This window comes from Brevundimonas variabilis (genome assembly GCF_014199945.1).
GTDB classification, from domain to species: Bacteria; Pseudomonadota; Alphaproteobacteria; order Caulobacterales; family Caulobacteraceae; genus Brevundimonas; species Brevundimonas variabilis.
The window spans coordinates 168,183-223,879 of the sequence record NZ_JACHOR010000004.1; the positions used below are offsets into that span (position 1 = coordinate 168,183).

Consider the following 55,697-nt stretch of genomic DNA (forward strand, 5'->3'; position numbering starts at 1 on the left):
AGTGGCGGGCGATGGCCAGGGGATCAGAGATGGCGCCGGCGATCGCGAGAACCGTGAACCCGCCCGCCGAAAACCCGAAGGCCCCGATCCGGTCGGCATCGACCGGCACGGGTCCGGCTCCTTCGACGACCATGTGATCGATCAGCAGGCCCAGTTGCCGGACCCGGTCGGGCATGTCGGTCGCCTTGCTCTGGTCCTGCCAGTTGTCGCCGGTATGGGTCAGGGCCGCCGCCACGAATCCGGCCTCGGCCAGGGCGATGGCGGTATCGCTCGCGCTCCGGAACCAGCCCCCATTTCCATGGGACATGACCACCAGCGGATAGGACCGGGCCGGGTCGGCGTCGTCTGGCACCCAGACTCCGACCTCGATCGGCGCCCCTGCCGGGTCGGCCAGGGTGAACGTCCGAAACAGGGGCTCGGCCGTCGCGCCAGACGCGGCCGTCATCAGGAATGCCGCGGCAAGCAGGGCCTTCAGGGTGTGGCATGTGGCGCGGTTCAGGAGGGGCATGATCAGGTGTCCTTTGGGTCAGCGATGTGGGTCTACTGACGGCAGGGGCCTGCCCGGATCGAGCGTCGCTTCGCCAACGGGCGAACGGGTTCGTGACCCGGCGATCAGGCACCCGCGGCTTGTCTCGCCTCGGGTCACCGTTAAGCTGGGGCCATGACCATGGCCTTCGCTACCGAGTGGAACACGCCCCGCGCCTGGGCCATCGATCTGGGGGTCTGCGCAGTGGTCGGCGGACTGCTCGGGATCCTCGGACCGTTCGGAAGCTATCTGAACGAGGGTGCCGCCATGCGCATCCTTTACTGGGTGGGCGTTTTCATGGTCAGCGGAGCGGTCCACGGAATCGTCATCCGGAAAATGCTGCGACCGGCAGCGCGCGCGCAAATCCCGGTCTGGGTCTGGCTGCCCGGCGTTGTCCTTGTCCTGAACCTGCCCCTCAGCACGCTGAGCCGCCTCACGGCCATCGCGATCTGGCCCGAGCTCGAACAGGCGGTGCGGCCGCTGGAATGGTTCGTCCAGTCGCTCGTCATCGCCCTCGCCTATGCCTCGGCCTTTTACTTTCTGAGGTTTCGACCGGGTCGAGTCATCGTGGCTCCCGCCGTGGAGGGCCATCGCAGCGGGACCCTGCGCATCCGCGACGACCTTCTGTGCCTGCAGATGGAGGACCACTATGTCCGTGTGCACACGCCCGACGGATCGCGTCTGGTCCTGATGCCGCTCAGCCAGGCGGTCACCGAGGTCGCCGGCATAGAGGGCCTCAGGATACATCGGTCATGGTGGGTGGCCCGATCGGCAGTCGCCGCTGTGCGGTCCGAGGGACGTAACTTTCGGCTCGTCCTGACGAACGGGATCGAGGCCCCCGTCGCCCGGTCCGCGGTTTCGACCCTGCGCGCCGCGGGCTGGCTGGACGATCCGAACAGGGGAAGAAACGAGCGATGATCGTGAAGCGGACCAAGCCTCTCCAGACCGCGGAGCGTTGAATGGACCCCGTCACCGTCGCCCTGATGGCGGGCCTCATGATGCTGGCGGCCATGCTCTACACCTCGGTCGGACACGCGGGGGCGTCGGCCTATCTGGCGATCATGGCCCTGTTTGCCGTCGCGCCGGAGACGATGCGGCCGACGGCCCTGGTGCTGAATGTACTGGTGGCCAGTTTCACGACCTGGCGCTTTGTGCGTGCCGGACAGTTCAACGGCCGGCTGATGGCCGCCTTCGTGCTGGGGGCGGTGCCGGCCGCCTTCGTCGCCGGGCGGTTCACCCTGCCGGACGATGTCTACAAGCCCCTGATCGCGGTGGTGCTGCTGCTGGCCGCGGTCCGGATGATCTGGCCGACGGACCTTAGCCGGGCAAAAGAGCCCCGGCCGCCCCACCTGCTGATCGCCGTGGGCGTCGGAGCCCTGATCGGGGTCCTGTCCGGCCTGACCGGCACCGGGGGCGGCATCTTCCTGTCGCCGGTCATCCTGCTGATGGGCTGGGAGGCCACGCGCAGGACCTCGGGCATCTCGGCGGGCTTCATCCTGTGCGTCTCGATGGCGGGGCTGGCGGGCAATCTGACCAGCATCGGCCGGCTGCCGGCGGAGCTGCCCTGGTTCATCGCGGCTGTGGCCGTCGGAGCCGTGATCGGCACGCGCTTCGGGGTCTCGAAACTGGATCCCGGGCGCCTCAGACAGGCGCTCGGCATCGTGCTGGTCATCGCCTCGGCCAAGATCGCCCTGACCTGAGGGCCTGAGCGGCCTCTGACCGCGACGTGGCTCACGTTTGTCGGGACGCGCTGCCCGACATGGACGATCAGACCTCGGCCCAGCGGCGCAGCAGGTTGTGATAGACGCCCGTCAGTTCGATCACGGCCTGATCGCCGGGTCCCTTGTCCAGATTGACCCTCTGGGTGGCGACATCCAGCTGGAACAGGGTCTCGCGCGCGGCGTCGTCGCGGACCAGGCTCTGCAGCCACAGGAAGCTCGACACCCTGGCCCCGCGCGTCACCGGCATGACCCGATGCAGGCTCCTGGACGGATACAGCACCAGGTCGCCGGCCGGCAGTTTCACCGACTGCGACCCATAGGTGTCCTCGATGACCAGTTCGCCTCCATCGTAGTCGGCCGGATCGGACAGGAACAGCGTCGCCGACAGGTCGCTGCGGATTCGGATCGATCCGCCGCGCTGCTGACGGATGGCATTGTCGATGTGGTTGCCGAACGCCTGCCCGCCGGCATAGCGGTTGAACAGCGGCGGATAGATGGTGTGCGGAAGGGCGGCGGCGACGAACATCGGATTGGCTTCCAGTGCCTGTCTGACGATCGCGCCGATCTCGACCGCCAGCGCGCAGTCCTCGGGCAGCTGGACATTGCGTTTGGCGCTCGCCGACTGATGACCCGAGGTGGCATTGCCGTCCGCCCACGGACCGGCATCCAGTCGCGCGCGCAGGGTGGACACCTCATCGGCGGTGAATACCTCGGGGATGTGCAGCAGCATGGGGGCCTCGTCTTCGGGAATGCCGGGTCTCAGAAACGCAGGTTCAGCGCCAGGGTCGCCGACCGGGCCGGGGCCGGATCGGCGTGATGCACGCCATTGGTCCGCAGGATGTAGTCCGCGTCGCCCGCGTTCTGGACATTCAGCTGCAGGCTGGCCCGTTCGGTCAGGTCATAGGCGGCGAACAGGTCGATCCGCGTGTATTCGGGGGCGAAGATGCGGTTGGCCCCGCCGCCTGCGCCACCCTGGTTGCCGCCGAAGCTCCTCGAGACATAGTAGATGCCGCCCCCCACGCTCAGCGGCCGCGTGACCCTGTAGGTCGTGAACAGGCTGGCCGAATGTTCGGGCGTATTGGCCAGGGGGTCGCCTTCGAATGCGCTGGGAACGGGTCGCCCGTCCACGATCGTCACGGCCCCGCGGACCAGTTCGGAATCCATCCAGGTATAGCCGCCGAAGACCTGCCAGGCCGGGGTGATGTTGCCCGAGATGCCCAGTTCGATCCCCTGGACCCTGACCTCTCCGACCTGCTGGAAATCGGTGGCCGATGGCCCGACCAGAATGGCGGCATTGCGACGGGTCAGGTGGAAGGCGGCACCGCTGAGCGCCAGCCGGTTGTCGAACAGATTGATCTTGGCCCCGACCTCATAGCTCTCGGTATCCTCCGGATCCAGAACGGTGGTCGACAGGCTGCCGGTGCCCAGGCCGCCCGCGCCGTTCTGGTCGCCGGCCGAGATCGTCGGGGGCGTCGAGGCCGTGGACCAGGAGGCATACAGGCTGGATTCCGGTGTCGGCTTGAACACCAGCCCCGCCTGATAGTTGACGAAGTCCCAGTCCTGCTCGGGCACGACCGTGATGGCTCCGGGGATCCAGACGCCTGCCGCCTGCGTGGCCGCCGCGTTGGTTCCGCGCGTCGTGTAGCGGTCCCAGCGGATGCCCAGATTGGCGATCAGCCGGTCATTCAGGCTCAGGCTGTCGAACGCATAGACGCCCGCCGTTTCCGTGAAGGTGGTGGAGGTCGGGCTGCGGTTGATCACCCCCGCCCAGGGATCGCCCGGGTTCGGATCGTAGACGCGGGTGCAGTCGCCGCCACCGACAGTGGCCAGGGTCGCCGCGGCAATGACGAAACCCGCCGGGCATGCCGAGGTCGTCGTGCCGAACACGGAATAGCTGGCGTTCCGGTTGGTCTCGCGGGTGAATTCGGCACCCAGGTTGAAGCTGTGGCGCACCGGTCCCGTCGAGACTGTGCCGGTCAGGTCGGTGACGTTGGCCAGGGTGATGGCCGGGTTCCAGCGCGACTTGGTGCCCCGCTTCATCCAGTATTCGCCGCCGATCAACTGTGCCGTGCCGCCGTCGCCGGGATTGGTGACCAGATAGTCGTTCAGGGTTTCGGAATAACGGCTGACGTTGCGGATCGACAGGCTGTCGTTGATCCGGTGCTTGATCTCGAACGTGAAGGTGTCGACCGTATTGTTCAGGAAGTCGCGGCCTTCAAGCCCGTAGAAGCTGTCGTAATCGACATCCAGGATGCCGCTGGCATTGGCACGCGGGCCCGTCGCCCCGGCCAGCTTGGTGTACAGCGGGATGCCGTAGTCGGGCAGCTGCTGGCTATCCAGATGATAGTAGCTGGCGACGGCCGTGGTGTCTGTGCCCAGGCCGGCGGCCAGGGACAGCGCCGCGCCCCAGGTGTCGTAGCTCACGGGGCCGCGCCCGGCGACGTCGGCTTCGGTGCCCAGTAGGTTGAAGCGGACCGCGGCGGTCTGGCCCAGGTTCCAGTTCTGATCGATCGTGCCGCGCCAGTAGCCGTCGGTGCCGACGCCTGCGGAGATCCCGGTGAAACGCTCCGGCCGCGGCGACTTGGACGACAGGTTGATGCTGCCGCCCCCGGATCCCCGGCCGGAATAGACGGCATCGGGGCCCTTGATGACCTCCACCTGTTCCAGGTTGAAGACCTCGCGCTGCTGGCCCCCGCTGTCGCGGATGCCATCCACGAAGATGTTGTTGCCCGACGACTGGCCCCGGATGAACGGCCGGTCCGCCAGCGGCTGGCCGCCTTCACCCGCCCCGAAGGTGATGCCCGGCGAGGTGCGCAGGATGTCCTGCAGAGAGGTCGCGCCGGTCTGCTCGATGATCTGGCGCGGGATGATCGTCACGGCCCGGGGCGTGTCGACAAGGGGCGCGACAAACTCCGGAGACACCGGCTGTCGCGCGGTCCGCCGCCCGTCGACGTCGATGGTGCCGAGCCAGGGTCCATCCTGCGCATCGTCGCTGACGATCGATGTAGCCGGGATCGAAGCGGCTTCCGGTGCCGGTTCCGGGCTTTCAGGGGCCGCCAGGGCCGGGCTCGCGCACAGCATGCCGGCGGCGGTGGAGGCGAACAGGAGCGCGCGGATCGAGGCAGGACGGGAATCGGACATTGGCAGGGCCATCAGCAGAAAAGTGAAAATGCGATGCGTTCGCAATACACCCTTGACGTCAGGTTGCAACAAAGAATGCGAACCAATCGCAACAATTGACGGGTCAGTTTCGCTGTAATCAGTCCCGCTGCTGCGGCCCGTCAGAAATGATCGCGCCGCCCCCCTTGCCGTGACGCCACAAGGCTTATCTGTTGGGTCCACCCTCACGACCGGAGCCATCGCCATGTCCGACGCCACCCCTGTTCCGGCCTACGACGCCTCACGTCATCTCAAGACCGGGCGCGGCAAGGTCTACGACAGCATCATCGACACCATCGGCGACACGCCCATCGTCGGCCTGCCGCGGCTGTCGGCAGAGCACGGGGCCAAGGCCCGGGTGCTGGCCAAGCTGGAGTTCTTCAACCCGACATCCTCGGTCAAGGACCGGATCGGCGTGGCGATGATCGAGGCGCTGGAACAGGCGGGCCGGATCGGTCCCGGAACCGTGCTGATCGAACCGACCAGCGGCAACACCGGCATCGGCCTGGCCTTCGTCGCGGCGGCCAAGGGCTATCGCCTGATCCTGGTGATGCCGGAATCGATGTCGATCGAGCGTCGCAAGATGCTGGCCCTGCTGGGCGCGGAACTGGTGCTGACGCCCGCCGAAAAGGGCATGAAGGGCGCGATCGCCCAGGCCCAGGACCTGCTGGCAACGACGCCGAATTCGATCAGCCCGGCGCAGTTCGACAACAAGGCCAACCCCGAGATTCACCGGGTCACGACGGCCGAGGAGATCTGGAACGACACCGCAGGCGCGGTCGACATCGTCATCGCCGGCGTCGGCACCGGAGGCACCATCACCGGCGTGGGCCAGGCCCTGAAGGCCCGCAAGCCGTCCGTGCGGATGATCGCGGTCGAGCCCACAGCCTCGCCGGTCCTGTCCGGCGGAGCACCGGGCCCGCACAAGATCCAGGGGATCGGGGCGGGCTTCGTGCCCTCCATCGTCGACCTGTCCGTGATCGACGGCGTCGAACAGGTCTCCAACGAGGACAGTTTCGAGATGGCCCGCAAGGTGGCCCGGACCGAGGGTATCCCGGTCGGGATCAGTTCCGGCGCGGCCCTGACCGCCGCCTTCCGGCTGGCCGCGCTGGACGAGAATGCGGGCAAGACCATCGTCGTGATCATCCCCAGCTTCGCCGAGCGGTATCTGTCGACGGCCCTGTTCGAGGGCCTTTGAACCGGCCGTTGCTGCGGTCCCACGGCTGAATCCTTGGCGGTCGACCGGTCTGTTGCTCCATGATCCCGCCAGGGCCTCGGGCCGGGATGTCACGACCGGTTAACCTCATCGGGTTTACTCTATTCGCGACATGAACGACGTCGCACCGATCCCGGCTGACGAAGCCCCTCAACCGACCCTGCGCGCGCGCCACGCGTTGCTGAAGCGGCTGGCGGATGTCGTTTCCCTGCCTGCCAGTCGCATCAATGCCTTCGAACGGTCGGTCACGGGCGACCTGCTGGTCGAGATGCTGAGACTGGCCGACGCCCGCGACCGCAAGCGGGTCGCCGCCCGGCTGGCGCCCCTGGCCGAACTTCCAAACAGCCTGGCGCGGATGCTGCTGCGCGATGACCCGGACATCGCCCAGCTGCTGATCGAACAGTGCGCCTCGCTGAGCGATGCCGACCTGGTGTCCTGTGCCCGTGACGCCAGTACCGAGCACCGCTTCATGATGGCCAGCCGTCGCAGCCTCTCCGAGGTCGTGACCGAGGCGCTGATGAGTTTCGGCGAGGTCGCCGTCATTGAGGCAGTGCTGCGCAACCCGACCGCCCGCCTGTCCCAGGTGGCTGTCGAAGGCGTGGTCAGCATGACCCGCAAAAACCCGCAACTGTGCAGCCATCTGCTGAAACGGCCCGAGCTCCGCCCGTCCGGTGCCTATGTGATGTTCTGGTGGTGCGCACCGGACGACCGACGCACCATCCTTCAGCGTTTCGCCGTCTCGCGCGAAGTCATGCAGGAAGTCGTCGAGGACGTGTTCGCCATGGCGGCCGAGGAGGGCTGGTCGGATCCGGTCTCGCGCAAGGCCCTGCAGTTCATCGAGCGCCGCCAGCGCAACCGCGCCGCCATCGCCAAGTCGCCCTACGGCAGCCTGGAACACGCCGTTGCCGTGGCAGCCGAAGGTGGACTGAACCGCGAAGTGGCCTCGGAGATCGCCTATCTGGCCGGCATCAAGCCGCTGACCGGAGCCAAGATCCTGGGCGATGTCGGCGGAGAGCCGCTTGCGATCCTGTGCAAGGCGACGGGTCTCACGCGCACTGATCTTGCCGGTCTCTGGCGTTCGATGAAACGCCCCGAGACCACGGCAGATGGCCAGCCCCATCCGGCCTGGGAGCGCGTCAGCGTGACCTTTGAAATGCTGGCTGTGGATCGTGCCCAGACGGTATTGCGTTACTGGAACTGGTCCCTGTCTTCGGCCCTGACACCTGCCTTGCTCAGAGCGATTCGTGACGGCGAGAGCGACTTGCTGGACGATTATTCGGCTCCGGAGCGTGCAGCCATGCTTGCGCTGGCGGAAAACTTCGGGCGCTGAGGCGAACGCGGCTCGAAATCCCCCGATGTCTGATCAGTTTTGATTATGACGAGTGGTTGCCGGTGACATTGCTATCTATCTAGAATGTCCGTATTGACGCAAAGCATCATCGCGGTCATGCGATAAGTCATACCAAGGACGCAGCAAGTGGAACACCCCGGCATGGACGACAAGAGCGAACTTCTGGAAATGACGGCGGACATCGTGTCGGCCTATGTTGGCAACAACAGTGTCTCGGCGAATGATCTGCCCTCGTTGATCGCCAACATCCATGCTGCCCTGTCGGGCGTTTCGACCGGTGTGGTCGAGGTTGCACCAGAACCCAAGGAACCGGCCGTGCCGATCCGCAAGTCGATCAGCCCCGACTTCCTGATCTGTCTGGAAGATGGTCGCAAGTTCAAGTCGCTGAAGCGTCACCTGCGCACCAAATACGACATGAGCCCCGAGGATTACCGGGCCAAATGGGGTCTGGCCAAGGACTATCCGATGGTTGCTCCCAACTATGCCAAGGCCCGTTCGGACCTGGCCAAGCAGATGGGCCTGGGTCAGGGCGGACGCAAACCCGCCCGTGCACCGCGCGCCGCGGCCAAGAAATAGGCCGACCCTCAGCGTCAGATCAGCCCGCCTTCGCAAGGAGGCGGGCTTTTTGCTGTCCGCGGGTCAGGCGGCCAGGTTGGTCCGGCGCATCCGCCAGAACCGAAGGGTCCGCAGCGCCGCCTCGCGCGTGAGCTCGGCATAGTGACGGGCATAGGCGCTGGCCTTGCCCATGGCGTCGCCATCGGTGTTCAGCATCACGACCGCATAGGTCAGGAACAGCGAACGGTCGAGGTCGGCGGCCTTGCAGACGACCGACAGGGCGTCCAGCTCCCGACGCTCGACGATGGTCTGGGCCGTCCGGAAATCGATGTCCGCCAGCTGGGCGAGGGCAATGAGGAAGGGCGTCTTCGACCCGGATCGCAGAAGGCGGGCGAGCATCTGGGGCGACAACTGGTTGGCGGCCCGCAGCTCCTCGACATAGGCCAGGCTCTCGGCATAGTCGGCGGGCAGGACGCCGTCGACCGTGGCCACACGGGTGCGACCGGCGGCCAGGGCGCTTTCCAGCAGGGCTGGATCCAGGGCCGCATTCTTCTCGAGGATCTGCTGGCGCAGGCGCGCCTCGACCACGAAATACATCTCGTTCAGCAGGTCGGGCGGAAGCGAGCTGCGCTCGACCGTGGCTTCGTGAAGGGCCGGGTTGGCCTTGGCGCGCTCGACGACCGTCTCGGACGACTCTCGCGACAGCCGGGCTCCGTCGTTGCGCAACAGGGTGTGCAGGGTCGTGTCGTCGCCGCGTTCCACGATCAGGGCGGAAACCGCCTCGGAGACCGTCTGCCGCTCGGAGACGGCCCGCATGTGTTCCTGGCCCTTGGCCTTCACGACCCCTAGCAGGTCTTCGTCGGTCAGGACGGTGGAGTTGCGCAGCACCGGGCCGGCGACGGCCGCCTCGTCATGGGCGAGGCGACGGATCAGTCCCCGGGGCGCGCTCGGGCTGGTGGAGAAGCGGGTCGACAATTCCGCCCGGACCGCGACTTCCATGTCGGCGGACAGTTCCGACAGGACCGTGTCGTAAAGCGCATCCTCGGCCGCCGTGCGGACGGGCGACCCGAAGAAGTGGTCGGTCAGCTCGCGCAGCAGGGCCCGGCGTTTCTCGCTCGAAGGCTCCTGCGCGAGCGCAATGAGGTCCGGCAGGCGGGAGGCGACGCGTGTGTCGATCGTCGGTGTGCTCATGGTTGGGCCGGATCCTCGGATGCGGGCGTGATGGCGGTCAGACGGCCATTGATGTTTCGGACCACGGTCGGGGTCTCTGGCGGTTCGGCCAGATCGACCGGGGCCGAGTCCAGCAGGACGGGGTCAGGCAGGGGCACGCGGTCCGGCGACTGGCCATTGGCGCGGTGTACGGAGTAGCGGCGGGGCGTGCGGTCGGTGTCTGCGGCCGTAGCCGGGTAGGCCTGGGGTGCAGGCTGAGCCGGCGGTGCCGGGCGATCTGCGGCTGCGGGCGATGGCTCTGGTGCGGTCTCGCTGGCCGAGTCTGGGGTCGCGGCCGCCGCAGGCTGGGTGCCCCGGTTCAGCAGGCGAAAGATCGGGGCGTCGGGACGGGGTGCATAGGGGTCGACGGCCGACACAGCAGGTGAGGCGGGCCCGGTATCTGCAGCAACGGGGACCGGAGCCTCTTCCCGGACCGGCGCAGGCGGCGGCGCCTCGTACCGCGGGGCTTCGAACCGGGGTGGCTCAAGTCCGGGTGCCTCTGCGGGAGGCGGAACGGAGGTCGGCGCCTCGTATCGGGGCGCGCTGTAGGTCGGGGTCGGGCGGACCGGCGCCTCGGCGGTCCGGGCCATGCGAACCGGCGCGGCTTCCAGCGGCAGTGCCGGCGGATAGCCGCGCGGCGGCTCCGGCATCACGACGCTGCGTGTCGCATAGACGGGGGCTGGCGCGGGAGCATAGTTCGAGACGGGGGCGGGCACCGCCGTGACCCAGGCACTGGCCGGGGTCGGGCCGGGGCTGGTGCGGGCGCTGTAGCGGGTCGCGACCGGGGCAACCAGCGGCTGGCTGGGCATCGAAAGGATCGGGCCGCGAGAGTCCGTCTCGTCCCTGGGCTCAGCGGACGGGGCAATAGCCGGGGCCGACAGGCGGGGGTTTTCGTTCTTTCCCGGCCACGTCAGGTATCGCATGCCGGGCGAACGACCGTCTGCGGGGCTGGAGACGCGCTGCTGGGCCATCACGGGCGAAGCCAGAACCAGGCAGCCCGCCAGAACCGAAATCGAGGCCATCACGGGACGGCTGGAAGAGGGAAGGCTCACGGTCAGGCGCATTTCGGGCTCCCGTTCCGACAGGAACGCGCGACGACCCTACAGTGAAGCCACTTAACCCCTGACTAACGACGGTGTCCGTGGCGCAGAACGGCCCGCTCGAAGGCCTCGACCCCGGCGTTGAGCGCCAGACCCAGTCCGGCAAGGCAGACGAGGGCGGCGAGCAGTTCTGCGGTCCGCAGTCGGTTGCCGGCCTCCAGCAGGCGCCAGGCCAGCCCCTGGGTCGCACCCGAGCCGGACACGAACTCGGCCACGACGGCCCCGATCACGGCCAGGCCCGTGGCGACGCGAAGTCCCTCCAGCGAGGCGGGCAGGGCGGCGGGCAGGCGCAGGCGCAGCAGTCGCTGGATCCGGTTGGCCCCGTACAGGTCGAACAGCCGCTCGAGGTCCGGATCGGCGGATTTCAGGCCGCTGAGCACGCCGCTGAACAGGGGGTAGAAGGCCACGGCGGCGGCGAGGGCGACCACGGCCCTGTCGGCATTGTCCAGACCGGCCCAGATCAGCACCAGGGGGGCGATGGCCACGATCGGGGTGACCTGGAGCGTGACGGCCAGAGGACGCACGGCCTGCTCGGCAATGGGGCTGAGGGAGATCGCGACGGCCAGTCCGCCGCCCAGCACCACGGCGACGGCGAGGGCCTGCAGTGCCATCCAGAAGGTCTGCAGCGCCGACCCGGCGAGGACCGGCGCGCGGTCGATCAGGGCCAGACCGATCGCGCTGGGCGGGGGCAGGACATAGGTCGGAACGCCCAGGGTCCGGACCAGCAATTCCCACCCTGCCAGCAGCAGGGCGATCAGGATCAGGGGGGCCAGAAACCGGCTCATCGGGCCGGGTCCATGGCCGAGGCGAGGGCCGCGGCGACGGCTTCGACCGCCTCGCGATAGGCGGGATCGGCACGCCAGCGGTCCGGGCGGGGCAGGGGGCCCGGAGACGGGATGTCGGCGACCGGACGGCCCGTCCGGCTGTCCAGTACGACGATCCGTCCGGCCAGATAGACGGCCTCCTCCACATCATGGGTGACGAAGACCATGGCGGGATGGCGGGCGGTCCAGAGCCGGTGCAGGTCCTCGATCAGGGTGCGACGGGTGATGGAATCCAGGGCGGCAAAGGGCTCGTCCAGCAGCAGCAGGTCGGGGTCGGTGACGAGGGCCCGGGCCAGCGAGACCCGCATGGCCATGCCGCCCGACAGCTGGCCCGGACGGGCGGTCAGCCGGTCTCCGAGACCGACGGCCTGAAGCGCCGTCGAGGCCCGCCGGCGCGCCTCCGTGCGGGGGACACCGGCGATGTCGAGCGGCAGGGTGACATTGGTCAGGGCGTCGGCCCAGGGCATCAGGGTCGGGCTCTGGAAGACGAAGCCGGTGGTTCCGCCGGACGCGCGGACGACGGACCCGCCGGAGGGGGTCTCCAGCCCGGCCAGAAGGCGCAGCAGGGTGGACTTGCCGGCCCCGGACGCGCCGACGACGGCCACGATCTCGCCCCGGGCGACGGTCAGGTCATAGGGGCCGAGGGGCGGGCGCCCGCGGAAACTGACCGTGACTCCGGTAAGGGATACCGCAAGATCGGAGCCGTGGGACGCCGGAAGCGGACTAGCCACGGCCAGGCAGATAGGCGTTCGTGAAGGCCTGACGCCAGTTCAGGTTCTGGGGATAGACGCCGGCCTCGGCCATGACCTCGAAGAAGGCCTGCCAGCGTTCGGCGGTCATGGCCCCGAGACCGTACAGGGCCGCATCGCCGCCATCGACGACACCGTTGGCATTCATCTGTTCGCGGGCCTGATCGAGGATGTCCTGGGTCATGTCCGGATTGTCCCGGCGGATCAGGGCATCGGCGGCACTGGCGTCGCCCTTGATGTAGTCGCGCCAGCCCTCGGCCGAGGCGGCGATGAAGGCGCGAAGGGCCTCGGCATTGTCGCGGGCGAAGCCATCGGGCGACAGGACCATGGTGGCATAGGAGGGGTAGCCCTCATCGGCCAGCAGGAAGACCCGGGGCGCGAAGCCACCGACCTGTTCGATCGTATAGGGCTCGGACGTCAGATAGCCCTGCTGGACCGCCCGCTCGTCCGCCAGGAAGGGGGCCGGGTTGAAGGTGTATTTGCGGACCTGATCGTCGGTGAAGCCGAATTTGGCCTTGAGCCAGACCCAGAAGGCCGTGATCGAGGCATCCGCCAGCAGGAAGGGTCGACCGGCAAGGTCGGCGATCCCGGTCAGGGCGGGATCGGGGTGAGCGATCAGGACCTGGGGGTCCTTCTGGAAGAAGGCGGCCACGGCCTTTACCGGCGCACCCTCGGCGACGAGGTTCAGGGGAATGAAGCTGTTGGAGCCCATGCCCAGTTCAACGGCTCCGGCCGCCAGAAGCTGGGGCACGTTCACGCCCGGTCCGCCCTGGATGATCTCCACGTTCAGGTTGCGCCGGGCATAGGCCCCGGAGGCGAGGGCCTGGTAGAAGCCGCCATGCTCGGCCTGGGCTCGCCAGTCGGTGGCGAAGCGGATGCGGACCCGGCCCTGCTCGTCCAGCGGGGCATTGGCGTCGGAGCAGGCGGCGAGGGCCGTGACCGTCGTGGCGACACCGCCCGCAAGCACGAGGCGACGACTGATGAGGGAAGAGGGAATCGCGCCACGCTGCATGGTTACAGACTAGGGCCGTCCGGGGGTCATGGGAAGGCGACGCCCCGGGGGCATCTGGCCGCGCCCGGATCGCCCGGGCAGGGCCCGAATTGAGCGGGGGGACGAGGCGCCCCGGCAAGCCGGCTTGCTTCGTCCCCCCGCCAAGTCCGGGTTGGGACTTGGCCATTGAGGTTCCGGACCCTGGCGTCTTCGTCGGCAGGCGAACCCGGCGACGGTCGGCTGTATCCTGGCGGCTCAGGTTCGCTGGCGTTTCGTCGGGGATTGCGCCCCGTCGGCGTCCATCGATCCCGGTCTGGTTCTCCGTGACGTCCGGCACCGAGATGCGGTCGTCGGGAGCCTGGACCCTGCTTCGATCTTGTCCCGCATCACCCGGAGGCGCTGTGAGAAAATCTCTCGATCAGAGAGCCGGACCGACCCGCTTGAAACCCCGGTCTCCCTAGGTTTCCGCGCCGCCGTGTCCCTCGGCAAAGTCAGGTTCGCTCCGATTTTCTAAACCCGCAATGGGCTGTTTCGTTTGCCGGGGTCCAGCCGGTGCACCATCCGGTGGACAAGTGAATGTCGCTCTGTGGACGGAGCAGATTTATGCAGGCTGATCAGCGGTTTGTGCTGTCCACAGTTTCCGTGGCGCTGGACGGTATGGCGTTGATAGCGACCAGAACGACGGCAGCGCCAATGCCATGCTCAGCGCAGTCAGATGTCAGCACGCCTTGCCGGAACAGACGTGCGAACGGTCTTCGGCCTGGATTTGATGACTATGGTGCCATCGGGCCGAACGTCACCGTGGGCCAGCATCTGCGACCAGCTGCCGTACATGCGCAGCAGGTCGGGTCCCGTGATGAGGGCGGCGTCGGATGTCATCTTCATCGCTGTCATCTTCGCATGCACTCAGTCCAGATGGTGTCCAGATCGGGCTAGATCACAAAGGTTTCAAGAGTTGCAGGTGACGATTCATTCCCGACAAAGGCGTGCGGATCGCATGTTGCGGTGCCCGTCACACGGTTCTAACCCGCCAGGGCCTCGCGCTTGCTCTCCAGCTCCAGCCATTCCTCCTCGGCGGCTTCCAGCCTGGCGCGGGCGGCGTCGAGGGCCTTCATGGTGGAGGCGAAACCGGCGGGGTCGCGGCTGTAGAAATTGACGTCGGCCAGGCGGGCCTCGTGGGCGGCGATGTCGGCGGGCAGGGCGTGGATCAGGGCGTCCAGTTCCTTGAGGCGGTGGGTGTCCTTGAAGGACAGTTTGGCCGCCTTGGTCGGCGCCGTGGCGACCGGAGCCGGGGCCGGTGCGGCCTCAGCCTTGGGCTTGGCGGTGCCGGCGTCGCTGGAGACGGAGTCCCTCAGGAATCCGGGGTTCTGGCGGATGAAGTCGTTCCAGCCGCCGGGGGTCTCGACGATGTCGCCACGGCCGTTCATGCCGATGGTCGAGGTGGCGAGGCGGTTCACGAAGTCCCGGTCGTGGCTGACCAGGATCAGGGTGCCGTCATAGGCCTCCAGCAGCTCTTCCAGCTTGTCGAGCGTGTCCATGTCGAGGTCGTTGGTCGGCTCGTCGAGGACCAGCATGTTGGCGGGCTTGGCCAGGGCCAGGGCCAGCAGCAGGCGGTTGCGCTCGCCGCCCGACAGGGTCGAGATCGGCTGGCGCAGCTGGGCCTCGGTGAACAGGAAGTCCTTGGCATAGGCCGCGACGTGCTTGGAGATGCCGCGCACGATGATGGAGTCACCGCCGCCGGGCGTCAGGGCGTCCCACAGGGTCATGTCCGAGCGCAGGCCCTCGCGGGACTGGTCGAGGTAGACGGTCTCGAGGCTGGCCCCCAGCTTGACGGTGCCGTCGGTCGGCTCGAGCTCGCCCAGCATGATCTTGACCAGGGTGGTCTTGCCCGCCCCGTTGGGGCCGACGATGGCGAGCCGGTCGCCACGCAGGATGCGGCTGGTGAAGGGCTTGATGACCACGCGGTCGCCGAAGGCTTTCGTGACGCCCTTGAGGTCGGCGACCAGCTTGCCCGAGGTCGAGCCGGAATCGACGCCGAGGTTCAGCTCGCGCGGACGGTCCTTGGCCTGTTCGGCGCGTTCGGCGCGCAGGGCGTCCAGCGAGCGGGCGCGGCCCTCGTTGCGGCTGCGGCGGGCGGTGATCGAGCTGTAGAAGGTCGCGGTCTCGCGCTCGATGGTCTTGGTCAGCTTCTGGAAGGAGATGGCCTCTTCTTCCATGGTCTTGGCCGCCCATTCGTCGAAGGCGTCGAAACCCTTGTTCAGGGTGCGGACCTTGCGGCCTTCCAGCCAGTGGCAGGACTGGGTGACGCGGTTCAGGAAGGCGCGATCGTGGGACACGATCAGGGCGGCGCAGCGGGCGCTGATGATCTCGGTCTCGAGCAGCTCGATCGCGAGGATGTCCATGTGGTTGGTCGGCTCGTCCAGCAGCAGCAGGTCGGGCTCTTCGGCAAAGGCCTTGGCGAGGGCGGCGCGGCGGATCTCGCCGCCCGACAGGCCCCTGGTCGACTTCGCCGGGTCCATGCCGAAGGTGGTCAGCCAGGCCTCGGCGGTCCAGGGCTCGGCCTCGTTGGAGGTGGCATAGTCCAGCAGGGTGTCGCCGGCGATGACCGGCTCCTGGGGCACATAGGCGAAGCGGACAGACGACTGCATCGACCGGGTGCCGCTGTCGGGCTCGATCAGGCCCATGACGACCTTCATCAGGGTGGACTTGCCGGCGCCGTTGCGGCCGACCAGACAGGACCGGGTGCGTGGCTCGATGGCCAGGTCGACACCGTCGAACAGGGGGCGTTGACCGTCCTGGAGACGGACATCCTTGAGGGCGACGAGAGGAGGACGGGGAGCCATGGATGCTTTCGCGAGCCGGGGAGGCTATGGGAAGGCGTGCATGTAGAACCTGAAGCCCCCGCAACCAACCCCTTCTGGCAGACCAAGCGTCTGGAGGAGATGTCCCGCACCGAATGGGAGAGCCTGTGTGACGGGTGCGGGCTGTGCTGCCTGATCCGTTTCGAGGACGAGGACACGGGCGATGTCTTCCCGACGCGGGTGCACTGCAAGCTGTTCGACAGCCAGGCCTGCACCTGCAGCGACTATGCCAACCGCAAGGTCCATGTGCCGGATTGCGTGAAGCTGACGCCGGGCAATGTGGAGACGCTGCACTGGATGCCGCTGTCGTGCGCCTATCGCCGGATCAGCGAGGGCCGGGGGCTGGCGGACTGGCATCATCTGGTGTCGGGCGATCCGGAGACGGTGCACACGGCCGGGGTTTCGGTCCGGGGGCAGACGATCTCGGAGCTGGACCTGGCCGTGCCCGAAGATGCCGTCGATTTTGAAGCACCTGAATTTGCTGTCGAACGCGGGCGCTAACCGATAATTTCTGATTCGATGCGAACCCTGGGTCGTGGGGGAGTAAAGCGTGAGTCACAGTGCACAGTCTTCGTTCGACAAGGTGACGGCCCTGGCGGCCGCCATCTTCGACGCGCCGCTTTCGTTCGTCACGCTCCTGAACGAGGACCGGGCGGTCCTGCGCGGACAGTCCGGCCTGGAGGTCATTACCCTGCCGCGCGAGCAGAGCATGGGGGCCCAGCTGGCGAAGCAGGGACCGGGCGGCCTGATCTTCATTCCGGACGCCACCCTGGACGCACACGGATGCGATCATGTGTTTGTCAGGGGCGCGCCTTTCGTGCGGTGGTTTGTCGGGGCCACAGTCTGTACCCCCGACGGGATTCCGGTCGGTGCCCTGAGCGTGATGGACACGGTGGTCGATCGCGCACCCCCGAGCGACTCCCAAGTCGCCCAGCTCCGGCTGCTGGCAGAGATGGCCGGTGATGCGGTGGCACAGGAGCAGCGGCTGCGCGCCAAGGCGGCCCAGCTGAAGATGTTGCGCATGGCCGAGACCGTGTCCGGCGTCGGTCAGTGGCATGTGGACCTGGAAACCTCGACCATTACCTGGTCCGACGAGATCTACCGGATCCACGGGCTGGACCGGGAAACCTTCCAGCCGGATCGCAAGTCCATCCTGGCGCTGTATCCCGAAGAGGACCGCGCGCGGCTGAACGGCCTGATCCAGGCGGCCGTGGAGGCCGGCCAGGGCTATGAGTTCGTCACGCCGATCGACCGGACCGACGGGGCGCGGCGTCTGGTGGCGACCGAGGCGGTGGTGCAAACCGATGTGACCGGCCGGCCGGCCGCACTGTTCGGGATCATGCGGGACGTCACGGAAGAGCGCGAGGCCCTGGACCGGCTGAGCCGGTCCGAAGCGCGCTATCGCCTGCTGGCGGACCATATGGGGGACGTCATCACCCGGATCCTGCCGAACGGGCAGGGAATCTACATCAGCCCGGCCTGTCACGCGCTGGTCGGCTGGACGCCCGAGGAAATGGCGGCGCAACCGAGTGAGGCCTTTGTCCACCCCGATGATCACGAGGCCCTGTGGGCCGCGACCCAGCGCGGCGTGGCCGGGCAGGGCACCCAGCGGATGGAGTATCGGCTCCGGCACAAGGCCGGGCATTTCGTCTGGGTGGAAGGCAATCTCCAGCCGGTTCCCGACGGGAACGGCGGCGTACAGGAACTGGTCGTCGTCATTCGCGACGTTTCCGAGCGAAAGGCGCTGGAAACCGAACTGATCGAGGCGCGGGACCGGGCCGAGGCGGGGTGCCGGTCGAAGACGGAGTTCCTGGCGAACATGAGCCACGAGCTCAGGACGCCCCTGACCAGTGTGATCGGCTTTTCGGAGCTCCTGCAGGCCAGTCAGGCGCTGCCGGACCTGGAGCGCCGCCACGCCGACCGGATCGCGATGTCGTCGAAGGCGCTTCTGGGCGTGATCAACGACATCCTCGACTATTCCAAGCTGGAAGCGGCCAGTGTGGTGCTGGACCAGACCGCCTTCGATCCCTCGGCCCTGGCGCGCGGTGCGGCAGACATCGTCGAGGCTCAGTGCGGGCTCAAGGGACTGGATCTTCGGGTCGAGATTGCCCCGGACATGCCTGCCGGCCTGGTGGGCGACGAGGGCCGCCTGAGGCAGGTGCTGCTGAACCTGCTGTCCAATGCGGTGAAGTTCACCACGGAGGGCTCTGTCACCCTGTCGGCCGGCTGGCGGGCGGGCGAGGGCGGGCGCGGCATGCTGGGCCTCTCCGTGCTGGACACCGGCATCGGCGTTGCGCCGGAAAAGATGGCCCTGCTGTTCGAGCGGTTCAGCCAGGCGGATGCATCCACCACGCGGGTCTATGGCGGGACGGGGCTGGGCCTGTCGATCTCGCGCCGGCTGGTGCGCCTGATGGGCGGCGAGATCGATGTGGAATCGACGCCGGGATCCGGATCACGGTTCTCGATCGAGATTCCCGTGGGGGTGGCCGAGCATCAGCCGGCGGGACGGGCTGCAGAGCCCGAGCCTGTCGCCCTGCCGGCGCGGGCGCGCATCCTGATGGCCGATGACGCCCCAGCCAACCGCGAACTGGTGTCCGCCATCCTGGCGACCCAGGACGTCAGGCTGGACACCGTCTGCGATGGTCGGCAGGCGCTGGAGGCGGCCTGCGGCGGGGGCTATGACCTGATCCTGATGGACGTCCAGATGCCCGTCATGGACGGGATCCAGGCCACGCGGGCCATCCGTGCCCTGCCTGGACCGGCCGGGGCGGTCCCGATCCTGGCCCTGACGGCCAATGTGCAGACCGAACAGATCACCCAGTGCCTGGACGCCGGGATGGACGGCCATCTGGGCAAGCCGATCCATGTCGCCGAACTGCTGATCAAGGTCGCAGAAACGCTGGGCGGTCTCGCAGAAGCGTCCCGGGCCGCCTGATCCGCGCGTACGTCGGCGCGAACGCTCCGCGCCGAGGCCAGAAACACGTGCCAATTCAGGGCGCCGACAGATTGTCGACCCGACTTTCCAGCCCAGGGTCGCTGGTCGGGTAGTTTTCGGCATGACCGGAAATACCGACAGAGACAACGAGATCTGGCTGGAGGCGTACATGACGACGCTCAAGGGCGTCGCCGACGAGTCGCTCGGACACCTGGCCGTCAGATCGAAGACACCCGCCGATACGGCCGAGATCGATCGCCGGGCGCGGGCCATCTACAACCTCGCGCGTGCCGCCCGGATGGTCGCGGCCGCGCGTCGGAAACCCGGAACCCGTGTCGAGGATCGAGAGGACGAGATGCGTGACGACGACGACCCCGATGAATCCCGCGCCGAGGCCCGCGAGCGGATCGACGGATCCCTGCGATCCCGTCTCGAGCATGTGCGAGCCTGGGTGGAGCGCGGATGCCTGGATGCAGGCCTTGAGCGACCGCACCCGGACGGAGGGTACGGACTGGATCCGGGGCCTTCATAGCCATCAGATCCCGCCGATGCAGGCCTGGCGAACCTGGCTGCTGCTGGGCGGGCGGGGATCGGGCAAGACGCTGGCCGGGGCGACCTGGCTGACCAAGGTCGCCGCAAGGTATCCAGGTGTCAGGCTGGCGCTGGTCGGACCTACATTGCACGATGTGCGCGAGGTGATGGTGGAGGGGCCGTCCGGGGTGCTGGCGGTGTCAGCTCCCTGGTGCCGGCCACGCTGGGAAGCCGGACGCAAGCGGCTGGTCTGGGACAATGGCAGCCTGGCCTACGGCTTTTCCGCCGAGGACCCGGACAGCCTGAGGGGCCCCCAGTTCCACGGGGGATGGGCCGACGAATTCTGTGCCTGGCGCAATCCCGAGGCGGTGCTGGCCAATCTGAGGCTGGCGATGCGGCTGGGGCGGATGCCCAAGCTGATCGTGACCACGACGCCGCGGCCCATTCCGGCGCTGCGGCGGCTGATGGCCGAGGCCGGGACCCATGTCCGGCGCGCGGCGACCCGGGCCAATGCCGAACATCTGTCGCCGGGGTTTCTGGAGAATCTGCAGGACCTCTATGGCGGGACGCGCCTGGAGAAGCAGGAGCTGGAGGGGCTGGTCGTCGAGAACGACGGGGCCCTGTTCAGCGCGGCCGATCTGGCGCGGGCCCGGGGCAACCGGCCGGCGACGCTGGACCGGATAGTCGTGGCGGTCGATCCGCCCGCGAGCGCGCACGGCGATGCCTGCGGGATCGTGGTGGCCGGGCGGCGGGAGCGGGTGGGCTATGTGCTGGCCGATCACAGCTGCCGGGGTCTGTCGCCGCAGGGCTGGGCCCGGCGGGTGGCGGAGACGGCCACCACCTTTGAGGCGCACCAGATCGTGGCCGAGGCCAACCAGGGCGGGGAGATGGTCCGCGCCGTGCTGGTCCAGGCCGGGTGTCCGGTGTCGATCCGGCTGGTCCATGCCAGCCGGGGCAAGCGGATGCGGGCCGAGCCGATCGCCGCCCTGTATGAACAGGGGCGGGTCGTCCACTGCGACGCCTTTCCGGCGCTGGAAGAAGAGATGATGGCCCTGGGGGCCGAGACGGGCGGGCACAGTCCGGACCGTGCGGACGCCCTGGTGTGGGCGCTGAGCCATCTGATGCTGGGACACCCTGACGGGCCGCGCATCCGGATGCTGTGAGCGCCGCCTTTAGCGACAACAAGGGGACAGGCCGATGCCGAGACTGCCGTGGCCTTCGGGCCTGGGAGGGCGAACCCGCGCGCCCGAGATCAAGGACAGCCGGGTCGGGCCGCTGATCGCCCTGACGGGGGCGGGGCGGCCGCGCTGGACGCCGCGGGACTATGCCAGCCTGGCCAGCGAGGGGTTTGCCAAGAACCCGGTGGTCTATCGCTGTGTGCGGATGATCGCCGAGGCGGCGGCCTCCACGCCGCTGACGGTGTTCGAGAACGGGGTCAGGGCGGACGGGCATCCGCTGGCGGCCCTGCTGGCCCGGCCCAATCCGGAACAGGCCGGGGCCGAGTGGCTGGAAGGGCTGTATGGGGCGCTGCAGACGGCGGGCAATGCCTATGTCGAGGCGGTCGGAGACGAAGGACCGCAGGAGCTGTGGTCGCTGAGGCCCGACCGGATGAAGGTCATTCCCGGCCGGGGCGGCTGGGCCCAGGGCTATGAGTATTCCGTCGACGGACGGTTCGTCCGGATCGGACGTGCGGGCGATGGCTGGATGCCGGTGATGCATCTGAAGCTGTTTCATCCGGCGGACGATCACTACGGGTTTTCACCGCTGGAGGCGGCGGCCTTTGCGGTCGATGTGCACAATGCGTCGGGGGCCTGGAACAAGGCCCTGCTGGACAATGCCGCGCGGCCGTCGGGGGCGCTGGTCTATGGGTCGAAAAATGGCGAGCGTCTGACCGGCGAACAGTTCGAGGCGCTGAAGGCCGAGCTGGCGGCCACCCATTCTGGGAGCGCCAATGCCGGGCGGCCGGTGCTGCTGGAAGGCGGGCTGGACTGGAAGCCGATGTCGATGACCCCGACCGAGATGGACTTCATCGCCGGCAAACATGCCGCCGCGCGCGAGATCGCCCTGGCCTTCGGGGTGCCGCCGCAGCTGCTGGGGATTCCGGGCGACGCCACCTATGCCAACTATCGCGAGGCCAATGCCGCCTTCTGGCGCGGGACCGTGGTGCCGCTGGTCAGGAAGACCGCCGGGGCGCTGGGCGGGTGGCTGGGGGCGCGGTTTGCGGGCGTGCGGATCGAGGCGGACCTGGACGGGGTGCCGGCGCTGCAGCCCGAGCGGGACGCGCTGTGGGCCCGGCTGAATGCGGCGACCTTCCTCGACGACGCCGAGCGGCGGCGGATGGCGGGGATCGGATCCTGAGACCATGAAACGGGAGAACGGAATGAGCGATATCAAGCGGATACCGATGGCACTGGCGGTCGCCCTGGTGATCCAGACGATCGGCGGGCTGGTCTGGGCCGGCGGGGCCGCGGCACGGATCGCGACGCTGGAGACCCGGGTGTCGGAGCAGCAGCTGGTCGCCGAGCGGCTGGCGCGTCTGGAGGAACAGGGGATCGCCACGCGGGCGGCGGTGGAGCGGATCGAACGGCGGCTGGAGGCGGGATGAGGGGGGGGGTACCGGAGCCTTCTCCCCTTGCGGGAGAAGGTGGCCGAGCGCAGCGAGGTCGGATGAGGGGTCATGCGATGCTGACCGCCAGGACCTGTGTGACCCCTCACCCGACCGCACCAGAACGACGGCTGCGCCGCCGTGTGCGGTCTCCCTCTCCCGCAAGGGGAGAGGGAGCGGCCTTCCGATCCAGGGCTATGCGTCGGTGTGGGGGGTGGCGGACCTGAACGGCGATGTGGTGGCGCGCGGGGCGTTCGCCGACAGCCTGGCCCGGACCGGGGCAGGCGGCGTGCGGATGCTGCACCAGCACGAGGGCCGGGCGGTGGTGGGGGTGTGGGAAGCGATCGTCGAGGACGCGCGCGGGCTGTTCGTCCGGGGGCGGATCGCGGACTGGTCCGCCGAGGCGCGGTTTGCGGCGGCGCTCAGCCGGGCGGGGGCGCTGGACGGGCTGTCGATCGGGTTCCGGGCGGCGAAGGCCAGGCGGGACGGACGGCTGAGGGTGCTGTCGGCGGTGGAGTTGTGGGAGGTGTCGCTGGTGACCTTCCCGATGCTGCCGGAGGCGCGGTTCGGGGTGGTGGGGTGAGGACGGCTTTGGACCCGTTGCAGGTATCGCGCTCTCCCTGCCTGGACGCGGCAAGTGACACCCAGATCAAACTGCCAAGCTTCCAGGTTATTGCCCAAAGTTTATAAGACTGGACATTATGCTTGCGCGCGTGCCTTTGGATCCGGGGCAACTCGCCTCGAAAGTATGCTTCACTGTGGCAAGTCCTCTCGTACGCACGGTCTATAGAAGCCGATCGACACTCCATCCGGGCAATATCGAAGAGCTCGATAGAATCTTCAGGACGGCTGTCTTCAACAACCGAAGACGCAGGTTGACCGGCTGCCTCGCCCATCCGGACGGTCATTTCGTTCAGGTCATCGAGGGCGAGGTCGAACATGTCGACGCGCTTATGGACAGTCTGAATGCCGACAAGCGGCATACCGACATCACTGTCCTTGGAAGATGGCCGACCTCGTCCCGCATCTTCTCGAACTGGGCGATGGCCAGACCGAATATCCGGCCCTTGGCGGAGCAGTCCCTCAGGCTGATCAACGACGTCGGAAGCGGGGCTCAGATTACCGGCATCTTACTGGGCCTGGTCGAAGAGGGTACATCCCTTTATCCCCTGATCTAGCTCTGGCGGGGTCTTTCAGGCTGCCGCGGCGGCTATGGCCACTGTCCGATTGTCACCCCTGGCGTGATCGAGCCCCCCGGAGCCGGCCGCGCATCGGGACGCCGCCGTGGCGGATCAGCGCGACGTTCCCAAACCGGCGTTTGCCGGTTGTCAGCCGATTGGAACCTGATAGATCAGCCGGCGCAGATTCTGGGGAGAGAGTGAATTGCTTCGTAAATTTCAGTCGCGCGGCCGTGCATACAGGGTCGCGGGCTTTGCAGCGTTGCTCGCCGCGGGACTATCGAGCGCCGCTCTCGCCCAGGTCAACACAGCGACCCTGGACAATGCGACCACCCAGTCGGGACGTTTGAACCGGCTTCTTCCGGGGGGCACCTGCGCAGCGCCCGAAGCCAACCCGGGGACTTTCACCAACTCTGGCGCGCGCGCCTACGACAGCTATTCATTCGTCAACAGCACCGGGTCGACACAGTGCTATACAATAAGGCTGGATCAGACCGCAGCGTTGCTGTTCGTCGTGGCCTATCTGGGAAGCTTCGACCCGTCCAACATTCAGGCGAACTATCTCGGTGATCCTGGCCAGTCTACGCCGTCCGAGACCTTCAGCGTCAACGTTCCGGCCGGCCAGACGCTGGTGGTCGTTGTCCACGAGGTCAACTCGGGCAACGGCGTCGGTCAGAGCTATACGCTCACGGTGGCCGCGCCGCCGGCTTCGGTGCCCACCCTGTCGGAATGGGCGATGATCCTGATGGGCCTGACGCTGGCCGGCGGGGCCGCGCTCTACATCCAGCGCCGGCACATGGCGGCATAAGCGACATTCGCTCGAGGCCATGAACGGCCCCGCAGGCAACTGCGGGGCCATTCTTATGTCCGCGAACCACCCATAGCGGCGGTTCAGAAGGCCCGCTTGCGGTCATCGGATCGAATGTTGGCTTTCCGCCTACCAGGTCCTGTCTGCTCCCGACCTGTAGCGAAACTTCAAGAGGTCTGCATTCCTGAGAAAGTGGGCGCGCTTCCCAAATCCATGAAGAACAAGCCTCCCACCCAGAAGCAATTCGCGAAACAGTTTGACGACGGCCAAGCTTCCTTTAACAACGGGAACGGCGTTCTTTTAACGAGAAGATAAACATGATCAACGGTTCCACGCTTCGTGCCTTTAGCCTCCTGTTGATTGCCTGTTTCGGAATGATTCTCGCCGCCCCGGCATCGGCTCAGACGATTTCAGCCAACCTGACTGAGAGCGGGAATCTTGGTAGCCAGACGTTCGTCGGCCAGTCCTTCACAGCGACGGTCACTGGAACCGTGACGCAGATCCGGGTCGCAGCGAGCGCCTCGAGCGCCACGACCATCCGGCTCTACAACGGAACGGGTACAGGCCAGGCAGGCGGACCCGGCACGCCGCTTTATAGCCAGGCAGGCGTGAATCTGGCGAATACTACCCCGGCCCGCAACACCGTCACGCTTTCAACACCCCTGCCGATCGTGGCAGGCAATGTTTACAGTTTCGCGTTTGACCAGGCGTCCTTGACCGGTGGCGGACCCGTCTATCCGGGTGGGATGGCCTTCATTGCGGGCACGACCGATCCTGGGACGATCGACCTGAATTTCGAAGTCGTGCAAGTCGCTGCTCCGGCCCCAGTTCCAACTCTGTCGGAATGGGCGCTGATCCTGTTCGGGCTGATTCTGGCGGGTTCGGCTGCCTTCTACATCCAGCGGCGACAGTTGACTGTCTAGGCCACGCTTCTGGATCTGATATCGGCCCCGCTGTTACCAGCGGGGCCGTTTTCATGTCCGCTGTCCACCCGTTGCTGACCTCTGGAACGTCGGCTCCCGGGACCGGCAAACAGTGTAACCGTGGGGAAACCGCGTGTCGTTCGGGGCGTGTCCGGGGCGAAGTCTCGACCGGTCTGTCCTTGACCGTTTCCGACCCGTGGGACCCTCTGGCCGGATCCGGCCGCGATCATCCGGGCGGAGGGGAAACAGCCGTCTCGGTATCGAAGAAATCAACGGCACCATCCTCGAGGGAATAATAGGCGCCCACGATCTTCAGCCGCCCGTCAGCCAGCGGGTCCAGGAGCAGTGGCTCCGAAGCGGTTCTCAACCGGTGAACCGTGCGCTGAATGTTGCGGCGGACGGCGTTCTCTGTGAGGTCACCCTGGTCGAGGGCCTTGGCCGTCAGAACGGCGGGGACGATGGGTTCGATCATCGCGCCAATCGCGCCGGGGAAGAAGGCGTTCTGCTCGACCACACTGACGGCGGCACTGACCGCCCCGCACCTCTGATGCCCCATCACGACGATCAGCGGCACGCCGAGTTGTGCGACGGCATATTCGATGGAGCCCAATGCCGTCGTGTCGACCGTGTTGCCGGCGTTCCGGACGATGAACATTTCGCCCAGTCCCCGACCAAACAGGAGCTCGGGTGGCACTCGCGAGTCCGAACAGGACACGAGGATCACGAACGGCGCCTGGCTCAGGGCCAGCTCCAGCCGTCGCGCACGGCCCGTGACACTGCGGATCGGGCTGTCGGTGTTGAAGGAGCGATTGCCCTCGCGGAGGAGTTCGAGCGCCTGATCCGGATTGAGGGTCGTGCGCGGGGCCGTCGGGTCCGCCGCAATCGCCCTGAACGGCATGCCTGCGAAGGCCCCGCCCGCGGCGCCGGCGACCGGCAGGCAGCATGCACATTGGAACAGACGACGGCGAGAAAGGTCCAGCGACACGACAATGCTCCGAAATCAACACAGTTGACCGCTGTCTGAATGAGCACTGACACTGAGACCAATCAACTCTACGTCAGTCTTGCGTGACCGCGGCCGGTCGGTCCCGGGGATTGCCCGCGATCGCGCCTCAACGCGGATCTCGCCGTGGCGATGTCACTGATCCGGGCTGTCCCAGCCGATGACGGCGAGGCGCTGTGGTGGCATCCGGGGTGTGTCCCGGGGAGAGGTCCCGGATTTCTGGCCGATGACCGCTTTCCACCCCCAAGCGGGAGTTCAGAAAGTCCGCTTTCGGACGATCAGGCGAATGTCCGGTTTCCGGCTGCCCGGTGATGTTCGATCTCGACCCATAGAAGACGCTTGTTGCTCCACCAGCCAGGGTGTTGCATCCAACGGGCTCTCTCCTGCGAGATCTCGTGACAGACCAACTCCGAGTTTCCTCCGTCGCGCATGAGATCGCGGCGAGCGCGGTCGCTTTGGCGGCATACGTCGTGGCCGCTTTGTGCGTCGGCTGGGTTGTTTCGACCCTGCTCGAGCCCATTGGCTACGTCTGGCCCCGCTTTGCAGCCGAAGCCGCGGTTTCCACTTGTCTGGGCATGATCGCCAGTTGGCGATTGACCAACGTCCTTTTTCCCAACCGCTCGGGCAGGAAGATCTTCGCGGCGTTTGCTGTCCTGGTCCTGCTCGTACTACTGGCGGGCCGGAGTAGTTCAGTGAACTGGCTGCATGCAGGTCAGGCGCTGTTTCTCGTCGCCCTCGCCTACGGCTTGTTCTGGCCCCATCGCAGGCGTGCTCGCTGACGGCATGTCTGTCTTGCAGGCGTTCAATGGCTCAGCATGCGTTCAATGATTTCGTTGAGGGCGAGACGCGCACGAGCTCGGAACTTCTGTTCGGGCGTCGAACGCCGAAACGATGCGGACAAAACATTCGGGGGCCACGAAAGGCAGCATATGGGCCCCGTCGACCACGGTCGCGAACGTCACGTCGCCGGCCTTGGCCAATTCGGACGCATGATCGACGGCTCCTTCGTAAGGCGTGTTGGGGTCAAGCGTGCCGTGGACAACCAGGGTGCGGGGCAACGCGACAGCGGGTCGGCCGAAATAGGCGTCCCGGTCGTAGAGGGGCGCGGAGGGGCTGACGAGCAATCCCGGCAGCGGACTGGTGAACAGGGCGTCGCGGGCTTCCGCCTCTACCACATTGGCCGTCAGATCACGACGCCCGTTGTTCTCGGAAGCATTCATCAGGAAGACGAGCGGCAAGGCGGGCGACGACTGCGGATATCGGCCAAAGGGCTCAAAGGCGGCATTGAGCTCGGCCCGGACCTGCACGAGCCGGGAAGCGTCGCCCTCGCCCAATCCCGACAAGACAGCCGGGATCTGGTCGCGCAGATCCGGGAAATTCAGGAGAGTTCCGAGGAACTGACGCAAATTGCCGCCCGGTGCGCTGGGAGCCACGAGCGCGTCCAGGTCCGGTGTCTTTAGAAGCGCTGCGTAGGCGTGGGCCTGGGCGGGGCTGAGCAGGTTGCGACCGACTTTGTCCACGACCTTCGTCCGATGGCTGAGATCCCATTCCGGCGATGACTCGAGGGGAACGAGACCGTCGAGAACGATGCCATCCAACGGCACGGGAGCGGCCTGCAACATACGCAGAACGAGCTGCGTGCCGTAGGAGACGGCGTAGACCTGAACCGATCCGTCGCCTCGATACCGGGTGATGATCTGCGACAGATCATGTGATGCGTTGGTGATTGTGAACGCGTGGGTGCGTTCGACATCACGGTACATGCTGCCGATGCACGATCCCCATTCGTCGTCGGTCAGGGACGGCCCGGCCGGACTGTCGGCGGCCTCTTCGGCCGGACAGAGCCGGGTGGAATAACCCGTGCCGCGATGGTCAGGGACGATAAGGTCGCGGTCCGGGAACGCCCTGCGAAACGTATCGAGGAACGGGTAGAAGGACGCCCCGCTTTCACCCGGACCGCCGGCAATGAGCCAGATCTCGCCGGTTGTCGTCCCGCTGGCCGACGGGAATTTTCTGATGAACAGATTCACGGCGCCCGCCTCCGGATCATTCGGCCGGAGCGGCATGTGACTGACCGCGCAGAGACTGCCTGCCAAGCCCGCCAGGGCGCTGTCGCCGCAGGGGGTAAACACATCCTCGGCAAGGGCGGTGCCGCACGATATCGCAACGATCAAGGCCCCAAGGGCTAGGCGAGCGCTTGCGCGGTAGGTGGTCTTCGTCATGTGGATCCCCGAGGCACGACTGTCATGTCGTGACAGAAGAGCCTTCAGGCGCCGCCGACAGATGCACCTCTCGGCATTAAGTTTTCGCAATAGGGCAGGTTCGAAGGCCAACGTCCGCTAACCACCCCTAGCGGCGGCTTAGAAGGTCCGCTTTCGGGCGTCGGATCGAATGTCCGTTTTCTGCCTGCTAGGTCATGTCCGATCCCGACCCGAAGCAGACGCTCGTACAGTTCCTCAGTCCCCCAAAATGTACGGTAGCAAACATTCGCCGATCCCATTAAGCGTGGCTATATCGCTCGTCTATGAGAGACGCGCGACCCTTGGAGCGCAACGTGAAACGTATCTTAGCTATCCTCGTCCTGTTCGCCGTCTGGCTTCCGGGACTAGCCTTCGCCCAGACCATTTCCCAACTTGCGGGCACTAGCCAAGTTACGAGTGGCGGTATTGGTCAGAGCTTCACCGCGACCAGGACGGGGACGCTCACCCAAATCCAGGTTCGCCCCCGCACCAGCGGGACAACGACCGTCCGCTTCTACAATGGCGGGCTAGGGTCAGGGACCGCCAGCGCCATTGGGACACCGGTTTCATCCCAAGCCGTGACGCTGATCGACACAGGTAACAACCTCGCAGGTCTTCAGACAATAACGCTTGAGACTCCGTTGCCCATCGTGGCTGGCAATTCGTATTCATTCATATTCGACAATGCGAATATGGCGCACGCCACCTCGGACGTCTACGGCGGAGGAACCTTGTTGTTTGATTTTGCCACCACGTTTCCCGGGTTTGATCTCATATTCACTGCGACCGAGGTCACACCTGCCCCCGTCCCGACCCTGTCGGAGTGGGCGATGATCCTGTTCGGTTTGGCATTGGCGGGTGGAGCTGCACTCTACATCCAGCGGCGGCAGTTGATCACGTAAGCAACGTTTCACTCGGGTTTGGAACGGCCCCGCTGGCGACGGCGGGGCCGTTTTCATTTCCGCTAACCACCCTAGGCGGCAGTTCGGAAGGTCTGCTTTCGGAGGATCAAGCGAAGGTCCGGTTTCCGCCGGCCAAGTGAGGTCCGATCTCGACCCAAAGCGAACCTAAGCGCCAACGGTCGCCTGGAGCGCCTTAGGGTTCCGCGTCTAGCGCAGGCTCGAGTGTCACGAGCACGAAAGGACCGTTGCCATTGTAGGCCGGAACAGCGGTTCCCTCTGGCATTGTCCCGTCCCACGGCCAGCAGTCAGTTTCCTGACCTTCGAACTCGAAACAGAGTTGGCGATCTGCGATTTTCCATCGACCGGACGCATCTCCTGCTGCCGTTGTAACGCGCACAATACCCTCTGACTCGAACCGGATGACGGTCCGCTCACCTTGCTGATCGACGACAGTCATCTGACGTCCCGAGAGGTCGTTCAGCGGTTCCGTAGCCGTTGCAATCGAACCCAACGACAGAGTCGCCAACGTCGCAAAAATCAGGGATCTCATGCCTGCCTCCATGCCTGGACCAAGTTAATCCTAGAAGCCCGCTCGCGTCTATTGAGCACGACCGTCAAGATAGTGCGTCTCTCCTGGACGCTTACATGGCAGCGTCCGTTAGCCACCCCTAGCGGCAGTTCCCAAGGTCACCTTTCCGGCGGCGAGGTCATGTCCGATCTCGGTCCCGGGCAGGCATTTTCCGGGCGGTGCCAAGCGTTCCGGTAACGCGGCCATTTGCTGAGCCGTCGTCCTGGCGCGTCGTCATTTCGCCGCGATCTGCGTGCGCAATCACGGAATCGTGATCGGGGCCTTCAGGAGACGACGATGCGCAGGATCGGAATGCTGGCGATGGTGGCGGGGCTGGCCTTGTCCGGGTGTGGGCAGGCCGACGCGGATCGGGCGGAATCGTCGGTCGACTCGACTGTGGACGTCGCGCTGGTCGAGCCCGCGCGGATGACGGAGGCCGCGGCACCGGCTGAACCCGGCGCGCCCGCGGCGACGCCCGCCGCAGGAACCGCGCCACGGATCGCCTATGTCTATCACTATGGCCTGGAGGTTCCCGTCGATCGGGCACCGGGCCTGATGGCGCGGCACGAGCAGGCCTGCACGTCGGCCGGGGCAGCGGTCTGCCAGGTCATCGGGTCGGACACGACCCGGACCGGCCGGGATGCGCTGGTGGCACGCCTCGAGATCCGGGCGATCCCGTCGTTCATCACTCAGTTTCGCGACGGGCTGGGCAAGGATGCGCGTGAAGCGGGGGGCCGTGTTTCCGGGTCGAGTACCGAGAGCGAGGACCTGACCCGGTCCCTGATCGACACCGAGGCGCGGTTGCGGGCGCAGACGACGCTGCGGGACCGGCTGCAGGGCCTGCTGGCGAGCCGCAGCGGCTCGCTTGAGGATCTGCTGAAGGTGGAGACCGAACTGGCACGCGTTCAGGGCGAGATCGACGCCCAGCAATCGACCCTGGCGGAGATGCGGACGCGGGTCGCGACATCGCGCCTGTCGATCGAATACCGCTCGGCGGGTCAACTGGCGCCCGACAGCGCCTTCCGACCGGTCGTGGACGCGGTCCAGGGGGCATTCAGCGCCATGATGGCGACCGTCGGCGTGCTGATCACCATCGTGGCCGTGCTGATCCCGATCGGTCTGATTGCGGGCCCGGTCGTCTGGTTCATCCTGAGGCAACGCCGCCGGCACAGGCGTCAGGCATGATGGCCGGGACGGGGTTCGACCTTCAGCAGACGTTCAAACGGAAGGCGGCGATCCCAGAGAGGGGCAAGCCGCCGTCCCGGCGCGGCTGAAATCCGGGCCGTTCCACGGGCGGGCGGTGACCCGGACGCAGCCCCTCCACCGCTTCGCGGTCCCCCTCCCCACGGTGTGGGGAGGAAAGCGGGTGGGTGCGCAGGGTGATTAGCGGGGCTTAGGCTTAATCGGCGAGGCGGCAGGCATCGGGACGGGGCCATCGGTCGGGGGGCCGGTCCGGGCCTTGCCGGGGTCAGGGATGCGGTTGAGGCAAGGGCCTGAAGGACAGGCCAATTCTGTCGCGGCTCGCGCGTGGTGCCGGCGTCAGGCGGTGGAGTCCGGGGCCTTTTGCACGGGGTGGTCGCCGGGGATTCCCGGCGTCCTGGACCCCGGAATCGGCCTGACGCCTACACCACGCCTTTTAGCCGCCAGTTCACCGATCGTCGGTATCCCAGTGATCGATGATCGAACCTGGCGATCCGCAGAACGGACAGCCGGCCGGTGTCGGTCATCACCCGGTCCTGCCGCAGAAGGGGTGAACCATGAGTACCACCAGGATGACGAGAGACACTGCACGATCCCTGGACGACGCGATGCCGGGGCTGACCTATCGCGACCTGAGCGTGGCTCTGGGACTGATCGCCAGCGGCCCGGATCATCGCGCCATGATCCCCTTTCTGGTGTCCGCCTTGCGCGAGCAGGCACCGTATCTGACCGGGCAGATGACGATGTTCGAGATCCTGCGGTCGGCAAACTGTCTGGCGGACATCGCCGTGACGGGCCCGCCGGACGGCTGAAGTCCCGGCCAGCACCCGTCCGCTGCAACGGCGGATCCGGACCCTTCCGACCAACGTCCCAAAGAGTCAGACATGAAGAGCCTTCTTCCGGCCCTGGCCCTCGCCAGCGCCTTCATCGCGGGCGATGCGGCCGCACAGGCCACGACCTATACCTTCCTGGGCCAGCCGTATGACACGGTGAAGAATTCGAACCGATGCACGGTCGGGGAATGCGCGATCTATTCCAAGGCCATGCGGCCGAAAATTTCGCTGACCTTCAGCGCGCCGCTGCCCGCCAACCTCATGCCCGGCGACCATCGGTGGCGCGTGATCGGCTTCAGCGTCGATGATGGCATCCGATCGGCATCCAGCTACACCCGGACCGCTGCCCTTCAGACCGTGAATGTCGCGACCAACGGCGCGGGCGTGCCCGTGGAGTATGATATCCAGGTCCAGAGACTGCCGGGTCCACCCTATCTGGACGGCAAGCCAGGGGGGCCGGACTCCCGCTTTTCCTATGTCTATGCGACCGATTTCGCGATGCAGGCCCTCACGAATGGCGCGTGCATGCGCTGGGCCGGGAATGCGTCACAGCCCCAGTACTGCGCGGAGGGGATCGGTGATGAAGGCGTCAGTTCGGCGTCCGTCGCGGGGTCGCCCACGGTGACCCGGGCGGCGGCCATTGCCTCGATCCCGACCCTTTCGGAGTGGGCGTTGATTGTCTTCGGGATGATCCTGACGGGCAGTGCCGCCGTGTATGTGCAGCGGCAGCGCACGGAATAGGCGGCCCCTCCACCGCTTCGCGGTGTGGGGAGGAAAGCGTAGTCCTCCCCATTCGCAGAATGGGGAGGGGGACCGCGCGCAGCGGGGTGGAGGGGCCGGGGATACAGACACGGGCGGGCGGTGGGGTGGACGCAGCCCCTCCACCGCTTCGCGGTCCCCCTCCCCACGGTGTGGGGAGGAAAGGCCCCACCACCGCTTCGCGGTCCCCCTCCCCACGGTGTGGGGAGGAAAGGCTCGGCCAGCGGTTTGTGGTCCCTCTCTCCGCGGTGCGGGGAGGAGATCAGGCGGGTTCGGTCACGGACTCGAGGGGAAGGAGGGCGCCGACAACGAGGCGCGACAGCATGCGGCCCTCGATCGGGATGATGGCGTCGACGAACTGATGGGTGGCGTCCGAATCCATGGCGGGCGGCGCCTGGAGCAGGGAGGCGGCCAGCTGGAAGGTTTCCTGCACGCCGTCGACCAGGACGCCGGCCATGCGGGTCTCGTGCTGGATCACGACGATCACGTGGCGCGATGACGGTTCCGTCTTGCCGAGGCCAAGCCGGCAGCGCAGGTCGAGGACAGGCATCACGGCCCCGCGCAGGTTGATCACCCCCAGGATGTAGTCAGGAGTCTGGGGCATGGGCGTGGTCGGGGTCCAGCCCCGGATCTCGCGCACCGAGCGGACGTCGATACAGTATTCCTGACCCCCGATCTCGAAGGAGATCAGTTCCAGCATGCTGCCGGGTCCGCTGGCGTTGTTCTCATAGGCGGTCATCGTCAGAACTCTTCCCATGCGTCGGCCTTGAGGGCCGTGTTGCCAGCCGAACGCGCCGGCGCCTGCGATGGCCTGGCCTGGGGCCGGGCGAAGGCCTCGATCCGGGCCTGGGCGGCGTGGACCGGGTTGGCCCGGCGGGCTGTGGTGGCGGTCTCGCCGGTCCGGAAACTGGAGACCAGTCCGTCCAGTTCGCTGGCCTCGGTCTTGAGCGAGAAGGAGGCGGCGGTGGTCTGCTCGACCATGGCGGCGTTCTGCTGGACCATCTGGTCCATCTGGTTCACCGCGGTGTTGACCTGGCTGAGGCTGGAGGCCTGTTCCTGGGCGGAGGAACTGATCTCGGACACCAGGCCATCGATGGCGGCGACCTGTTCCACGATCCGGCCGAGGCTGTCGCCGGTTTCGCCGACCAGCGACACGCCGTGACTGACCTGTTTGCTCGAGGTCGAGATCAGGCCCTTGATCTCCTTGGCCGCCTCCGCCGATCGCTGGGCCAGCGCCCGGACTTCCTGGGCGACAACGGCAAAGCCTCGGCCCGCATCCCCGGCACGGGCGGCCTCGACCCCGGCATTCAGGGCCAGCAGGTTGGTCTGGAAGGCGATCTCGTCGATGACGCCGATGATCTGGTTGATTTCGGACGAGGATTTCTCGATCTCGCCCATGGCCGCGATCGCGCGCTGGACAACGTCTCCGGAGGTCTGGGCATCGCTCCGGGCCGCCGCCACTGCCTCGGATGCCTGGCGGGAGCCGGTCGCCGTGCGGTTCACGGTGACGGTGATCTCCTCGAGGGCTGCGGCTGTTTCCTCAAGGGACGCAGCCTGCTGCTCGGAGCGTTTCGACAGGTCATCGGAGGCCGAGGCAATCTCGAGGGAGCCGTTGAGGACGGCGTTCGCCGACCCGGAAATGGACTGGATCGTCCGGGCGAGGGTCTCGACCGTGGTGTTGAAGTCGTCCTTCACGCCCTGGAAGCGGGGATCGACGTCGATCTCCAGCCGGGCTGTCAGGTCGCCCGAGGCCATACGCTTGAGGCCGTCAGCCAGGGCGCTGAACAGGACGTTCTGCTCGTCTTCGGCCTTCTGGCGCGCGGCCTCGGCCTGCTGGCGCTGTTCCTCGAGGGCATCGAGGTAGACCGAGACGGCCAGGTCCATGTCCAGCAGGGTCGCCTTGACCAGGGCCCCCACTTCCTCGGCTGTGGACTGGGCGGTCACACCCCGGGTGTTGAGCGCATGTTTCGGCCAGCGGCTCTCGACGATCTTGCCGACCATGGTGTCGAGCACGATGGCATAGCCGCCGATGTACCAGCGCGGCTCCAGACCGATGCGGGCGTGGACATGGCCGACCTTGTTGACGCCGGTGGCGTAGTGTTCATCGAACTGGCCGCTGGAAATGACGTCCCAGTGCGCCATCTGCTTCTTGTGGGCCCCGTCAATATGGACGTCGTCCTTGAAGAAGGCGCGGGTCTCGGGCGTCGCCCGGACCTGGTCGTAGAACCCGTCCAGCGCGGCGGGCATTTCCTTCAGGATCAGGGGTTTGATGGACCGGATGCGCGCTATGGCGGCATCATCGAGCCTCATGAATTTGATACGGCTGTCGATCGCTTCGTTGGACATAAATGCAGTTCCCGCAGTGTCGGGCGGCCCTCGGTCGTCCTGGGAAAAACCCTACGGCTCGTGCGGATAATACAGCCTTACCAGAACGTTACGTAATCTTCCCTAGGACACGGGGGTGACGTTCGCGCTGGCGGACGCAGCCCCTCCACCGCTTCGCGGTCCCCCTCCCCACGCTGTGGGGAGGAGATGCCTTGTCCTCCCCATTCGCAGAATGGGGAGGGGGACCCCGCGCAGCGGGGTGGAGGGGCCGGGAGATGTAGACACGGGCGGGCGGTGGGGTGGACGCAGCCCCTCCACCGCTTCGCGGTCCCCCTCCCCACGGTGTGGGGAGGATATGCCCCACCACCGCTTCGCGGTCCTCCTCTCCAGGCTGTGGAGAGGAAAGCGACCGTAACCCAGTCCTCTCCCGCGGGGAGGGGCAAACCGGAGACCATGATGAAAGAGACAAAGACCGTATCGGGCACGCCCGAGACGCGCGCTGCCCTGCACGAGATGATGGCGGCGTTCGAGGCGTTCAAAGGGGCCAATGACGCCCGGCTGGACGAGATCGAGAAGAAGGCGTCCGCCGATGTCCTGCTGGAGCAGAAGGTGGCGCGGATCGACCAGGCGGTGTCGGCGGCGCAGGCGCGGCTGGACCGGGTGGTGAGCGAGGCGTTGAGGCCGGAACTTGGGAGCGTGTCCGGGTCGGGCAGCCCCTCCGTCTCGACCGCGGGTCGCGCCACCTCCCCGTTTCACGGGGAGGAGAAGGCGGCGTTCGAGGGATACGTCCGGACCGGGGCGTCGTTCGGGCTGGAGATGAAGGCGGGGCTGTCGTCGGCCCCGACCTCGGGCGGATACATCGTGCCGGCCGAGACCGAGCGGGCGATCGAGCGGCGGCTGATGGCGGGGTCGCCGATGCGCGAGATCGCCACGGTCCGGACGGTGGCCTCGGGCGTCTTCCGCAAGCCGGTCTCGACCGCCGGGATCGCCTCGGGCTGGGTCGCCGAGACCGCGGCGCGGCCCGAGACCGATCCGGCGACACTGGCCCTGCTGGAGTTCCCGGCGGCCGATCTCTACGCCAGCCCGGCCGCGACCCAGTCCCTGCTGGATGATGCCCTGATCAATCTGGACGACTGGCTGGCGGCCGAGGTCGAGGATGCGTTCGCGGCGCAGGAGACCCAGGCCTTTGTCACCGGCGACGGGGTCAACAAGCCCAAGGGGTTCCTGTCCTATCCGGTTGTGGCGGATGCCGGCCACGCGTGGGGCCAGATCGGATCGGTCGCGTCGGGGGCGGCAGGCGCGTTTGGCGGGCCCAATCCGACCGACCGGCTGATCGACCTGGTCTATGCGCCCGGGGCCCGTTACCGGCCAAACGGGCGGTTCGTGATGAACCGGCGGACGGTCTCGGCCATCCGGAAATTCAAGGACGCGGACGGCAACTACATCTGGGCCCCGGCGACGCGGCCGGGCGAGACGGCGTCTCTGCTGGGCTATGCCGTGACCGAGATCGAGACGATGCCGGACCTGGCGGCCAACAGCCTGTCGATCGCGTTCGGCGACTTTGGGCGGGGATATCTGATCGTGGACCGGGCGGGGGTGCGAGTGTTGCGGGATCCGTATTCCGCCAAGCCCTATGTGCTGTTCTACACCACCAAGCGCGTCGGCGGCGGGGTGCAGAATTTCGACGCGATCAAGGTGATGCGGTTCAGCGCGGGCTGAGGTGATGTGCCTTCTCCCCTTGCGGGAGAAGGTGGCACGCGCAGCGTGACGGATGAGGGGTTGCAGCCGCGCTGATACGAGCCGGCGGCGGGACCCCTCACCCTTTCGCGCAAGTCCGCTCGCGAGGCTCGCGGGCGCTCAAGCCCTCTCCCGCAGGGGGAGAGGGTCTTTCGACATCGGAGAATTCCCATGACCGCACCCGTCAGTCTGGCGGAGGCGAAGCTGTTCCTGCGCGTCGGGCATGATGCGGAGGACCGGCTGATCGCCACATTGATCGAGGCCGCGCGGGCGCGGGTCGAGGATGACGTCGGGGTGCGCCTGACGTCGACGTCGCCGGCGCCGTTGAAGCTGGCGATCCTGATGCTGGTGCTGCGCGCCTATGAGCGGGGGGACCCGGAGATGGTGTCGGGGCCAGTCGAGGCCTGGCTGGCCCCGTACCGAGAGGTGCGGCTGTGAGCGGCGATCACGGGGCGGCGCTGCACGCGGCGCTGGTCCGGCATCTGCGGGCCGATGCGGGGGTCAAGGCCTGTCTGGGCGAACCGGTACGGGTCTGGGACCAGGGGCCGAGGCAGGCGTCCTATCCGCACCTGCTGATCGAACGCAGCGAGAGCCGGCCGGTGCCCGCGGACGGATGCGGGATCGAGCATCGGCTGAGCCTGCGCGTGCTGTCGACCGTGGGCGGGGTTCCGGAGGTCCGGGCGGTCGTGGCGGCCGTGCGGCAGGCGCTGGAGGAAGTCCGGCTGAGTGAGGCCGGGGTTCGCACCGTGTCGCTGGGCGTGACGTTCGCCGATGTGTTTCCCGGACCCGGACTGAAGCCGGCGGTCGGGATCATCCAGGTGCGGGCGGTGACCGAAGACATCGGTGCGTGAGGCAAACCCTTTTCATGGAGAGACGCGAATGGCGGCACAACGCGGCAAGGACCTGTTGCTGAAGATCGAGCGCGCGCCGGGCGTGTTCACGACCGTCGCGGGGCTGAGGGCACGGACCCTCGCCCTGAATGCCCGCAGCGTGGATGCCACGGACGGCGACAGCGCCGGGCGGTGGCGCGAGTTGCTGGACGGGGCCGGGGTGAAGTCGGCGGCGGTGGTCGGGCAGGGGATCTTTCGCGACGCGGCCTCCGATGCCCTGATCCGCGAGGCCTTCTTCGATCAGACGGCGCGGCGCTGGCGCCTGATCGTGCCGGACTTTGGCGTGCTGGAGGGGCCGTTCCTGGTGGCGGCGCTGGAATATGCCGGGACCCATGAGGGCGAGGCGACCTTTGCCATGAGCCTGGCCAGTGCCGGCGAGATCACCTTCGAGGTCCTGTGATGATCCCGGTGAACGGGGTGCGGGGCGAGGTCGCCGTGGTGCTGGCGGGGGCAGATCGCCGGCTGTGTCTGACGCTGGGGGCGCTGGCAGAGATCGAGACGGCGCTGGGCCTGCAGGGGCTGGAGGGCCTGGGCGGGCGGATGCGGGTGCTGTCGGCAAGCGATCTGGGGCGGGTGCTGGCGGCGTTGCTGCGGGGAGGCGGCGAGGATGCAGACCTCGCTCTGCGGGCCGGACCGGCGGAAGCGGCGCGCGCGATCGTCTCGGCCTTCGAGGCGGCGGCGCGATGATGGACTGGGCCGGGATGCTGCAGGCCGGGGTGCGGACGGGGGTCGCCCCGGAGGCGGTCTGGCGACTGTCGCTGAAGGAATGGCGGATGCTGACGGCCGAGGTCGGGGGGGCGGGTCCACCGGGCCGGGCCGTCCTTGAACAGATGGCGCGGCAGTGGCCGGACACGGACGCGGCGCGGGCGACGGGAGGGATCGAATGACGGACCGGCTCGGAGATCAGGGTCTGGACAGTGTTCCGTTCAGGGCGGCCGAGGCTGCGGCGGCGCTGGAAGACCTGCGGGAGCCGGCAGAGCGGGCGGCGGGCGCGATCGAGGATGCGTTCGGACGGGCGGGCGAAAGCCTGACGCGGTCGCTGAGCCGCGCGGCGGCAGACGGGGAGGTGTCCCTGGCCGAGCTGGCGCGGGCCGTGGTGGCTGCTGTCAGCGCGGCTGCGGGCGGGACGCGGGGTTCGGGTGGACTGGCCGAGGCCGTCGTCCAGGCGGTCGGCGGGGCCTTTCGTGGCAGCCGTGCGGATGGCGGGCCGGTGCTGGCAGGCGGGGCCTATCTGGTCGGGGAGCGGGGGCCGGAGGTGTTCCGGCCCTCGGGGACAGGGACGATTGAGCCTGCTGGCGCGGGGGCGGGCGTGGTCGTCAATGTCCGGGTCGACGGCGGCGCGCCGGGACTGATCCGGTCCGAGGCCCAGATCGCCCAGATGCTGGCGCGCGCCGTGGCCCTGGGCGCGCGCCGGATGTGACGGGCGTCAGTTGAAGACGCTGGAGTCGATCGGATGTTTCGGGTTGGGGCCGAAGCGGTTCTCTCCGGGCTGGCTTTCCGTCACGCCGATCCACAGAAGGAAACCGAGGGAGATGAGGGTGACGAGCCCGATCACGCCAAAAATCGGACCCACCAGGGCGAAGATGGCGGCCGGATCCTCGCGCTCGAGGGCATCGTAGTTCGTGAAGATGGACAGGCCCATCATGCTGACGGCGACGATCATGCCCACGATGCTGACGGCATAGGGGATGGCCGCCAGCCAGCCCGATCGTCCCATGTCGTGCAGTCGCGTCACGGTGATGGCGAGGTTGGGCCAGATCAGGCCGATCGAGATCAGGACCCCGAGGATCGGAATGAAATTCGCCACGGCACCGACGCCGAGCAGGATCAGCCAGGAGATCCAGAAATGCTGCCGACGCAGCCGGCCGTTGAAGGCAAACAGGGCTGTCCGGAAATCGTAGGCGGGCTCTGCGCCGGAGCGATTGCCGAAGACCTCGGCCCGGGACGGTGACGGCGTGTCCACGAGGGTGACGATCTGGGTGGCGCTGTCGCCGTCCGCCACGAAGTCGACCTTCTGGCCCGACCGGACCGTTGCCCCGGCCTGCAGCGAGGCGCTGACGAAGCCGTAGCGATTGCCGTCGTCACCGCTGATCCGACCGGTCGAGGCGACCGGATCAAAGTCCAGAATAATTCCACGCATCGACTGTCCCCTGTGCCGCAGGCGCAGCATGGCCGAACAGCGATGCGGGGACAAGCCGAAGGAGACCGGCCCATGGCCTTTCACGAGGTGAGACTGCCCACGCGGCTGGCGTTCGGATCGACGGGCGGCGTCGAGCGGCGGACCGAGGTGACGACGCTGGCGTCCGGACATGAGCGGCGGTCGACGCCCTGGGCCCACGGGCGTCGGCGGTATCTGGTCGGGGCCAACCTGCGATCGCTGGCCGACATGGCGGCGCTCACCGCCTTCTTCGAGGCGCGTCGGGGGCGGCTGTACGGGTTCCGGTTCCGGGACTTTGCCGACTTCCAGTCGTGCGGTCCGGGCGGCACGCCGGAGGCCACGGACCAGGCGATCGGGACCGGGGACGGGGTGCAGCGGACCTTTGCCCTGACCAAGGCCTATGGCGATCTGCTGCGGCCGATCACCAAGCCGGTCGAGGGATCGGTCCGGGTCGCGGTCGGGGACGCGGTCCTGGCGGCCCCGGACCTTGCCGTCGACGTGACGACGGGAGTGGTGACGCTGGCCGTCGCGCCACGGGCCGGAGCGCCGGTCAGCTCAGGGTTCGTGTTCGATGTGCCGGTGCGGTTCGACAGCGACCGGATCGAGGTGACGCTGGAGACCTTTGGCGCGGGACGGATGGCGGCGGTGCCGCTGATCGAGCTCAGGGTCTGAGGGCGGGATATGAGACATGTTCCGGATGAACTGGCCGCCCGTATCGAGAGCGGGGCGGCGAGCCTGTGCCATGTCTGGCGAGTGCGCCGGGTGGACGGGACGGTGACGGGCTTCACGGACCACGACCGGGACCTGACGGTGGACGGTGTCGTCTGCCGGGCGGCGAGCGGGTGGAGTGCGGGTGCCGCCGACGGGAGCGTCGGGCTGGCGGCCGGGTCGTTTTCGGCAGTCGGGGCGCTGGACGATGCGGCCCTGACCGAGGCGGATATCGCGGGCGGTCTTTACGACGGGGCCTCGGTCGAGGTGTTCCGGGTGGACTGGCAGAGGCCGGACCTGAGGGTACGACTGTGGGTGGGGACCCTGGCGCGGATCCGGCACGAGACCGGGCGGTTCCTGGCCGATGTGGAAGGGCCGCTGGCGGCGCTGGAACGGGTCGTGGGGCGGACCTATGGCCGGGGCTGCAATGCGGTTCTGGGGGATCGGCGGTGCGGGGTCGATGCGGCGGCTGCGGCGGAGGCGGGCGGCTGTGACAAGCGATGGGCGACCTGCGTCGGGGTGTTCGGCAACGGGATCAATTTCCGGGGCTTTCCGGGGATTCCGGGGGACGACTTCCTGACGGCCTCGCCGGTCGTCGGTGGACGGCATGACGGGGGGAGGCGGTGATGGACAGGTTCAGGTCCGGGGGGCGGAACCAGCCCCTCCACCCCTTCGGGGTCCCCCTCCCCACGGAGTGGGGAGGAATGCCCCACCACCGCTGCGCGGTCCCCCTCCCCATCGCGGGCGATGGGGAGGAGAAGCCCCACCACCGCTGTGTTGCGTCGGCGGCGCGGGGGTGGCTGGGGACGCCGTATCGGCATCAGGCGAGCGTGAAGGGGCAGGGGGCGGATTGTCTGGGGCTGGTGCGCGGGGTGTGGCGCGAGCTGGTGGGCGAGGAGCCGGAGGCGGTGCCGCCCTATTCGCCGGACTGGGCCGAGGTCGGCGGGCGCGAGACGCTGCTGGAGGCGGCGGGGCGTTGGCTGGCGGCTGTGCCGGTGGAGGCGATGGCGGTCGGCGATGTGGTTCTGTTCCGGATGAGCGAGGGGTGCGCGGTGAAGCATTGCGCGATCCTGAGCGACCTGTCCGGGCCGGAGCCGAGGATGATCCACGCCTACTGGGGACGGGCGGTGGTCGAGAGCTGGATGGGGCCCTGGTGGATGCGGCGGCGGGCGGCCGTGTTCCGCTTTCCGAAGGAGCGGTGACATGGCGCAGGTGATCCTGAGCGCGATTGGCGGGCAGGTCGGGGGACCGGTCGGTCGGGCGATCGGCGGGCTTGTCGGGCAGAGCGTCGACAACGCGGTGATCGGGGCGCTGGGCCCGGCGCGGCAGCGGGGTCCGAGGCTGGAGACGCTGCGGGTGCAGTCTTCGGCGGACGGGGCACCGATGGCCTTTGCCCTCGGCCGGGCGCGGGTGACGGGGCAGCTGATCTGGGCGGCGCGGTTCCTGGAGCGGCGCAGGGAACAGGGCGGCGGCAAGGGCGGGCCGAGGACGGTCGACCACGCCTATTCGCTGAGCTTTGCCGTGGCGATCTGCGAGGGGCCGATCGACGGGATCGGGCGGGTCTGGGCCGACGGGCAGCCGCTGGACCTGCGCGGGGTGACGATGCGCGTCCATCGTGGAACCGAGGACCAGATGCCGGACCCGCTGATCGAGGCCGTGGAGGGCCAGGCCCCGGCCTTTCGCGGAACGGCCTGTGCGGTGTTCGAGGACATGGCGCTGGCCCCGTTCGGAAACCGGGTGCCGCAGCTGAGCTTCGAGGTGTTCCGGCGGCCGGGCGGGGACGGCTTGGAGGAGCGGCTGGAGGGGGTGTGTCTGATCCCCGGAGCGGGCGAGTTCGTGCTGGCGACGGAGACGGTGCTGCGCCGCGACGGCCTGACCCGGACAACGGCGGAGAATGTGCATCACCCCGAAGGACGACCGGACCTGATCGTGTCGCTGGACCAGCTTGAGGCGCAGGCCCCGAACCTGAAGCGGGTCAGTCTGGTCATCGGCTGGTTCGGGGATGACCTGCGGGCGGGTCACTGCCGGGTGCGGCCGGGGGTGGAGCGGCGGGACAAGGTGACCGAGCCGCAGACCTGGTCCGTGGCGGGGCTGGATCGCAGGGATGCGCACCGGATTTCGACGGTCGACGGACGCCCGGCCTATGGCGGGACACCGTCCGACGCGAGCGTGCGGCAGGCGGTAGCGGCGCTGAAGGCGCGGGGGTGGGCGGTGACCCTGTATCCGTTCGTCTTCATGGATGTGGCGGCGGGGAATGGTCTTCCTGATCCGTATGGCGGGGCGGAGCAGGCAGCCTATCCCTGGCGCGGACGGGTCAGGGGGGCCGACGGGGCGGGTGCAGCGTCAGAGATGGCGGCGCTGTTCGGGACGGCGGACGGATGGGGGCTGAGGCGGCTGGCGCTGCACTATGCGCGGCTGGCGGCCGAGACGGGCTGTGACGGCCTGCTGATCGGGTCGGAGATGCGGGGGGTGACCTGGACCCGCGATGCGCAGGGCGGGCATCCGGCGGTGGCGCAGTACCGGCAACTGGCGGCAGAGTGCCGGGCGATCGTGGGGCCGGATGTGGCCCTGTCCTATGCGGCGGACTGGTCGGAGTATTTCGGCTTCCAGCCGGGAGACGGGACGGTGACCTTCCACCTCGATCCGCTGTGGGCCGATCCGCAGATCGATCATGTCGGGATCGACTGGTACCCGCCTATGGGGGACTGGCGGGACGGGGAGGGCGGCGTGGATGCCGTGTTCCACGCCGGGCCGGACGCGCCGGCCTATCTGGCGAGCCAGATCGCGGGGGGCGAGGGGTTCGACTGGTACTATGCCAGCGACACCGACCGGGCAGCGCAGGTACGGACGCCGATCGTCGATACGGCGCATGGCGAACACTGGGTGTTCCGCCCCAAGGATCTGGTCGGCTGGTGGTCGCATGCGCATCACGACCGGCCCGGCGGGGTGCGGTCGTCGGTGCCGACGGCCTGGGTGCCGGGGATGAAGCCGATCCGGCTGACCGAGTTCGGCTGTGCGGCGGTGGACCGGGGCGGCAATGCCCCCAATCTGTTCGTCGACCCCAAGAGTTCGGAGAGTTTCCTGCCCCCGTTCTCCAGCGGGGCGCGCGACGATCGCATGCAGCGCAAGGCGTTGGAGGCCGTGCTGGGGCATTTCGCGGAGCCGGACCATAACCCCGTGTCAGCGGTCTATGGCGGGCGGATGCTGGCGGGTGCGGATGCCTGGTGCTGGGATGCGCGGCCGTTTCCGGCGTTTCCGGCTTTGGCCGATGTCTGGGCGGATGCCGGGGCCTGGGCGGCCGGGCACTGGCTGAACGGGCGGCTGGGGGGAGACGGGGACGGACTGCTGTCGGCCATTCTGCGGCGCGGGGGTCTGGGCGAGGACCAGTTCACGATCGGGGCGCAGGCGGGGGCGGTCCAGGGCTATGTGATCGACCGGCCGATGCGGACGCGGGATGCGCTGGAGCCCCTGCTGGCGGCCTTTGGCATGGTCGGGGCCGAGCGGGACGGCAAGGTGGCGCTGGTCGGGGTCGAGCCGGTGTCGATGGTGCTGGAAATGGAGGCGCTGGCCCTGCCGGACGAGGGGGCGGCGGTGACGGCGGAGCGGACGCTGGAAGCCCGGCCCGGGGCGGCGCGGGTGCGGTTCATCGACGAGGGGGCGGGCTATCAGACCGGGTCGGTGGTCCTGCGCTCCGGTGGTGAAGGCGGGGGTTTGGACGTCGATCTGCCCGCGGTCTGTGGGCCGGGTCTGGCGACGGCACTGGCGGAGCGGATGCTGGCAGGCGCGGATGCGGAGCGGCTGACGGTCGCGCTCGGCCCGCTGGAGGCGCTGCGGCTGGAGGCCGGGGACCGGGTCGCGGTCGAGGACCGCGACGGTGTCTGGCGGGTCGAGCGGGTGGATCTGGACGAGACCCCAAGAGCGGTGCTGGCGCCGGTGATCGATGTGGCGGTCGGGGATCTGGCGGTCGACTGGGCGTTGGGTGAGCCACCCCGGACGGTCGGGCGGCCGGTGTTCCATGTGCTGGACCTGCCGCCGCTGCCGGGGTTCGAGGACGACGACCGTCCGCTGGTGGCGGTGGCGGCCGAACCCTGGGTGCCGATGGCCGTATGGGCCGGTCCGGATGCGGAGACGCTGACGGAACGTGCCGTGGTGGAGCGACCGGCGACGCTGGGGGCGCTGGTCGAGTCGCTGGGGCCCGGGGTGGTCGATCGGTGGGACACGGTGAATTCGGTCGCGGTGCGGGTCGAGGGGCAGGCTTCGGCGAGCCTGACCGAACGCGCGGTCCTGGGGGGTGCCAATGCGCTGGCGGTCGAGACGGTCGCGGGCTGGGAGGTGGTGCAGTTCCAGAGCGCGACCCTGATCGGGGAGGGGATCTGGCGGCTGGACCGGTTGCTGCGGGGGCAGCAGGGCACGGATGCGCAGATGCGGGCGGGCAGTGGGGTCGGAGCCGCCGTGGTGTTCCTGGACGCAGCGGTCGAACGCGTCAGGCTGGCGCGGGGAGAGCGGGGGCTCGAGCGGGTATGGCGGGCCGGGCCCGCCGGCATGGCCCCCGGCGGGGCAGGCTTTTCAGAGCGGGTGGAGACGGTGCACGGGGTGCACGATCGCGGCTGGTCTCCTGTGCATCTGAGGGTGGCCGAAGAGGCAGAAGGCGTGCGCGTGTCGTGGATTCCCCGGGTCCGGATTCATGGCGATGGCTGGGACCGGGAGGCGGTACCGCTGGACGGGATGCGGTTCCGGGTGCGGGTTCTGGTCGGGGATGAGGTGCGAAGGGTCGCCGAGGTCGATGGGACGGCGTGGGTCTATCCGGCCGCGATGATGGCCGAGGATGGCCTGGAAGCGTCGGATGGACGCGTCCGGGTTGCCGTCGCGCCCTGGAGCAGCGGGTTCGGCTGGGGCAGCGAAGGCGAGGTGAGCCTTCAGGCCGATCGGGATCGCGGCGAAGAGACGCCCGCGTAGAGGACGGCGGATTATAGCGCCGCTCTGTCCGTCCCGGGACCAAGGCCGCTCAATGACCCTTTGCGTCGGGCGTGCGATGCCCTAACTGGAAGGCAGTACTGGCGGGGCCGGAGCGCGAGGCGCTGGCGAGCCCGAAACGAGCGGAGCGATCAAGGCGTGGCGAGCGATCCCTACAAGGAACTGGGCGTTTCCAGGGGTGCGAGCGCGGACGAGATCAAGAAGGCCTTCCGCAAACTGGCCAAGGAACTGCATCCCGACACCCATCCGGACCAGCCGGCGACGCTGGAGCGGTTCAAGCGGGTGACGGCGGCGTTCGACATCCTGGGCGATGCCGAGAAGCGCAAGAAATTCGATGCGGGCACGATCGACAGCCAGGGTCACGAGCAGCAGTACCGCCCCGGCGGCGGGGCGCGGCCGGGTGGCTTCGGGACCGGTGGTTTCTCCGGTGCGAGGTACGAGGGCGGGCCGGGCGGGCGCGCCGCGTTCGACGACATCGACCTGGAAGAGCTGTTCGGACGTTTCGGGGGCGGCGGCGCGCGCCCGAACGCCGGGGCCAAGTCGACCTTCTCGGCGCGGGGCCAGGATGTGCGGGCGACGCTGGACATCAGCCTGGAGGACGCGATCGGCGGGACAACCCGGCGGATCCAGTTCTCGGACGGGCGGACGCTGGATGTGACCATTCCCAAGGGCGCGGCGGACGGACAGGTGATACGGCTGCGCGGACAGGGTGCGCCGGGTCGCGGTGGCGAGGCCGGCGATGCGCTGATCGAGCTCAAGATCGCGGTCCACCCGGTGTTCAAGATCGAAGGCGCGGACCTGACGATGGACCTGCCGGTGTCGGTGCCGGATGCGGTGCTGGGCGGCAAGGTGCCGGTGCCGACGCCCGATGGCACCGTCTCCATGACCATCCCCAAGGGCTCGAACTCGGGGGCCGTGCTGCGGCTGAAGGGTCGGGGCGCCTTTGTCGGTGGCAAGCGCGGGGACCTGAGGGCAAAGCTGGTGGTGACCCTGCCCGAGACGCCCGACGAGGCCCTGACCAAGTTCGCCCAGGAATGGCGGGATCGACAGCCCTATCGTCCGTGGCGCTCGTGATGGTGAGCAAGCCGACCGTGAAGCCCGCGCGGCCGTGGTTCTCGGCAGGGCCGACGGCCAAGCGGCCGGGATGGTCGTCGCAGGGTCTGCCGCACGGACTGCTGGGGCGCGGCATCCGCGCGCCGGAGGTGGTTGAGCGGTTCGCCCATGGCCTGCGGCTGACCCGCGAGGTGCTGGAGGTGCCGGACGACTGGGTGCTGGTCTATGTGCCGGGGTCGGACACCGGCGCCGTCGAGGCCGTCATGTGGTCGATGCTGGGCGAGCGGCCGGTGCAGATCCTGGCATGGGAGAATTTCGGGCAGGAGTGGGCCCGTGATGCGCGCGACCATCTGAAGCTGGACCCCGAAATCATCAGTGCGCCCTGGGGCGAGCTGCCGGACCTGAGCCGGGTTGATCCGGCCAAGGATGTGGTCTTCCCGTGGAACGGAACGACGGCGGGCGTGCGGGTACCGGATGCGGACTTCATCGCCACCGACCGCAAGGGGCTGGCGATCTGTGATGCGACCTCGGCGGCCTTTGCCATGGCGATCGACTATGCGCGGCTGGATGTGGTGACGTTCAGCTTCCAGAAGGCGCTGGGCGGCGAGGCCGGGATCGGGGTGGCCGCCATGAGCCCGCGGGCCGTGGCGCGGCTGGATACCTATGAGCCGCCGCGGGCGGTGCCCAAGCTGCTGCGGCTGCGCAATGCCAACGGGTTCGATCGCGCCCTGGCCAAGGGGACGGCGATCAACACCTATTCGATCTGGACGATCGAGGACTGGATCGACGCCCTGGACTGGGCCAAGGCCATCGGAGGTCTGGACGAACTGATCGCGCGGACCGAGCGCAATGCCCAAGCCCTGTTCGACTGGGTGGAGCGGACGGACTGGATCGAGCCGCTGGCGGTCGATCCGGCGACCCGGTCGACGACGTCCGTCTGCCTCAAGATCGTCGATCCGCGCGTGACGGGTCTGGACGAGGCGGGGCGACAGGCCTTCGTCAAGCGGATGAAGTCGCTGCTGGAAGCCGAGGGCGCGGCCTTTGACGTGGAATCGCACCGGAATGCCCCGGCCGGGCTGAGGCTGTGGTGCGGGTGCACGGTCGAGACCGAGGACGTGGTGGCGGCGACACCGTGGCTGGACTGGGCGTTCCAGACGGCGGTCGCGCAGATCGCGCCTTAAATCGTCCGCATGGCGCGACACCGGTCGATTCCCCCGCTATAGCCTGCCCCCGCTTGTTTCGGCCTGTATGGCCCTGCGGAGAACTCGATTTTGGCAAACGTGGCGGTGGTCGGAGCCCAGTGGGGCGACGAGGGCAAGGGCAAGATCGTCGACTGGCTGTCGAACCGCGCCGACATGGTCGTGCGCTTCCAGGGCGGGCACAATGCGGGCCACACGCTGGTTGTCGACGGCAAGGTCTACAAGCTGGCGCTGCTGCCCAGCGGCGTGGTGCAGGGCAAGCCCTCGATCATCGGCAATGGCGTGGTGGTCGATCCCTGGCATCTGGTCGGGGAGATCGAGAAGATCGAGGCCCAGGGCATCGCCATCAGCCCGGACGTGCTGATGGTATCGGACAATGCCTGTCTGATCCTGCCGATCCATCCGGCGCTGGACGTGGCGCGCGAGGCGGCGGCGAGTGCGCCGGGGTCGCGGATCGGCACGACCGGCCGCGGCATCGGCCCCGCCTATGAGGACAAGGTCGGTCGCCGCGCGATCCGGGTCTGTGACCTGGCGAGCGAAGAGGACCTGAAGGTCAAGATTGATCGCCTGCGGGCGCATCACGATCCGCTGCGAGCGGGTCTCGGGCTTGAGCCCATCGACCCGGAGGCGCTGCTGGCGCAGCTGATGGATATCGCGCCGAAGATCCTGCCCTATGTCCAGCCGACCTGGCGGGTGCTGGATCAGGCGATCCGGGCCGGCAAGCGGGTGCTGTTCGAAGGGGCCCAGGGTGCCTTCCTGGATGTCGATCACGGCACCTATCCCTATGTGACCTCGTCGAACACGGTGGCGGGACAGGCGGCGGCGGGCTCGGGCATCGGCCCGCGCGGCGTCGGCTACGTCCTGGGGATCGTGAAGGCCTATACGACCCGGGTCGGCGAGGGGCCGTTTGCCTGCGAGCTGTTCGACGAGGTCGGCACCCACCTGTCGACGGTCGGCCGTGAGGTCGGGGTCAACACGGGCCGGTCGCGCCGCTGTGGCTGGTTCGATGCGGTGCTGGTGCGGCAGTCCGTGGCCATCAACGGGATCGACGGCATCGCCCTGACCAAGCTGGACGTGCTGGACGGACTGAAGGAGCTGAAGATCTGCGTCGGCTACCGGATCGACGGCGAGACGTTCGACTATCTGCCGTCGAGCCTTCGGGCGCAGGCGGCGGCCGAGCCGATCTACGAGACCATCGAGGGATGGTCGGAGAGCACGCAAGGGGCGCGTTCGTTCAAGGACCTGCCGGCCAATGCCGTCAAATATGTGCGGCGGGTCGAGGAACTGATCGGCGCACCGGTCGCCCTGCTCTCGACGAGCCCCGAGCGGGATGACACCATCCTGATGCGAGACCCGTTCCAGGGCTAGAGCGAGGGTTGTGGCGCTCAACGCGGTCTTAACGGATGTTCGTTAGGGTTAAGGTTCCAGCCGGAGCTTTTCGTGTTTGCAGCCGACGCCAAAGTCCTAGCCCGTATCGCACCGGTCATCCGGCGCGTGGTCATCGCTGATCCGAACATCGCGTCTGCGCGGCTGTTGCAGGACATCATGAAGAGCCTTGGCGCGCGTGAAGTCGTCACGGAGGCCGAGGAAGCGCGCGTGCTGGAGCTGGTTCGCGAAGTCGAGCCGGGCATCGTCTTCACCGAACGGACCGGTGCGCAGCTGGATGGCGAATCGCTGACCCGCAAGCTGCGCCGTTCGAACCTTGCAAGCCGCAAGGTGCCGGTGATCATGGTGACGGGCGAAGCGACCGCATCAACCATCAAGGGGGCTCGCGACTGCGGTGTGCACGAGTTCCTGCGCAAGCCGTTCACGTCGACAGACCTCCTGCGCCGGATCGAGAACGTCGCCTGCAAGCCGCGCGACTGGGTCGAGGCCATCGGCTACGTCGGTCCGGACCGGCGCCGGTTCAACTCGGGTGAATACAACGGTCCGCACAAGCGCAAGGCCGACAAGCCGGTCTCAGCGAGCGAGACGGCCCTGGCCGTCAAGGATCAGGCCCTGAGGATCCTGGCCTCCTGCCTGGTCCAGTTCGACAGGGATCCCAATCAGGCGGTCAGGGCTGTCAGGCAACAGGCTGAAACGCTGAAGGCGCTGGCCATCAAGACGGCCGATGCGCGACTGGCGATCGCGGCCTCGACGCTGGAAGCCAGTGTCGAGGGTGGCGCGGTCACCCGCGGGGCACTGCTTGACCCGATCAATGCCATCCTGGCCCTGGCAGAGCCTGCAAAAGAGGCCCGGCAAGCCTGACGGCGCACGCGCAGTGTTCGCAGGGCCGCCAGGTCAGCGCAGACGCCGGTGAACCTAGGCGTCGACGAGGTTCCGTTCCTCGGCCGCCGCCCGCATCGCCTTCTGCAGCTTCTCGAACGCGCGGACCTCGATCTGGCGAACCCGTTCGCGGCTGACGCCATACTGGCTGGCAAGCTCTTCCAGCGTGACGGGATCATCCTTGAGCCGGCGTTCGGTCAGGATGTGCTTCTCGCGGTCGGTGAGCTCGTGCATCGCCTCCTGGAGCAGGCTCATGCGGATGGTCTTTTCCTCGCTCTCGGCGAGGGCTGTCTCCTGAGACACGGCATTGTCGTCGGCCAGCCAGTCCTGCCACTCGCTCTCGCCATCCGACCGGATCGGCGCGTTCAGCGACGAGTCGCCCGACAGGCGCCGGTTCATGTTGGTGACTTCTTCTTCCGACACGCCCAGCTTGGTGGCGATCGCCGCGAGGTGTTCGGGATGCAGGTCACCTTCCTCGAAGGCCGAGATCTGGCTCTTGGCCTTGCGGAGGTTGAAGAACAGCTTCTTCTGCGCGGCGGTGGTGCCCATCTTCACGAGCGACCAGCTGCGCAGGATGTATTCCTGGATCGAGGCGCGAATCCACCACATGGCATAGGTGGCCAGGCGGAAGCCCTTGTCCGGGTCGAATTTCTTGACGGCCTGCATCAGGCCGACATTGCCTTCGCTGATGACCTCGCCGATCGGCAGGCCGTAGCCGCGATAGCCCATGGCGATCTTTGCGACGAGGCGCAGGTGGGATGTGACCAAACGGTGGGCGCTCTCGGCGTCCTGATGCTCGGACCAGCGCTTGGCGAGCATGAACTCCTCGTCCTTGGTCAGCATCGGAAATTTGCGGATTTCCGTAAGATAGCGCGACAGGCCCTGCTCAGGCGACATCACGGCAAGTGATTTCATGGCAGCCATATTTGGTCCCTCCGAACCCAGAAAAGAGCGGGCTCAGCGGAGACAGCCACCGAATGTGCACCGCCTCCTCACCCCTCAACCGAACAGGTAGCGACAGGTTGCCCGGATTTTTAGGGGCGGATCGTCACAGCCATCGAAAACTGTGACGCTTGAGCCACGTGTTCGGTTACCGCGTCAGTAGCAGATAGTCCGTTCTCTTTCAAGACTGACCCCTGTTCACAAGGTCGCGAGCAGGGTTTCCAGCAAGGTCATGTCGGCGGGCGGTGGCGTCTCGAACCGCAGGCGTTCGCCCGTTGTCGGGTGAACAAACCCGAGCACGGCCGCGTGCAGGGCCTGACGCGCGAGGCCGGCTTCCGTAATGGCGGCACGAACCGCGGCCGTCGGGCTGCCTGAGCCATAGACCGGGTCTCCAAGGATCGGTGAGCCCATCGAGGCCATGTGAACGCGGATCTGATGCGTGCGACCCGTATGCAGGGTGCAGGCGACCCGGCTGGCCATGGGCGATGCGGTCGCCCTGGCCGGGATGCCGTAGATCTGTTGCACCACATAGTCGGTGATGGCGTCGCGCCCGCCCGATTTCAGCACGGCCATCTTCTTGCGGTCGGACGACGAGCGACCGATGCGGGTCTCGATCCGTCCCTGTTTCGGCGACGGTGCACCGCGGGTCAGGGCCAGATAGGTGCGCTCGATGTCATGGGTGGCGAACAGGGCGGACAGGCCCGCATGGGCGCGGTCGGTCTTGGCCGCCACCATGACGCCTGACGTGTCCTTGTCCAGGCGATGGACGATGCCCGGGCGGGCGACACCGCCGATGCCCGACAGGGATCCTGCGCAATGGTGGAGGAGGGCGTTCACCAGCGTGCCGCTCTCATTGCCTGGAGCCGGGTGGGCGGCCATGCCGGCCGCCTTGTCGATGACGATCAGCTCGGCATCCTCATAAAGGACGGTCAGTGCGATGGCCTCCGGTCGCGGCTCGGCGGTCATGACTGGCGGAACTGTGATCTCGTAGACACCCTCGACGGCTTTTGCGGATCCGTCAGACAGGACGATGCCATCCCGGGCGACCGCCCCCTGATCGAAAAGAGCCTGGAGCCGGGCACGCGAGAAGGCCGTGGTGGCGCGCGCCAGAGCCTTGTCCAGTCGGTCTCCGACGGTATCGGAGCCGAGGGCGATAACGACGATTTCGTCGTCCGTTTCCGGATCAAGGATCGTAGAATCTGCCGTCAATCGTTCGCTCTGCGTTCATCGCGACGTCGCGGGGGCGACATAGCTTGGCCGTAACGGCGGTTCTGAAGGCCCTCATGGGGTCAGTGGAGCATAGCCATGATCATCGCGAATTCGAAATCCGGCCTGCTGGCGGCGACCAGCCTTTTCGTCCTGTCACTGGCCGCACCTGCGCTGGCCCAGCAGGCCGAGCCGGTCAATGCCGCCAATCTGGGCGAAATCATCGTGACGGCGCAGAAGCGCGAACAGGCCTCCACCGAGGTTCCGATCGCCCTGACGGCCTATTCCGGCGAGTTCCTCGACGAGATCGGCGTGCAGGAGTTCGAGGAGCTGTCGCTGTTCGTGCCGGGCTTCGAGGTGCAGAACCAGTCGCCCAACAACCCCGGCTTCGTCATCCGTGGGATCACGTCCGACTCGGGTGAAGCCACGACCGAGCCGCGCGTTTCGGTGTTCCAGGACGGGGTGTCGATCTCGCGTTCGCGGGGATCGTACATCGAGCTGTTCGACAACGAGCGGATCGAGATCGCCAAGGGTCCGCAGTCGACCCTGTACGGCCGCGGCGCCCTGATCGGGGCCGTCAACGTGGTCCAGAACAAGGCCCGGCTGGGCGAGTATGGCGGCGATGCCCGGTTCGAGTTCGGCAATGACGGCTACTATCTGCTCGGCGGGGCCGTGAACCTGCCGCTGGCCGAGGGTCTGGCGGTCCGCCTCGCGGGCCGGATCAAGCAGCGCGACGGCTATGTCGAGAACCTGCTGGGCGGCGAGGACTTCAACTCCACCGACACCCAGGCCTTCCGCGTGGCGCTGAGAGGCCAGCTCGGCCCGCGCCTGCTGGCCGATGTGATCGTCAACGTCCAGTTCGACAACCCGAGCGGCACCTCGTTCAAGTCGCTGACGTTCAACCCGACCAACCCTGACACCGGCGTCGTCATCGGTAACCTGGGCCGCAACTCCGGTGCCGCCCTGACGACCGCACGCGGGTTCGAGAACGACCAGCCCCTGGGTCTGGACCGCGAGGTCTACGGCGTGACGGGCCTGCTGGAATACGAGATCAACGACGCGCTCAGCCTGTCGTCGATCACGGCCTTCCGCCAGTTCGACGGCACCGAGGTGTTCGATCCCGACGGCTTCTCGCTGGACGCCCTGGTCTTCGCCGAAGATGCCCAGGGCGACATGGCCAGCCAGGAGCTGCGCCTGAATTTCGACAATGGTGGCCCGATCACGGCCTTCGCCGGCGTGAGCTATTTCTGGGAGAAGGGGTCGCAGCGCGTGCCCCTGCGGATCAACGAGCGGGTGTTCGCCCTGCTGAACACGCCCGGCGGCCTGCCACGCCCGAACGGTCTGTCGCAGACCATCATCAACGGTATCCCGACGCTGCGTCCGCTGAAGGTCGATCATCTCGAGACCTTCACCAACTTCGGTGAAACCGAAGCGATCGACGTCTTTGCCGACGCGACCTGGGCCGTCACCGACCGTCTGGAGCTGACCGCCGGCGTGCGCTTCACCAGCGAGGACAAGGAGTCCGGCTATGGGGCACAGCTGAACAACGGTGGATCGGTGCTGGGCGGCAGCACGCCGACCGTGGCTCGCGGGATCATCATCCAGCCGACGGCGCTTAACCGTCCGCAGTTCCAGTCGGTCAAGGACGATGGCGTCACCTACCGGGTCGTCGGTCGCTATGCGCTGGCGGACAATCTGAACGTCTATGCCTCCTATGCCACCGGCCGTCGCCCGGTCGTGCTTTCGGTGGCCGCGCCGACAGCGCCGGGCGGCAATGTCCGCTTCACGGAACTGCCGTCCGAAGAGGTCGAGAGCATCGAGGTCGGGGCCAAGGGCGAGTTCTTCAATCGCACCCTGACCCTGGAGGTCTCGGGCTATGACTATGGCTACGAGAATTTCCAGACCACGATCCGGAACGCCGCTGGCCAGTTCGTCAGCATCAACGCCGGTGAAGCCTCGTCCTATGGCTATGAGGCACAGGGATCCTGGCGGCCGAGCGACAATTTCAGCGCCTTCGCCACCTATGCCTACAACCACTCGCGCTTTGACATCGGGGCCTTCGAGGGCAACCGCTTCCGCCTGTCGCCCGACCACTCCTTCTCGGTCGGCACGCGGATCTCGGCCAATGTGCTGGGCGGCGAGATCGCAGCCATTCCGACCTACACCTGGCAGTCCAAGGTGTTCTTCGACAACAACAATGACCGCTCCGACCTGCAGGCCGCAGACCGGATCGTGGACGAGTTCCAGGACAGCTATGGGCTGCTGAACCTGCGCATCAGCTATGCGCCGGACAATGCCAACTGGAAGGTCGAGGCCTTCGGGTCGAACCTGCTGGAAGAGGAATACATCAAGGACGCGGGCAATACCGGCGACGCGTTCGGGATCGCGACCTTCATCGCCGGCGAGCCGCGCTACTACGGGCTGGGCTTCTCGGTTCAGTACTGAGGTCCAGGCCGCCGCCAACAGAAAGGCCGCCGGGGTTGCCCCCGGCGGCCTTTTGCCTGTCCGATCTTCGGTCTCAGGCGGCCTTGGCGGTCGCCGATCCGAAATGCGGGTTTAGTTCGCCCGAAGCATAGCGGACGGCCATCTGGGCCGTCGACAGCGGGCGGATCTTGGAGGCCTGGCCCTCGCAGCCGAACTGGACGAAGCGCTCCTGGCAGAGTTTGCGCATCGCCTCCTTGGCGGGCTTCAGATAGGCGCGCGGGTCGAACTCGCCGGGCTTCTCCATCAGGATCTTCCGGATCGCACCGGTCATGGCCATGCGGTTGTCGGTATCGATGTTGATCTTGCGCACGCCATGCTTGATGCCGCGCTGGATCTCCTCGACCGGCACGCCCCAGGTCTGGGGCATCTGGCCGCCGTACTGGTTGATGATGTCCTGCAGATCCTGCGGCACGCTGGAGGAGCCATGCATGACCAGGTGGGTGTCCGGCAGGCGGTGGTGGATGTCCTCGATCACGTTCATGGCCAGGACTTCACCGTCGGGCTGGCGGCTGAATTTGTAGGCTCCGTGCGAGGTGCCCATGGCGATGGCGAGGGCATCGACGCCGGTCTGTTTGACGAAGTCGACGGCCTGATCCGGATCGGTCAGCAGGGCCGAATGATCCAGCTTGCCCTCGAAGCCGTGGCCGTCCTCGGCCTCGCCCATGCCGGTCTCCAGCGAGCCCAGCACGCCCAGTTCACCCTCGACCGAGACGCCGCAGGAGTGGGCCATCTGAACGACGCGACGGGTGACCTCGACGTTGTATTCGTAGGAGGCTGGCGTCTTGGCGTCCTCCTCCAGAGAGCCGTCCATCATCACCGAGGTGAAGCCGTACTGGATGGCGGTGGCGCAGGTCGCAGGGCCGTTGCCATGATCCTGGTGCATGCAGACCGGGATGTGCGGATAGAGTTCGGCAAGGGCGTCGATCAGCTTGGCCAGGACGATGTCATTGGCATAGTTCCGGGCACCGCGGCTGGCCTGGATGATGACCGGGCTGTTGACCGCCTCGGC

55 protein-coding genes (2 of these 55 cut by a window edge) are annotated in these 55,697 nt (G+C 67.5%); 36 read left to right on the plus strand and 19 right to left on the minus strand.

Annotation, left to right across the window (positions count from 1 at the left end):
* On the minus strand, nucleotides 1-508 hold the 5' portion of the coding sequence (locus GGR13_RS12155; protein ID WP_183213816.1) for an alpha/beta hydrolase family protein. The gene continues 464 nt to the left of window position 1, outside the view; only the first 508 of its 972 coding nucleotides appear in the window; its start codon is at nucleotides 506-508; its stop codon lies off the left edge, out of view.
* 159 nt (nucleotides 509-667) lie between these two features.
* Here GGR13_RS12155 and GGR13_RS12160 point away from each other — a divergent pair, with 159 nt between their 5' ends.
* Nucleotides 668-1,444, plus strand: a complete 777-nt coding sequence (locus GGR13_RS12160; protein WP_183213817.1) for a LytTR family DNA-binding domain-containing protein — start codon at nucleotides 668-670, stop codon at nucleotides 1,442-1,444.
* A 41-nt stretch (nucleotides 1,445-1,485) separates the two neighbouring features.
* Nucleotides 1,486-2,226: a sulfite exporter TauE/SafE family protein gene (locus tag GGR13_RS12165; protein WP_183213818.1), complete on the plus strand. Its 741-nt coding sequence runs from the start codon at nucleotides 1,486-1,488 to the stop codon at nucleotides 2,224-2,226.
* Between the two features lie 67 nt (nucleotides 2,227-2,293).
* Here the strand turns inward: GGR13_RS12165 and GGR13_RS12170 are convergent, their stop codons facing one another.
* Entirely contained in the window at nucleotides 2,294-2,977 is a 684-nt protein-coding gene (locus GGR13_RS12170; RefSeq protein WP_183213819.1) for a Fe2+-dependent dioxygenase, read from the minus strand.
* Nucleotides 2,978-3,006: 29 nt separating this feature from the next.
* On the minus strand, nucleotides 3,007-5,388 hold the full coding sequence (locus GGR13_RS12175) for a TonB-dependent receptor (protein WP_183213820.1): 2,382 nt from the start codon (nucleotides 5,386-5,388) through the stop codon (nucleotides 3,007-3,009).
* A gap of 223 nt (nucleotides 5,389-5,611) precedes the next feature.
* Here GGR13_RS12175 and cysK point away from each other — a divergent pair, with 223 nt between their 5' ends.
* The 3 genes from cysK (at nucleotide 5,612) to GGR13_RS12190 (ending at nucleotide 8,549) form a co-directional block, all read left to right on the plus strand.
* On the plus strand, nucleotides 5,612-6,604 hold the full coding sequence (gene cysK / locus GGR13_RS12180) for a cysteine synthase A (RefSeq protein ID WP_183213821.1): 993 nt from the start codon (nucleotides 5,612-5,614) through the stop codon (nucleotides 6,602-6,604).
* 130 nt (nucleotides 6,605-6,734) lie between these two features.
* Complete coding sequence (locus tag GGR13_RS12185; protein ID WP_183213822.1) at nucleotides 6,735-7,952, plus strand: DUF2336 domain-containing protein; 1,218 nt, start codon at nucleotides 6,735-6,737, stop codon at nucleotides 7,950-7,952.
* Nucleotides 7,953-8,114: 162 nt separating this feature from the next.
* Entirely contained in the window at nucleotides 8,115-8,549 is a 435-nt protein-coding gene (locus tag GGR13_RS12190; RefSeq protein WP_183213823.1) for a Ros/MucR family transcriptional regulator, read from the plus strand.
* A 63-nt stretch (nucleotides 8,550-8,612) separates the two neighbouring features.
* On the opposite strand, the gene GGR13_RS12195 is transcribed toward GGR13_RS12190, so the two are convergent.
* The 7 genes from GGR13_RS12195 to GGR13_RS12225 all read right to left on the minus strand — a co-directional run bounded on the left by GGR13_RS12195 (nucleotide 8,613) and on the right by GGR13_RS12225 (nucleotide 16,244).
* Entirely contained in the window at nucleotides 8,613-9,719 is a 1,107-nt protein-coding gene (locus GGR13_RS12195; protein ID WP_183213824.1) for a DUF2336 domain-containing protein, read from the minus strand.
* A complete protein-coding gene (locus GGR13_RS12200) occupies nucleotides 9,716-10,801 on the minus strand; it encodes a hypothetical protein (protein WP_183213825.1) in 1,086 nt (361 codons plus the stop codon). Before GGR13_RS12200 ends, GGR13_RS12195 begins: the two co-directional genes overlap by 4 nt.
* 62 nt (nucleotides 10,802-10,863) lie before the next feature.
* The gene (locus GGR13_RS12205; RefSeq protein ID WP_183213826.1) at nucleotides 10,864-11,622 is read right to left on the minus strand and encodes an ABC transporter permease; all 759 of its coding nucleotides are present in this window, start codon (nucleotides 11,620-11,622) and stop codon (nucleotides 10,864-10,866) included.
* The gene (locus GGR13_RS12210) at nucleotides 11,619-12,392 is read right to left on the minus strand and encodes an ATP-binding cassette domain-containing protein (protein ID WP_183213827.1); all 774 of its coding nucleotides are present in this window, start codon (nucleotides 12,390-12,392) and stop codon (nucleotides 11,619-11,621) included. The genes GGR13_RS12205 and GGR13_RS12210 overlap by 4 nt, the downstream gene beginning before the upstream one ends.
* The gene (locus GGR13_RS12215) at nucleotides 12,385-13,422 is read right to left on the minus strand and encodes an ABC transporter substrate-binding protein (RefSeq protein WP_183213828.1); all 1,038 of its coding nucleotides are present in this window, start codon (nucleotides 13,420-13,422) and stop codon (nucleotides 12,385-12,387) included. Before GGR13_RS12215 ends, GGR13_RS12210 begins: the two co-directional genes overlap by 8 nt.
* 690 nt (nucleotides 13,423-14,112) lie before the next feature.
* Nucleotides 14,113-14,286 carry a hypothetical protein gene (locus GGR13_RS12220; protein WP_183213829.1) on the minus strand — a complete coding sequence of 58 codons (174 nt, stop codon included), beginning with the start codon at nucleotides 14,284-14,286 and terminating at the stop codon, nucleotides 14,113-14,115.
* A gap of 137 nt (nucleotides 14,287-14,423) precedes the next feature.
* Nucleotides 14,424-16,244 (minus strand): ABC-F family ATP-binding cassette domain-containing protein, encoded by a 1,821-nt coding sequence (locus GGR13_RS12225; RefSeq protein WP_183213830.1) that lies wholly within the window; start codon nucleotides 16,242-16,244, stop codon nucleotides 14,424-14,426.
* 36 nt (nucleotides 16,245-16,280) lie between these two features.
* On the opposite strand from GGR13_RS12225, the gene GGR13_RS12230 reads away from it, so the two are divergent.
* The 10 genes from GGR13_RS12230 to GGR13_RS12275 all read left to right on the plus strand — a co-directional run bounded on the left by GGR13_RS12230 (nucleotide 16,281) and on the right by GGR13_RS12275 (nucleotide 25,242).
* Nucleotides 16,281-16,763 (plus strand): YcgN family cysteine cluster protein, encoded by a 483-nt coding sequence (locus tag GGR13_RS12230; RefSeq protein ID WP_343060385.1) that lies wholly within the window; start codon nucleotides 16,281-16,283, stop codon nucleotides 16,761-16,763.
* A gap of 49 nt (nucleotides 16,764-16,812) precedes the next feature.
* Nucleotides 16,813-19,197: a PAS domain S-box protein gene (locus GGR13_RS12235; protein ID WP_183213831.1), complete on the plus strand. Its 2,385-nt coding sequence runs from the start codon at nucleotides 16,813-16,815 to the stop codon at nucleotides 19,195-19,197.
* A gap of 121 nt (nucleotides 19,198-19,318) precedes the next feature.
* Nucleotides 19,319-19,729, plus strand: coding sequence for a hypothetical protein (locus GGR13_RS12240; protein ID WP_183213832.1), 411 nt, complete (start codon nucleotides 19,319-19,321; stop codon nucleotides 19,727-19,729).
* Entirely contained in the window at nucleotides 19,677-20,891 is a 1,215-nt protein-coding gene (locus tag GGR13_RS12245) for a DNA-packaging protein (RefSeq protein ID WP_246347832.1), read from the plus strand. The genes GGR13_RS12240 and GGR13_RS12245 overlap by 53 nt, the downstream gene beginning before the upstream one ends.
* Nucleotides 20,892-20,925: 34 nt before the next feature.
* Complete coding sequence (locus tag GGR13_RS12250) at nucleotides 20,926-22,086, plus strand: phage portal protein (RefSeq protein WP_183213834.1); 1,161 nt, start codon at nucleotides 20,926-20,928, stop codon at nucleotides 22,084-22,086.
* Nucleotides 22,087-22,108: 22 nt separating this feature from the next.
* Nucleotides 22,109-22,333 (plus strand): hypothetical protein, encoded by a 225-nt coding sequence (locus GGR13_RS12255; RefSeq protein ID WP_183213835.1) that lies wholly within the window; start codon nucleotides 22,109-22,111, stop codon nucleotides 22,331-22,333.
* Nucleotides 22,334-22,520: 187 nt separating this feature from the next.
* A complete protein-coding gene (locus tag GGR13_RS12260; protein WP_343060410.1) occupies nucleotides 22,521-22,916 on the plus strand; it encodes an HK97 family phage prohead protease in 396 nt (131 codons plus the stop codon).
* A gap of 118 nt (nucleotides 22,917-23,034) precedes the next feature.
* Nucleotides 23,035-23,511, plus strand: coding sequence for a BLUF domain-containing protein (locus GGR13_RS12265; RefSeq protein WP_246347833.1), 477 nt, complete (start codon nucleotides 23,035-23,037; stop codon nucleotides 23,509-23,511).
* 205 nt (nucleotides 23,512-23,716) lie between these two features.
* Nucleotides 23,717-24,319: an IPTL-CTERM sorting domain-containing protein gene (locus GGR13_RS12270; RefSeq protein WP_183213837.1), complete on the plus strand. Its 603-nt coding sequence runs from the start codon at nucleotides 23,717-23,719 to the stop codon at nucleotides 24,317-24,319.
* A 317-nt stretch (nucleotides 24,320-24,636) separates the two neighbouring features.
* Nucleotides 24,637-25,242: an IPTL-CTERM sorting domain-containing protein gene (locus tag GGR13_RS12275; protein WP_183213838.1), complete on the plus strand. Its 606-nt coding sequence runs from the start codon at nucleotides 24,637-24,639 to the stop codon at nucleotides 25,240-25,242.
* Nucleotides 25,243-25,468: 226 nt separating this feature from the next.
* Here the strand turns inward: GGR13_RS12275 and GGR13_RS12280 are convergent, their stop codons facing one another.
* A complete protein-coding gene (locus tag GGR13_RS12280; RefSeq protein ID WP_183213839.1) occupies nucleotides 25,469-26,227 on the minus strand; it encodes a carbonic anhydrase in 759 nt (252 codons plus the stop codon).
* Nucleotides 26,228-26,640: 413 nt separating this feature from the next.
* On the opposite strand from GGR13_RS12280, the gene GGR13_RS12285 reads away from it, so the two are divergent.
* On the plus strand, nucleotides 26,641-27,024 hold the full coding sequence (locus GGR13_RS12285; protein WP_183213840.1) for a hypothetical protein: 384 nt from the start codon (nucleotides 26,641-26,643) through the stop codon (nucleotides 27,022-27,024).
* 42 nt (nucleotides 27,025-27,066) lie between these two features.
* Here the strand turns inward: GGR13_RS12285 and GGR13_RS12290 are convergent, their stop codons facing one another.
* The gene (locus GGR13_RS12290; RefSeq protein ID WP_183213841.1) at nucleotides 27,067-28,467 is read right to left on the minus strand and encodes an alpha/beta hydrolase; all 1,401 of its coding nucleotides are present in this window, start codon (nucleotides 28,465-28,467) and stop codon (nucleotides 27,067-27,069) included.
* A 332-nt stretch (nucleotides 28,468-28,799) separates the two neighbouring features.
* On the opposite strand from GGR13_RS12290, the gene GGR13_RS16865 reads away from it, so the two are divergent.
* Complete coding sequence (locus GGR13_RS16865; protein ID WP_183213842.1) at nucleotides 28,800-29,387, plus strand: IPTL-CTERM sorting domain-containing protein; 588 nt, start codon at nucleotides 28,800-28,802, stop codon at nucleotides 29,385-29,387.
* Between the two features lie 193 nt (nucleotides 29,388-29,580).
* On the opposite strand, the gene GGR13_RS12300 is transcribed toward GGR13_RS16865, so the two are convergent.
* Nucleotides 29,581-29,937, minus strand: a complete 357-nt coding sequence (locus tag GGR13_RS12300; protein ID WP_183213843.1) for a hypothetical protein — start codon at nucleotides 29,935-29,937, stop codon at nucleotides 29,581-29,583.
* A gap of 315 nt (nucleotides 29,938-30,252) precedes the next feature.
* Between GGR13_RS12300 and GGR13_RS12305 the strand changes: the two genes are divergently transcribed.
* The 3 genes from GGR13_RS12305 (at nucleotide 30,253) to GGR13_RS12315 (ending at nucleotide 32,729) form a co-directional block, all read left to right on the plus strand.
* Nucleotides 30,253-31,140 carry a DUF4349 domain-containing protein gene (locus tag GGR13_RS12305; RefSeq protein ID WP_183213844.1) on the plus strand — a complete coding sequence of 296 codons (888 nt, stop codon included), beginning with the start codon at nucleotides 30,253-30,255 and terminating at the stop codon, nucleotides 31,138-31,140.
* 572 nt (nucleotides 31,141-31,712) lie between these two features.
* Nucleotides 31,713-31,967, plus strand: coding sequence for a hypothetical protein (locus GGR13_RS12310; RefSeq protein WP_183213845.1), 255 nt, complete (start codon nucleotides 31,713-31,715; stop codon nucleotides 31,965-31,967).
* Nucleotides 31,968-32,039: 72 nt separating this feature from the next.
* The gene (locus GGR13_RS12315) at nucleotides 32,040-32,729 is read left to right on the plus strand and encodes a hypothetical protein (protein WP_183213846.1); all 690 of its coding nucleotides are present in this window, start codon (nucleotides 32,040-32,042) and stop codon (nucleotides 32,727-32,729) included.
* 280 nt (nucleotides 32,730-33,009) lie between these two features.
* Here the strand turns inward: GGR13_RS12315 and GGR13_RS12320 are convergent, their stop codons facing one another.
* The gene (locus GGR13_RS12320) at nucleotides 33,010-33,486 is read right to left on the minus strand and encodes a chemotaxis protein CheW (protein WP_246347834.1); all 477 of its coding nucleotides are present in this window, start codon (nucleotides 33,484-33,486) and stop codon (nucleotides 33,010-33,012) included.
* 2 nt (nucleotides 33,487-33,488) lie between these two features.
* The gene (locus tag GGR13_RS12325; RefSeq protein ID WP_183213847.1) at nucleotides 33,489-35,093 is read right to left on the minus strand and encodes a globin-coupled sensor protein; all 1,605 of its coding nucleotides are present in this window, start codon (nucleotides 35,091-35,093) and stop codon (nucleotides 33,489-33,491) included.
* 435 nt (nucleotides 35,094-35,528) lie between these two features.
* On the opposite strand from GGR13_RS12325, the gene GGR13_RS12330 reads away from it, so the two are divergent.
* The 7 genes from GGR13_RS12330 (at nucleotide 35,529) to GGR13_RS12360 (ending at nucleotide 39,119) form a co-directional block, all read left to right on the plus strand.
* Entirely contained in the window at nucleotides 35,529-36,791 is a 1,263-nt protein-coding gene (locus GGR13_RS12330) for a phage major capsid protein (RefSeq protein ID WP_183214118.1), read from the plus strand.
* A 189-nt stretch (nucleotides 36,792-36,980) separates the two neighbouring features.
* The gene (locus GGR13_RS12335; protein WP_183213848.1) at nucleotides 36,981-37,247 is read left to right on the plus strand and encodes a head-tail connector protein; all 267 of its coding nucleotides are present in this window, start codon (nucleotides 36,981-36,983) and stop codon (nucleotides 37,245-37,247) included.
* On the plus strand, nucleotides 37,244-37,660 hold the full coding sequence (locus GGR13_RS12340; RefSeq protein ID WP_183213849.1) for a tail completion protein gp17: 417 nt from the start codon (nucleotides 37,244-37,246) through the stop codon (nucleotides 37,658-37,660). The genes GGR13_RS12335 and GGR13_RS12340 overlap by 4 nt, the downstream gene beginning before the upstream one ends.
* 28 nt (nucleotides 37,661-37,688) lie before the next feature.
* A complete protein-coding gene (locus tag GGR13_RS12345; protein WP_183213850.1) occupies nucleotides 37,689-38,099 on the plus strand; it encodes a phage major tail protein, TP901-1 family in 411 nt (136 codons plus the stop codon).
* Complete coding sequence (locus tag GGR13_RS12350) at nucleotides 38,099-38,386, plus strand: GTA-gp10 family protein (protein WP_183213851.1); 288 nt, start codon at nucleotides 38,099-38,101, stop codon at nucleotides 38,384-38,386. The genes GGR13_RS12345 and GGR13_RS12350 overlap by 1 nt, the downstream gene beginning before the upstream one ends.
* Nucleotides 38,383-38,586 carry a phage tail assembly chaperone gene (locus GGR13_RS12355; protein ID WP_246347835.1) on the plus strand — a complete coding sequence of 68 codons (204 nt, stop codon included), beginning with the start codon at nucleotides 38,383-38,385 and terminating at the stop codon, nucleotides 38,584-38,586. The genes GGR13_RS12350 and GGR13_RS12355 overlap by 4 nt, the downstream gene beginning before the upstream one ends.
* Nucleotides 38,583-39,119 carry a phage tail tape measure protein gene (locus GGR13_RS12360; RefSeq protein WP_183213852.1) on the plus strand — a complete coding sequence of 179 codons (537 nt, stop codon included), beginning with the start codon at nucleotides 38,583-38,585 and terminating at the stop codon, nucleotides 39,117-39,119. The genes GGR13_RS12355 and GGR13_RS12360 overlap by 4 nt, the downstream gene beginning before the upstream one ends.
* A 6-nt stretch (nucleotides 39,120-39,125) precedes the next feature.
* Here the strand turns inward: GGR13_RS12360 and GGR13_RS12365 are convergent, their stop codons facing one another.
* Nucleotides 39,126-39,839 carry a DUF805 domain-containing protein gene (locus GGR13_RS12365; protein ID WP_183213853.1) on the minus strand — a complete coding sequence of 238 codons (714 nt, stop codon included), beginning with the start codon at nucleotides 39,837-39,839 and terminating at the stop codon, nucleotides 39,126-39,128.
* A gap of 72 nt (nucleotides 39,840-39,911) precedes the next feature.
* On the opposite strand from GGR13_RS12365, the gene GGR13_RS12370 reads away from it, so the two are divergent.
* The 8 genes from GGR13_RS12370 to GGR13_RS12405 all read left to right on the plus strand — a co-directional run bounded on the left by GGR13_RS12370 (nucleotide 39,912) and on the right by GGR13_RS12405 (nucleotide 50,038).
* Nucleotides 39,912-40,529, plus strand: a complete 618-nt coding sequence (locus GGR13_RS12370) for a DUF2460 domain-containing protein (protein ID WP_183213854.1) — start codon at nucleotides 39,912-39,914, stop codon at nucleotides 40,527-40,529.
* Between the two features lie 9 nt (nucleotides 40,530-40,538).
* Nucleotides 40,539-41,192 carry a baseplate hub domain-containing protein gene (locus GGR13_RS12375; RefSeq protein WP_183213855.1) on the plus strand — a complete coding sequence of 218 codons (654 nt, stop codon included), beginning with the start codon at nucleotides 40,539-40,541 and terminating at the stop codon, nucleotides 41,190-41,192.
* Nucleotides 41,193-41,302: 110 nt separating this feature from the next.
* Nucleotides 41,303-41,767 (plus strand): NlpC/P60 family protein, encoded by a 465-nt coding sequence (locus GGR13_RS12380; protein WP_343060411.1) that lies wholly within the window; start codon nucleotides 41,303-41,305, stop codon nucleotides 41,765-41,767.
* A 1-nt stretch (nucleotide 41,768) separates the two neighbouring features.
* Nucleotides 41,769-45,521, plus strand: coding sequence for a baseplate multidomain protein megatron (locus tag GGR13_RS12385; protein WP_183213857.1), 3,753 nt, complete (start codon nucleotides 41,769-41,771; stop codon nucleotides 45,519-45,521).
* A gap of 156 nt (nucleotides 45,522-45,677) precedes the next feature.
* Nucleotides 45,678-46,613 carry a DnaJ C-terminal domain-containing protein gene (locus tag GGR13_RS12390; RefSeq protein ID WP_183213858.1) on the plus strand — a complete coding sequence of 312 codons (936 nt, stop codon included), beginning with the start codon at nucleotides 45,678-45,680 and terminating at the stop codon, nucleotides 46,611-46,613.
* Nucleotides 46,613-47,773: a phosphoserine transaminase gene (locus tag GGR13_RS12395; RefSeq protein ID WP_183213859.1), complete on the plus strand. Its 1,161-nt coding sequence runs from the start codon at nucleotides 46,613-46,615 to the stop codon at nucleotides 47,771-47,773. Before GGR13_RS12390 ends, GGR13_RS12395 begins: the two co-directional genes overlap by 1 nt.
* Nucleotides 47,774-47,863: 90 nt before the next feature.
* On the plus strand, nucleotides 47,864-49,159 hold the full coding sequence (locus GGR13_RS12400) for an adenylosuccinate synthase (RefSeq protein ID WP_183213860.1): 1,296 nt from the start codon (nucleotides 47,864-47,866) through the stop codon (nucleotides 49,157-49,159).
* Between the two features lie 72 nt (nucleotides 49,160-49,231).
* Nucleotides 49,232-50,038, plus strand: a complete 807-nt coding sequence (locus GGR13_RS12405; RefSeq protein ID WP_183213861.1) for a response regulator — start codon at nucleotides 49,232-49,234, stop codon at nucleotides 50,036-50,038.
* Between the two features lie 54 nt (nucleotides 50,039-50,092).
* On the opposite strand, the gene rpoH is transcribed toward GGR13_RS12405, so the two are convergent.
* Nucleotides 50,093-50,980, minus strand: a complete 888-nt coding sequence (gene rpoH, locus GGR13_RS12410) for an RNA polymerase sigma factor RpoH (RefSeq protein WP_183213862.1) — start codon at nucleotides 50,978-50,980, stop codon at nucleotides 50,093-50,095.
* Between the two features lie 216 nt (nucleotides 50,981-51,196).
* Complete coding sequence (locus GGR13_RS12415; protein ID WP_183213863.1) at nucleotides 51,197-52,207, minus strand: RluA family pseudouridine synthase; 1,011 nt, start codon at nucleotides 52,205-52,207, stop codon at nucleotides 51,197-51,199.
* 96 nt (nucleotides 52,208-52,303) lie between these two features.
* Between GGR13_RS12415 and GGR13_RS12420 the strand changes: the two genes are divergently transcribed.
* Complete coding sequence (locus GGR13_RS12420) at nucleotides 52,304-54,649, plus strand: TonB-dependent receptor (protein ID WP_183213864.1); 2,346 nt, start codon at nucleotides 52,304-52,306, stop codon at nucleotides 54,647-54,649.
* A 73-nt stretch (nucleotides 54,650-54,722) separates the two neighbouring features.
* Here GGR13_RS12420 and fba read toward each other — a convergent pair whose 3' ends face one another.
* On the minus strand, nucleotides 54,723-55,697 hold the 3' portion of the coding sequence (gene fba / locus GGR13_RS12425; RefSeq protein WP_183213865.1) for a class II fructose-bisphosphate aldolase. 111 nt of this gene lie beyond the right edge of the window; 975 of the gene's 1,086 nt are visible here — the last part of the coding sequence; its start codon lies beyond the right edge, outside the window; its stop codon occupies nucleotides 54,723-54,725.

What these genes read in the sequence shown, in the direction of transcription:
- GGR13_RS12160 (WP_183213817.1), top strand. Translation starts at nt 668, where the DNA reads ATGGCCTTCGCTACCGAGTGGAACACGCCCCGCGCCTGGGCCATCGAT.
- GGR13_RS12165 (WP_183213818.1), top strand. Translation starts at nt 1,486, where the DNA reads ATGGACCCCGTCACCGTCGCCCTGATGGCGGGCCTCATGATGCTGGCG.
- GGR13_RS12170 (WP_183213819.1), bottom strand. Translation starts at nt 2,977, where the DNA reads ATGCTGCTGCACATCCCCGAGGTATTCACCGCCGATGAGGTGTCCACC.
- GGR13_RS12175 (WP_183213820.1), bottom strand. Translation starts at nt 5,388, where the DNA reads ATGTCCGATTCCCGTCCTGCCTCGATCCGCGCGCTCCTGTTCGCCTCC.
- cysK (WP_183213821.1), top strand. Translation starts at nt 5,612, where the DNA reads ATGTCCGACGCCACCCCTGTTCCGGCCTACGACGCCTCACGTCATCTC.
- GGR13_RS12185 (WP_183213822.1), top strand. Translation starts at nt 6,735, where the DNA reads ATGAACGACGTCGCACCGATCCCGGCTGACGAAGCCCCTCAACCGACC.
- GGR13_RS12190 (WP_183213823.1), top strand. Translation starts at nt 8,115, where the DNA reads ATGGACGACAAGAGCGAACTTCTGGAAATGACGGCGGACATCGTGTCG.
- GGR13_RS12195 (WP_183213824.1), bottom strand. Translation starts at nt 9,719, where the DNA reads ATGAGCACACCGACGATCGACACACGCGTCGCCTCCCGCCTGCCGGAC.
- GGR13_RS12200 (WP_183213825.1), bottom strand. Translation starts at nt 10,801, where the DNA reads ATGCGCCTGACCGTGAGCCTTCCCTCTTCCAGCCGTCCCGTGATGGCC.
- GGR13_RS12205 (WP_183213826.1), bottom strand. Translation starts at nt 11,622, where the DNA reads ATGAGCCGGTTTCTGGCCCCCCTGATCCTGATCGCCCTGCTGCTGGCA.
- GGR13_RS12215 (WP_183213828.1), bottom strand. Translation starts at nt 13,422, where the DNA reads ATGCAGCGTGGCGCGATTCCCTCTTCCCTCATCAGTCGTCGCCTCGTG.
- GGR13_RS12220 (WP_183213829.1), bottom strand. Translation starts at nt 14,286, where the DNA reads ATGAAGATGACATCCGACGCCGCCCTCATCACGGGACCCGACCTGCTG.
- GGR13_RS12225 (WP_183213830.1), bottom strand. Translation starts at nt 16,244, where the DNA reads ATGGCTCCCCGTCCTCCTCTCGTCGCCCTCAAGGATGTCCGTCTCCAG.
- GGR13_RS12240 (WP_183213832.1), top strand. Translation starts at nt 19,319, where the DNA reads ATGACCGGAAATACCGACAGAGACAACGAGATCTGGCTGGAGGCGTAC.
- GGR13_RS12250 (WP_183213834.1), top strand. Translation starts at nt 20,926, where the DNA reads ATGCCGAGACTGCCGTGGCCTTCGGGCCTGGGAGGGCGAACCCGCGCG.
- GGR13_RS12255 (WP_183213835.1), top strand. Translation starts at nt 22,109, where the DNA reads ATGAGCGATATCAAGCGGATACCGATGGCACTGGCGGTCGCCCTGGTG.
- GGR13_RS12265 (WP_246347833.1), top strand. Translation starts at nt 23,035, where the DNA reads ATGCTTGCGCGCGTGCCTTTGGATCCGGGGCAACTCGCCTCGAAAGTA.
- GGR13_RS12275 (WP_183213838.1), top strand. Translation starts at nt 24,637, where the DNA reads ATGATCAACGGTTCCACGCTTCGTGCCTTTAGCCTCCTGTTGATTGCC.
- GGR13_RS12290 (WP_183213841.1), bottom strand. Translation starts at nt 28,467, where the DNA reads ATGACGAAGACCACCTACCGCGCAAGCGCTCGCCTAGCCCTTGGGGCC.
- GGR13_RS12300 (WP_183213843.1), bottom strand. Translation starts at nt 29,937, where the DNA reads ATGAGATCCCTGATTTTTGCGACGTTGGCGACTCTGTCGTTGGGTTCG.
- GGR13_RS12305 (WP_183213844.1), top strand. Translation starts at nt 30,253, where the DNA reads ATGCGCAGGATCGGAATGCTGGCGATGGTGGCGGGGCTGGCCTTGTCC.
- GGR13_RS12310 (WP_183213845.1), top strand. Translation starts at nt 31,713, where the DNA reads ATGAGTACCACCAGGATGACGAGAGACACTGCACGATCCCTGGACGAC.
- GGR13_RS12315 (WP_183213846.1), top strand. Translation starts at nt 32,040, where the DNA reads ATGAAGAGCCTTCTTCCGGCCCTGGCCCTCGCCAGCGCCTTCATCGCG.
- GGR13_RS12320 (WP_246347834.1), bottom strand. Translation starts at nt 33,486, where the DNA reads ATGACCGCCTATGAGAACAACGCCAGCGGACCCGGCAGCATGCTGGAA.
- GGR13_RS12325 (WP_183213847.1), bottom strand. Translation starts at nt 35,093, where the DNA reads ATGTCCAACGAAGCGATCGACAGCCGTATCAAATTCATGAGGCTCGAT.
- GGR13_RS12330 (WP_183214118.1), top strand. Translation starts at nt 35,529, where the DNA reads ATGAAAGAGACAAAGACCGTATCGGGCACGCCCGAGACGCGCGCTGCC.
- GGR13_RS12335 (WP_183213848.1), top strand. Translation starts at nt 36,981, where the DNA reads ATGACCGCACCCGTCAGTCTGGCGGAGGCGAAGCTGTTCCTGCGCGTC.
- GGR13_RS12345 (WP_183213850.1), top strand. Translation starts at nt 37,689, where the DNA reads ATGGCGGCACAACGCGGCAAGGACCTGTTGCTGAAGATCGAGCGCGCG.
- GGR13_RS12350 (WP_183213851.1), top strand. Translation starts at nt 38,099, where the DNA reads ATGATCCCGGTGAACGGGGTGCGGGGCGAGGTCGCCGTGGTGCTGGCG.
- GGR13_RS12355 (WP_246347835.1), top strand. Translation starts at nt 38,383, where the DNA reads ATGATGGACTGGGCCGGGATGCTGCAGGCCGGGGTGCGGACGGGGGTC.
- GGR13_RS12360 (WP_183213852.1), top strand. Translation starts at nt 38,583, where the DNA reads ATGACGGACCGGCTCGGAGATCAGGGTCTGGACAGTGTTCCGTTCAGG.
- GGR13_RS12365 (WP_183213853.1), bottom strand. Translation starts at nt 39,839, where the DNA reads ATGCGTGGAATTATTCTGGACTTTGATCCGGTCGCCTCGACCGGTCGG.
- GGR13_RS12370 (WP_183213854.1), top strand. Translation starts at nt 39,912, where the DNA reads ATGGCCTTTCACGAGGTGAGACTGCCCACGCGGCTGGCGTTCGGATCG.
- GGR13_RS12375 (WP_183213855.1), top strand. Translation starts at nt 40,539, where the DNA reads ATGAGACATGTTCCGGATGAACTGGCCGCCCGTATCGAGAGCGGGGCG.
- GGR13_RS12385 (WP_183213857.1), top strand. Translation starts at nt 41,769, where the DNA reads ATGGCGCAGGTGATCCTGAGCGCGATTGGCGGGCAGGTCGGGGGACCG.
- GGR13_RS12395 (WP_183213859.1), top strand. Translation starts at nt 46,613, where the DNA reads ATGGTGAGCAAGCCGACCGTGAAGCCCGCGCGGCCGTGGTTCTCGGCA.
- rpoH (WP_183213862.1), bottom strand. Translation starts at nt 50,980, where the DNA reads ATGGCTGCCATGAAATCACTTGCCGTGATGTCGCCTGAGCAGGGCCTG.
- GGR13_RS12420 (WP_183213864.1), top strand. Translation starts at nt 52,304, where the DNA reads ATGATCATCGCGAATTCGAAATCCGGCCTGCTGGCGGCGACCAGCCTT.